The organism is Sulfitobacter sp. R86518, assembly GCF_042466275.1.
In the GTDB taxonomy this organism is placed as follows: domain Bacteria; phylum Pseudomonadota; class Alphaproteobacteria; order Rhodobacterales; family Rhodobacteraceae; genus Sulfitobacter; species Sulfitobacter pontiacus.
Genome location: NZ_JAXHCA010000005.1, coordinates 1,641,039 through 1,698,366 on the forward strand (window position 1 = coordinate 1,641,039; position 57,328 = coordinate 1,698,366).

Here is a 57,328-nt window from a genome sequence, read left to right on the forward strand (position 1 = left end):
CCCGAACAGATCCAACTGCGCGCTCGCCCGTTTGGGCGGGCGGAACAGATCGCAGCGCATCGGCGGCAGGAGCGTATCCAGCCCCAACCGTTTGACCGCCAAGGTAAACCGCTGCGCAATCATCTCGGCATAGGGGCCTTCGCCGCGCATCCGTCGGTGCCAATTTGCGTCATATTCCTTCCCCCCGTGCATCTCGCGCAGCCGCGCCATGATGCGACCCGCGCGGTCAGGGTAATGCGCCGTCAACCATTCCTGCATCAAGGGCGATACCTCGCGCGGCAAGCGCAGCATGATCCAACTGGCCGCGACGGCCCCCGCATCGCGCCCCGCTTCCAAAATCGCCTCAAGCTCGGGATCGGTCAGCGCCGGCACCATGGGGGACGCCATCACCCGCACCGGAATGCCTGCCTCTGCCAATCGTTCGATCACCTGCAACCGGCGTTTCGGTGCAGGCACCCGCGGCTCCATCAACCGCGAAAGCGTCGCATCCAGCGTCGTCACCGACACGCCCACGCGGCACAGCCCGCGCGCCGCCATATCCGACAGAATATCAATATCCCGCTCGATCAGACCGCCCTTGGTCACAATGGCAACGGGATGGTTCGCGTCTGACAGCACCTCTAGCAGCGCGCGCATGATCCGATGCTCTTTCTCGATCGGCTGATAGGGATCGGTATTCGTGCCAATCGCAATGGGGGCGACCTGGTATTTCTTCGCCGCCAACTCTCGTTTCAACACCTCGGGTGCCTCGGGCCGTGCGATCAGCCGCGTCTCGAAATCCAGGCCCGGCGACAACCCCAGATAGGCATGGCTTGGCCGCGCGAAACAATAGACACAACCGTGTTCGCACCCGCGATACGGGTTGATCGACCGGTCAAACGGCAGGTCCGGCGACTGGTTGTAGCTGATCACGGAGCGCGGAATTTCAACGCTCACCTGCGTGCGCAAGACCGGCAAAGGGTCATCATCGCCCGCCCATCCATCGGCCACAGCGCTGACGGTCAGCGGCTCGAACCGGCCCGGGCGGTTGCTGGATGTGCCCCGTCCGGGCAGTCTGTATTTGCGCTGTGCCTGATCCATTCAAATCTTTTGGAACAAATTGGGAACATGGTCAAGTATATTGGCCCAAGCCATTGTTTTACAGCACGATTGAGCGTAATTTCCCAACAACCAAAGCGTCGCACGCGGTGCCGGGTTTGTCGCAAAAAGCACGAAGCTTTCGACGCGTATGTGACAAAAAGGCACAAGCCCGCGCGGGTGAGTTAACCGATGAGGAACGACTATGTCGGATGAAGACGAAATTATCCTTGCCGATCTGGACGACGAAGAACTTGTTCAGCAGATGTTTGATGATCTCTATGACGGTCTGCGCGAAGAGATCGAGGAAGGGGTCAATATCCTGATCGAACGCGATTGGGCACCCTATGATATTCTGACCAAGGCGCTTGTCGGCGGCATGACCATCGTCGGGGCCGACTTCCGCGACGGTATCCTCTTTGTCCCCGAAGTGCTTTTGGCTGCGAACGCGATGAAAGGCGGCATGGCGATCCTAAAGCCGCTGCTGGCCGAAACCGGCGCGCCGCGCGTGGGCAAGATGGTGATCGGCACGGTCAAGGGCGACATCCATGACATCGGCAAGAACCTTGTGTCGATGATGATGGAAGGCGCGGGCTTTGAGGTTGTCGATCTTGGCATCAACAATTCGGTCGAAGCCTATCTTGAAGCGATGGAAACCGAAGGGCCGGACATCCTTGGCATGTCCGCGCTGCTGACCACGACCATGCCCTATATGAAAGTTGTGATCGACACGATGGTCGAACAGGGCATCCGCGATGACTATATCGTGCTGGTCGGCGGGGCCCCGTTGAACGAAGAATTCGGCAAGGCCATCGGTGCCGATGCCTATTGCCGCGATGCCGCCGTCGCGGTGGAAACCGCCAAGGAATGGGTCGGGCGGAAACACAACGCCGCCAAGGCGTAAGCAGTTGATCTAGAACATAAAGGCCCTTCCCTACCGGAGGGGCCTTTTGCATGACGGAGCGTGAGATGAAGCCGCCCTCGGACCGTGATCTGACAGAAAAAGGCCTGCCGCTCGCCCCGCAGACGGGCCGCATTCTGCTGATCGCCTGCGGGGCGCTGGCGCGGGAAATTCTCGACCTGAAAGAGGCGAACGGCTGGTCGCATCTGGACCTGACCTGCCTGCCCGCCAAGCTGCATCTTTACCCAGAAAAAATCACCAACGAAGTCCGCGAAGCCGTTGAGAAGCACCGCGACAAATACAACGATATATTCGTTGTCTACGCCGACTGCGGCACCGGCGGATTGCTAGAGGTGGAGTGTAAGAAACTTGGCGTGCAGATGGTCGCAGGGCCGCATTGCTATAGCTTTTTTGAGGGCAACGACCGCTTTTCCCAGATCTCGGAGGACGAGATTACCACCTTCTATCTCACTGATTTTCTGGTCCGCCAGTTCGACGCTTTCATTATAAAGCCCATGGGGCTCGACCGGCACCCCGACCTGCGCGATATGTACTTCGGGAACTACGAAAAGCTTGTGTATCAGGCGCAAACAGATGATCCCGCGCTCACCGCCAAGGCGAAAACATGCGCCGATACGCTCGGCCTTGCCTTTGAACGGCGCTTTACCGGCTACGGCGATCTGGCGCGCACCCTCAAGGCGCTCTGATCTTCATTTTGCCAAATAAACTCAACTGGCACAGCCGTCGCCACCCCCCGCAGGCGCGCGTTCAACCCTGCTGTGCAGCCTCGCCGCGAATCCGTTCGATCATCGCGGTCAGCCCGTTCGACCGCTGCGCTGACAGATGTTCGTTCAACCCAAGGCGCCCCATCTCGGCACGGGCATCGACGGCGCTGACCTCGGCCGCGGGCACGCCATTATACAGTTTTTGAAGCACCGCAATCAGGCCTGAAACGATCATCGCATCGCTGGCCCCGTCGAAATGGAGCACGCCATCCTCGAACTGCGTATGCAACCAGACCTGACTGGCGCACCCATCTACTTTGGTTGCGGGCACGCGCAGCTCTTCGGTCAGCGGCTCCATCGCCTTGCCCAGATCGATCACATGGCGATAGCGGTCTTCCCAATCGTCCAGAAACTCGAAATCCTCGACCAGTTCTTCAAATGCCTCTGTCGCCACGGTGCGTCCCTCTTTTCGCTTGCCAAACAGGTAGGTTGCACGATGCCAAAGGTCCACCCCCTTCCCAACGGGTCTGGGATGGGTTAGTCAAATATTACCGAAATTTCTACGGCGGACCCCATGCGCAAGACCTTTTCAGCCATCCTGGTATCGACCCTTGTTTTGACAGGCTGCGCGACCGTGCGCGACAGCCGTGTGAACCCGTTCAACTGGTTCGGGACCGCGCGGTCTGAACCGATCACCCGTCAGGAAGCCTCGACCAACCCTTTGATCCCCCAGCGGACCGGATTGTTCTCCTCCTCGCGGAATAAAGAGGTGGTATATGCCGGTCGCCCCTTCGACCAGATCATTGATCTGACGATCGAAGAAGTACCGGGCGGTGCCGTCGTGCGCGCCACCGGTCGCGCGGATCGTCAGGGCATTTACGAGGTGCAGCTAACCCCCGCGAACGAAGACGAGCTGCCAGTGGACGGCGTTCTCACCTACCGTCTTGAAGGGGTAGAACCAAGCGAGGCGACCGCCATCGGCACGCCCCCCACCCGCGAGGTTACGGCCGGCCGCAAGCTGACCAACCAGACGCTGGCTGGGGTGACGACCATCCGCGTCGAAGGGCTTCGCAACGCGATGACATCGCGCCGCTAACCCCAACAAAAATCAATAAAAACCAAAGGGTTGAGCGTTAAAGCTCAACCACTTTCAGATCGGACCCGACCGCGGTCAAGGCGATCTCGCCGTTGCACAGTCGCAGCGCATCTTCCCCGAATACCTCGCGTCGCCACCCTTTCAGGGCGGCCACATCACGCAGCCCTGCGGCGATCCCGTCAAGATCCGCTGCGGGGGCGATCAGCTTGGCCGCAACGCCTGCGCTTTCGGACTTGGCCTTTAGCAAGACACGCAGCAGATCGGACAGCGCCGGATTGACCTGAAGCTTGTCGCGGCTGCGATCAGGCTGCGGCATTTCTCCGGGCGGGCAATTCACGCCAGCGGCCACCGCCTTGAGGATACCATCCGCGATCTCGCCCTTGCGGGCCTCGCGCAGAAGCAGACGGGCGCGGCCCAGTTCCTCGTGGTTTTTCGGTTTGTTGCTGGCCAGTTCTACCATCGCGTCATCCTTATAGACGCGGCTGCGCGGGATGTTGCGGGTCTGGGCGTATTCCTCGCGGAAGGCGGCCAGTTCGCGCACAAGCGCCAGAAACTTTGGCGAATTCGTGCGCGTCTTGACCCGACGCCATGCCTCGCGCGGCGGGGTGACATAGGTGTCAGGGCTGGTCAGGATCTCAAGCTCCTCCTGAACCCAGCGGGCGCGGCCCGTCTGTTCAAGCTTACGCGCAAGGAATTCGTAAATCTGGCGCAGGTGCGTGACATCGGCCAGCGCGTATTTCGCCTGCGCATCACTCAGTGGGCGGCGCGACCAGTCGGTAAAACGGGACGTCTTATCAAGAGGTTGATGGGCGATCTTGCGCACCAGAGTTTCATATCCCACCTGTTCGCCAAAGCCACAGACCATCGCTGCGACCTGTGTGTCGAACAAGGGTTCGGGAAAGACGCCCGCATCGACATAGAAAATCTCTAGATCCTGCCGCGCGGCGTGGAAGACTTTGACCACCGACGTATCACGGAACAGCGTGTACAGCGGGTCGAGCGACAGCCCCTCGCTCAGCGGGTCCACCAGAACGGCATTGCTATCGTCGGTTCCGGGCATCGCCAACTGGATCAGACAGAGCTTGGAATAATAGGTCCGTTCGCGCAGAAACTCGGTATCGACGGTCACGTAATCATGCTTGGCGGCCTCTGTGCAGTAGGCTTCAAGCTCGGCGGTGGTGGTGATTGTTTTCATAGCGCTACTTTGGACAGAGGAAGCCATTCAGGCAATGGAAAAGCGCATGGTTTCAGCGCAATAGGCCGCGCGGTCAGCTTTCCAGCATTAAAAGATCACGGTTGCCGCTGGCAAACCGCCGAAGCACCGCAGGATAAAGACGATGTTCCTGCACCAGAACCCGCGCTGCCAGATCCTCTGGCGTGTCGCCGGCCATGACGGGAATGGTCGCCTGCCCCAAAATCGGCCCGTCATCCAGCGCCGCTGTAACCTCGTGCACGGTGCAGCCATGCTGGGTATCGCCGGCCTCAAGCGCGCGGGCATGGGTGTGCAGCCCCTTATAGCGCGGCAGCAAAGACGGGTGGATATTGATCATCCGCCCCGCCCAAGCATCGGTAAAGCCACCGGTCAGTTTGCGCATGAAGCCGGCCAGACAGATGATGTCGGGCGCATGGGGCATCAGCCGCGCGGTCAGTTCGTTTTCAAAGGCAGCGCGATCCCCTGCAAAGGGCTTGTGATCCACGACTTCGGTCGGGATGCCGCGTTCTTTGGCCCAGGCAATCCCGCCCGCGTCCGCCACATTCGACACCACCACACAGGGCCGCGCGGGATGATCGCCGGTCATGTCTTCGACCAGCGCCCGCATGTTCGACCCGCCACCCGAAAGAAAAATCGCAACCCGTTTGGTCACAGCAGGCTGCCGGTATAGGCAACGCCCGTGGTCTCGGTGACATTACCCATCGGATAGACCGTTTCGCCCGCCTCGGTCAGCAGTTTGGTCAGCGCCTCGGCCGCATCCGCCTTGACCACAAGGATCATACCCACGCCGCAGTTAAAGGTCTTGAGCATCTCGGCTTCCGAGATCGCGCCAACATCGGCCATCCATTTGAACACGCCGGGCAGCTCCCAGCTGTCCAGATCAATCTGCGCGCCCAGATCATCGGGCAGAACGCGGGGCAGGTTTTCCGTCAGACCGCCGCCGGTGATATGGGCCAGCGCATGCACGCCCCCTGCCCGCACGGCCTGCAACGCGGGTTTCACATAAAGCCGCGTCGGCGTCAGCAGCACCTCGCCCAATGTTCCGTCTGCCCAGGGGCAATCCGCATCCCAGCCAAGACCAGAGATCTCGACCAGTTTACGCACCAAAGAATAGCCGTTCGAATGCACCCCGTCCGAGGCAAGCCCCAGCAGCACATCCCCCGCCGCCACATCACGGGGCAGGTCCGCACCGCGTTCCATCGCGCCCACAGAGAAGCCCGCAAGGTCAAAATCACCTTCGGAATACATACCAGGCATCTCTGCCGTCTCGCCCCCGATCAACGCGCAGCCAGAGCCTTCGCAGCCTTTGGCGATGCCTTCGATGATCCGCGCGGCCTGTTCGGTCTCAAGCTTGCCGGTGGCGAAATAATCGAGGAAAAACAGCGGCTCCGCCCCTTGGCAGACCAGATCGTTGACGCACATGGCGACCAGATCGACCCCGACGCCATCGACGTTGCCGGTATCAATCGCGATCCGCAGCTTGGTGCCCACACCGTCCGTCGCGGCGACGAGGATCGGGTCGGTATATCCCGCCCCCTTGAGGTCGAACAGCGCGCCGAAACCGCCAAGCCCCGACATCACGCCCGGACGCTTTGTCCGTTTGGCCGCCGGTTTGATACGTTCTACCAGCGCGTTGCCTGCATCAATATCCACACCAGCGTCTGCATAGGTGATCGAGTTCTTGGAGTTGGTCATGACGCATCCCGCTGCCTGTTCCCTTTGCGAAAGTGGGTTATAGCAGGTTGCGCAGGCGTGCAATGCACCTAAGCCACATCTGCGCGTTTCTATCCCTTGACGCGCCGCGCCCGCCCGCTTACCAAACCGCGCAGGCGGGCCTGTAGCTCAATTGGTTAGAGCAGAGCGCTCATAACGCTTTGGTTGCGGGTTCAAGTCCTGCCGGGCCTACCAAACTTTCAGTATTCAAACTGAAACCGCCGCATTCCATTTGAAAATACAGGGTTACTCCGGGGTTGCACGCTACGATCCGCGGGACAATCGCGCTGTTTCGCGTGGCCTCAGGCGGCAGCGTTTACCTCGAGGCTTTGCGCGGCGCGGATGGGGAGTGTCAGGATAAAGCAGCTGCCCTGCCCGACGACGCTGGACACGCTAAGGCTGCCGCCCTGCATTTCTGCCAGACTGCGCGAAATCGCGAGCCCCATGCCCGTACCGCCTGCCCGACGCGTGGCGGTGGAATCGACCTGATAGAAGACCTCGAAGATGCTTTGGAGTTCGGCTTCGGGGATGCCGGCACCGCTGTCATGCACTTCGAAGCTGACGACATCGCCCACGGGTTTCACCACCAGACGGACGAAACCGGTGTCGGTGAATTTGATCGCGTTGCCGATGAGGTTGAACAGGATCTGCCGCGCGCGCACTTTATCGGCAAAGACCATATCCGCCTCTTGTACCACATCAAAGGCCAGCCCCTTCTTGCTTGAAAGTGTGCGAAGCTGTTCGATTACCGGGTCGACAATATCCTGCACCGCACAAGGACTGGGTTCGATCACAAGGCTGCCGGATTCGATCTTGGCCACGTCGAGGATCTCGTTGATGAGGTGCAACAGATGCTCGCCGGATTGCACCAACCGGTTCATCAGGCCGGACAGCTGGTCGTACATCTCATCCAGCAGACGTTTTGCCTCTTCGTGGCTGATCTCTCCGTCCTCATAGCCCTTGAGCAGCGCCTTGGACGACGACAGCATGCGCGCGTTGCGGGAAAGCTGCGCCACGCCCATGATCACCGTCAGAGGCGTGCGCAGTTCGTGGCTGAGGACGCCCATGAAATCCGTCTTGGCCTTGCTGGCAGCTTCGGCGGCATCCTTGGCGTGGCTCAGCTCGGTCACATCCACGCGCAGGCCGACATAGCTGCCGTCTGCCAAAGGCCGGTCAGAGGCTTTGATCACGCGCCCGCCCGACAGATGTTGTTCTGTCTCGGAGGTTCTGTTTTCGCGATGGATGGCCAAGCGACGCTCGATCCATTCATCCTCATCATAGCGCCCAATTGGGAACTGCTTGCTTTTGACTCCGGTTCGCAGCAGCTCGGCAAAAGGTGTTCCGGGTTTGAGAACCTCGGGGGGAAGATCGTACATCTCTTTGTATTTCGAGTTGCTAAGAAGCAAACGATCCTGCGCGTCGAACATGACAAACCCGTCGTTCAGCGCTTCGATCCCGCTGCTTAGCAGGACTTCGGCACGTTTGCGCCGCTCTGACACCTGCAGCACATAAAGCAGCGTGCCCAAAAGCATCAGCCCGGCCGACGCGATGAGCGCGCGTTTTGACCATTGATCGGGCGCGTGTTTGGGCCACCCGCCCTTGGTGCGCGCTTCCAACATCCATTCCTCGAAGGAGAAATCGAATTCCAACGTAACAGTATCCGCCCCCAGCAGGCCCCGATCGCCGTAGGTGAACATCTGCGGCGCTACCCCCACCTGCGGAGAGGCCGCATGAATCAGGATGTCATAGCGTTCTTCGGCCTCACGTATGCCGGAATTGATCAGGAATTGATCATAGTCCAGCACGAGCGATACGATCCCCCACAGCTGGCGTTTGCTGCCGTCAACATCGCCTTCGGTGGCAAAGTCCGGATCGGGCCAATAGACCGGGGCGCGCAGGATCAGCCCCTTACCGCCTTGCACCAGATCGACGGGGCCGGTCATCAGCTCTTTGCCCAAGCTCAGCATCCGTTCAATGCCGGGAAACTGGTCTTCGTTTGTGCGGTAGTCTAGCCCAAGCGCGCCCATGTTCGGCGCGAGCGGGTGGATCAGGGTCACGACGAGGTCAGGCGCGGCAGCGATATTGATGACCGTCTCGTCGATTTCACGTATATTCTGAACCCGCTGGGTAAACTCTTCCTGTTTGGCAAAGGGGTTCTCGCCGATGAACGTCGCAAGCTCGCGCAGCGCGAGGGACCGTTCGTGAATGATTTCTTCAAACTGTTCGCGCACCTCAAGCAGGTCCAAGTATGTCTGGGCGCGGGCTTCGTATACGAAAGCTTCGGAGAGCAGACGGTCCAGACGGCCGGCGGCGTAGGTAATGATGACCGTCGCGACAAAAAACGCGATCAGTGACCAGATACCACCGATGTGGGTGCGCTTTGTTCTACTTAAGGGCAAGCACTGTTCCGCCTGAAGCGCAGCCTAGCTGCGGATTACATCAAGCATCCAAGTCTAAGAGATCGTTCTATGCGGCGGCAGGGCGAGGTTCCGCCGACATAATACTATTGGAGATGTGTGGCGCGCGCGCCTCATTTGTTAACTCTGCGTAAACCTTGACCTTCATGCCCAAATAAGTTGCGCGCGCCGGATAGGTATCCGACGCGCGCCCCACGTTTACCGTTGCCTCGCAGGCTTAGGGCAGGAAGATCGCCTTGGCATTGGCGAATTCCTTCATGCCGAATCCGCCATGCTCACGCCCATAGCCGGAATCTTTCACCCCGCCAAAGGGCATATTCGGATCGGCAGCCCCGAAAGAGTTGATGCGGATCATGCCTGTGTCGAAATGCTCTTTCGCGAGCTTCAACGCGCGGTCCTCATCCTTCGAGAATATCCCGCCGCCCAGACCGTAGCGGCTGTCATTCGCCAGACGCATCGCGTCTTCGTCATCCTTTGCACGGATGATCGACGCGACGGGTCCGAAGATTTCATCGTCAAACGCCGGCATACCGGGTTTAAGGTCGGACAGAACGGTTGCGGGATAATAGGCCCCCGTACGGTCAGGCACCTCGCCACCGCACAGCACCTTGGCCCCTTTATCAACGCTTTCTTTCACCTGATCGCGCACGGTCTCGAACTGGTCTTGGCTGGACAACGGCCCGAGCTGAACGTTTTCGTCGGTCGGATCGCCCATATTGATCTTTTTCATCTCGGTGACGAAGGCATCGACAAAGGCGTCATGCACCTTATCGGCGACAATAAAGCGTTTCGCCGATACACAGGTTTCCCCGTTGTTATAGAGCCGACCCATAACCGAGAATTTGACCGCTGTTTCGATATCAGCATCCTCAAGCACCAGATAGGCATCGTTGGACCCAAGCTCGAGCACGGTCTTTTTCAGCGACTTCGCGGCGACCGATCCGATGTGACGGCCTGCGCCATCGCTGCCCGTCATTGTCACGCCACGCACCTTGGGGTGTTCGATCAGCTTGTCGCTGATGTCATGGTCGATGAGGATCACTTGGAACAGGTCTTCTGGTAGCCCTGCCTCGATACAAAGTTCGCGCAGGCGCAGGCCCGATCCGGTGCAGATGCTCGCGTGTTTCAGAACACAACCGTTGCCGGTCATCAGGTTCGCCGCAAGCACACGGGTGGGCTGATACAGTGGGAAGTTCCATGGTTGGATAGAGTAGATCACGCCAATGGGCTGATAGCTCACGACCCCGCGCTTGCCGTCGGCACCGTGGGTGCGTTCTTCATCCGCCAGCACGTCGGGGCCGTTCTTGGCAGTATATTCAAAGATGGCCGCGCAAATCTCTACCTCGGTCTTGCCATCTTTCAGCAGCTTACCTGTCTCGCGCGTCATAAGAGCGGCCAGTTCATCCGCGTTCTCGCGCAGCTTGGCGGCGATCTTGGTCAGATAGGGCGCGCGTTTCTTGTGCGACAGTTTGCGCCATTCAAGATGCGCGTCATGACAGGATTCGACCCGCTGTATCGCCTCTGCCTCGCTCATCAGATCGTAGGATTGGATCTCTTCTTCGGTGGCGGGATTGATTGTCGTGATCTTGGACATGTCTGCTCCTTCTTCGCTTATTCGCGTCGAAGGGCAAACACATGGCCGTCGTATCAAGTTCCTGCGGTTGCGGCTGTAGCGGTCACGTCTGCGTGTGCGACACCCGCGCCCTTAGCCGCCGAAGCCCGTGCGCCCGCTGCCCACCTTCCCGAAACCGCCGCGGGATTTCGCCGTAGCGCGGGTCATCGGGGTTTTGCCCACGGTCGTCGCGGGGCGGGTGAATTGCGAGGTGCTGAGCTTGGCCGCCCCCTTGTTGCTGGAATAGGTGCTGGTGCGCGCCGCATTGGTGAACTTGCCATCCGCCGTCTTGTACATCGGCTGGCTTGCGGCCATACCCGACCGCCCGCCCAGCATGTTCCCGATCAGATAGCCCGCGAGCAACGGCATAAAGATACCGCCCGATCCGCCCTGTGTTTGCTGCGCCTCTGACCCGCAGGCCCCTTCGCCGTGTTGTTCTTCGCAGACATCCAGACTGTTGTAGCGCGGTGCGGACTCCACATGCAGCGTCTCTGCCTCGGCAAAGGCGGTTTCACAATCGGCGGCGGTGAATGTGCCCCCAAAGGACGCCTCGTTCTTGCAGCTTTGCACATCGGGAAAGGCAGCGGCATCAATCTTTTCGTCGCGGCAACCGGCCAGTGTAAAGGCGGTGGCCCCGATGATCGCGATGGCGACGCGTTTTGACCGTTTTGTCATGATGATCTGCTTTCTGCTGTGGTTCGGCGATTGGGCGACGATGCTAACCGGAATATGGCGCAATGTAATGGGGTTTGAAACGTGACAGGTCCTGCGTGATCCTTGACCGGTCCTCGCGCAGGCCGATGCCCGCACAGGTCTGCCCGATGATCCACGCGCCGACCACGGGGCGCATCCCGTCGAACTGCGGCAAGGGCGCATAGGCCTGAAGGATACGGTCGTGTTCGGCATACGCCGTGTTGCTGGCACTTTCGATGATCTGGCCGGATTTCACGATCTCGACCGAGGCCCCTTCGCGCGACAAGATCGGTTTGCGCACATAGGCCCGTGCAAGCCCTGCCCGCGCACGGTCAAAGGCATACGCAGCACGCCCCGTGACAGAGCCGCGCCCCGCCATCGCATCGCCCACATCCTGTTCAAAGAACGCAGGGAGCAGGTTCGGGTGATCCTCGAACATCTCCCACAACACGGGCAGCAGGCCCTTGTTGGACAGCAGTGCTTTCCATGCGGGTTCAAGGAACAGACAGCCAGAACCTTCGATGTGGTCCGCGTAATCGTCGCGCAGCAGGTCTTCCCACGGGTAGAGTTTGAACAAGACGGCGACGCGCCGGTCCTCATCATCCAGAAACTGCCCGTCATCGCTCAGCGCGATTTTATCAAGGTCGCAGTAATGCGCGCCCAACCCCGCCTCGCGCGCGGCCCAACCCATAGCCTCTACCGTGCCGTAATCTTCCGGATTACCCGCCACGGCGGTGAAATGCAGATCGCTATCGGGTTCAAACACATCGGCGAAACGGGCGACAAGCGCCTCGTGGATGCCGTTGAACTGATCCGCCCCCTCGGGCAGGTTGCCTGCCTCTAGCTGATCTTCCAACCACTGCCACTGGAAGGCCGCCAATTCATAAAGCGAGGTCGGCGTATCGGCATTATACTCCAGCAGTTTGGCAGGCCCCTGCCCGTCATATGCCAGATCGAAGCGGCCATAGATCTCGGGGTCGCCTTGCTTCCAGCTGTTCGCAATGAGGTCACGGTGCGCTTCGGGAATGGCAAGCTTGTCCAACAGCTCTTCGCTGGCAAGGATGTGGTCCACCGCCTCGCGGCACATACCATGCAGCGCGGTCGCGGGGTCTTCGATGTCATTTTCGATCTGGTCAAGCGAGAACGCGTAGACAGAGGTTTCGTCCCAATAGGGTTCCCCGTGCATGTCCGCGAAGGAAAAACCGACCTCTTTGGCGTGGTCGCGCCAATGGGGCCGTTCGGCTAGTTCTACTCTATGCATCCGGCCCGACCTTTCCCGCGAAAAACTACCGCGGGTTTAATCGCTTTGCCCCTGTGGTGCCAGAGCATATCCTCCATTGCCGTACCCGCACCCGCATCATTCACAAAAACGTCAGACATATCGCGGAACAACGGGCGCGCCCATTCGTTGAACGGTCTACGCGGTCGTTATTGCGGCGTACCCAGTGACGCCCTGACCGGTATAAGAAATGAATTGAAAGGCCCAAAAACATGAAAATTCTCATGGTACTCACCTCCCACGACAAGCTGGGCGACACTGGTAACAAAACCGGTTTCTGGCTCGAAGAGTTCGCGGCCCCCTATTACGTGTTCAAGGACGCTGGTGCAGAGATCACTTTGGCATCGCCCAAAGGCGGACAGCCGCCGCTTGATCCGTCCAGCGATGCAGATGATGCGCAGACCGACGCGACCAAACGGTTCAAGGGCGACGACGCCGCACAGAAAGAGCTGGCCAATACCGAGGTGCTGTCGAGCGTTTCGGCTGACGGTTTCGACGCGATCTTCTACCCCGGCGGCCACGGCCCGCTGTGGGATCTGGCTGAGGACAAGGCTAGCATCAACCTTATCGAAAGCTTTGCCGCCAGCGACCGCCCCGTCGGGGCCGTCTGCCACGCGCCAGCAGTGTTCAAGCACACCAAAGGCACCGACGACAAACCGCTGGTATCGGGCAAAACCGTCACCGGTTTCACCAATACCGAGGAAGAGGCCGTGGGCCTGACCGATGTGGTCCCCTTTCTGGTCGAAGACATGCTCAAGACCAACGGTGGGACCTACAAAAAGGGTGACGATTGGGCATCCTTCGTGGTGACCGATGGCAAGCTTGTCACCGGCCAGAACCCCGCGTCTTCGGAAGAAGCCGCCCATAAGCTATTGTCGCTGCTGTAAAGTGCCGCCCGCTGCGCGAAGGCCGCGCGGCGGGCAGTTTTTCCGCGACACGTATAACAAGGATTACAACCATGAATATTCTCGTCGCCGGCGCGACCGGCAAAACCGGTATCCGCGTCACTGAACAACTCCGCGAACAGGGTCACACGCCGATCGCCCTTGTCCGCAATTCCTCTGACACCAGTGCGCTTGCCTCTGACGTGGTGCTGCGCAAGGGAGACCTGACCAATCTGTCCGCTGACGCCTGCGAAGGCTGCGATGCGGTGATCTTTGCCGCGGGCTCCGGCGGGTCCACAGGGCCAGAGATGACCGACAAGGTCGACCGCGATGGTGCCAAAGATCTGGTTGATATCGCCGCCAAGGCCGGCATTTCGCGCTTTGTGATGCTCAGCAGTGTCGGCGCAGACAACCCCGACCCAGACAGCGAGCTTGCGCATTATCTGCAAGCCAAACACGACGCCGACGTGCATTTGCAAAACTCCGGCCTCGAATACGCCATCCTGCGCCCCGTCGCACTGACGGATGATGCGGGCAATCGGAATATGATCTTTGGCGACAGTGTTGACGTCAAAGCCAAGGCCGCCCGTGGCGATGTTGCCGCCGCTTTGGTCGACGCCGTCACCGACCCCGAATGGAAGAACCAGGCTTTGCTGATGCAATCCGCCTGATCACGGGTTTGCGCCTGATCTGACTGCGCGCGGGCACCTCCCACCCGTTCGCGGGAAGAATGCGCTGTGCCGCCAGACCCCATCGGTCTGGCGGTTTTTCTATGTGTGACGCTGCGAAAGCGACATTTCGCGCCAAATCCGCCGCATTGGCCCCCTTGGCATCCCTGATCGTCTCGTCTATCAGGCGCCTCCCCGGTCGCAGCCTACCCGGGTATCAAAACAAGGGTTAAGAAATGAAAACGATTGTCATCTGCTCCGGCGGATTGGATTCTGTGTCGCTCGCTCATATGGTGGCGGCAAATCGCAAGCTGACGGGGCTGGTGTCGTTCGACTACGGTCAGCGTCACCGCAAGGAACTAGACTACGCCGCGCTCTGCGCCAAACGTCTGGATGTGCCCCATGACATCATCGATATGCGCGGGATCGGTGCGGCGCTGACCGGGTCAGCGCTGACTGATGATGTGGATGTACCCGACGGGCATTACGCCGAAGAAACGATGCGGGTCACCGTTGTCCCCAACCGGAATGCGATCATGCTGACGGTCGCCTATGGCATTGCCGCCGCACGGGGGGATCAGGCGGTCGCAACCGCGGTGCATGGGGGTGATCACTTCATCTACCCCGACTGCCGCCCCGATTTCACCCAAGCGTTTGAGTTCATGCAATATATGGCGCTGGACGGCTATGCCGATGTATCGCTTTACACACCTTTCGTGCACCGCTCAAAAGCGGATATCGTGACCGAAGGCCAGCGCCATAACACCCCCTTTGCCGAAACGTGGTCTTGCTACAAAGGCGGCGCGCATCACTGCGGGCGCTGTGGCACCTGCGTGGAACGGCGCGAGGCTTTCGATCTGGCGGGGGTTGCCGACCCGACCCAATATGACGATCCCGATTTCTGGGCCGAAGCGGTCAAGCGTAAGATCCTCGCCTGATGTATACAATTACGAAAGAGTTCCATTTCTCCGCCTCACATCAGCTGTCGCATCTGCCCGATGGCCACCAATGCGCCCGCCTGCACGGGCATAACTATGTCGTGGTGGTGGAGCTTCGGGCCAAAGAGCTGAACGCCGACGGTTTCGTTCGCGACTACGGAGAGCTGAAGCCTCTCAAGACCTATATAGACGAGACTTTCGATCATCGTCACCTCAACGACGTGCTGGATTTTGTCTCCACCGGCGAGAATTTGGCGCGTCATCTCTATGAATGGTGCGCGCAGCACTGGCCCGAAACCACCGCTGTCAAGGTCAGCGAGACGCCAAAGACCTGGGCAGAGTACCGGCCATGAGCCAGCTGCGCATCGCCGAAGTATTTGGCCCCACGATACAGGGCGAAGGCGCGCTGATCGGGGAACCCACCGTCTTTGTGCGCACGGGCGGCTGTGACTATCGTTGCGCGTGGTGTGACAGCATGCATGCGGTCGACCCCGCATTCCGCCATGACTGGGCCAGCATGTCGACCGACGCGGTCTGGCAAGAGGTGCAGCGCCTGTCGGATAACACGCCGCTGACCGTATCCCTGTCAGGCGGCAACCCCGCCATTCAGGACTTCGCGCCCTTGATCCAATTGGGTCATGCTGCCGGCTACCGTTTTGCCTGCGAAACGCAAGGCTCCATCGCGAAACCGTGGTTCGGTCAGCTGGATTGTCTTGTGCTTAGCCCGAAACCACCATCCAGCGGCGAGACGGTGGATTGGGCCGCTTTCGACCGTTGCGTTGCAGCTGGCGAAACGGCGGCCCAGACGGTGATGAAGATCGTGATATTCGACGACGCGGATTACGATTGGGCCCGCGTCGCCGCCACCCGCTACCCCCAACTGCCGCTTTATCTGCAACCGGGCAACGACGAGGTCGACCCCAGCGTCGCTGTCGATCCGCAGGTGCTGGCGGATAAGCTATTGTGGCTGGTGGACAAAACCATGGCAGATCGCTGGTTCACGCCGCGCCTGCTTCCGCAACTTCACGTATTGCTATGGGGCAACAAACGCGGGGTCTGACCCGCCACCGGAGGATTTATGGAAACGATTTACAGCGATTTGCAGCAGCTTGGCGGCAAGACAGAGCTTCCCGCCTCGCCCGAAGAAGCGATGCTCGAGAAAGTCGCGAACCCTCAGGCCGATGTCGATTATTGCGTGCGCTTCACCGCGCCCGAGTTCACCTCGCTTTGCCCGATGACTGGCCAGCCCGACTTTGCGCATCTGGTGATTGACTATGTACCGGATCAGTATCTGGTCGAATCCAAATCGCTCAAGCTTTACCTGGGCGCATTTCGCAACCACGGTGCCTTTCACGAGGATTGCACCGTCTCGATCGGCCGCCGTCTGGTAGAGCTGTTGTCGCCCCGCTGGCTGCGCATCGGCGGTTACTGGTACCCGCGCGGGGGCATCCCTATCGACGTGTTCTGGCAAACGGGCGAGACCCCCAAAAGCGTCTGGATTCCCGATCAAGGCGTGCCGCCCTATCGCGGGCGCGGGTGAAGCGAGAGAAGCCCTCACACTACCCAAGGTAGATCACAGCCGCGCAACGATTGCCTCGCTGCGCGGGTTTTTTGTGCTCGGGTTTCTCGGCATATTCTTATGCCAAACCTGCCGATTACCTTTAGATATGAGCGCAAAGCCCGGCGATCAGTCAGCCCCGTCTCGCAGGACCAAGAACAACTAAAACGTGTTACCGCACGTAAGCTGTTAGCCTTAAAGGTTATTTATCGCTAGACATTGCACTTTTTAATTGCGTTAATATTTCGATAGCGAGTGATTTCAGTACGAGTATCGATTTTTACACTTCGCCAAGTTTTTTGGCAGACATTTCAGGTGACACATGTTTTCGAAGCTCGTCCGGGCGCTTTCGCGCGTGCCGTGCAAATTTGGTATTCATCGCTGGCGTGACAGTACAACCATGCCGCAAAAAGTCTGTACGAGGTGCCACTGTCGGCGACAGACCTACGTTTAAGGTCAATGTCTCCGCTTCATAATGCGCCCTTCTGAAGACCACATATAACGCTCCTGCCCCGCATATATTCTATACTGTGGGACAGTAGAAAGCTCAGTCACCGGGGCAGCAGCCTGCCCCGGTGAAGCATTCATTAGCCGTTGATCAGCACTTCGCCGAAGCTTTCGCGCAGATCGCGTTTCAACACCTTGCCGGTCGCGTTGCGCGGCAATGCGTCGGTAAAGACGACGCGATCAGGGATCTGCCATTTGGCGATCTTATCTTCGAAGATCGACAGAATCTCTGCCTCGCTCGGGTCCTGGCCTTCGGCTTTCACCGCAATCAGGATCGGACGTTCGTCCCATTTCTCGTGACGGGCACCGATGACGGCCGCATCCGCGATTTGCGGGTGACCGATCGCGATGTTTTCAAGCTCGACCGAGCTGATCCATTCGCCGCCCGACTTGATGATGTCTTTTGACCGATCGCGGATCGTGACATAGCCGTCGGGGTCCATTGTCGCCACATCGCCCGTGTCGAACCAACCGTCCTTGTTCAGCGTCTCGCTGCGGGTCTTGCGGAAATAGCTGTCGAGAATCCAGTAGCCTTTGGTGACCAGATCGCCCTGCGTCACGCCGTCATGCGCCACGGGATTGCCGTCGTCATCAAGGATTTCAAGATCCACACCAAAGACGGGACGACCCTGATTTTCGCGCAGCTTGTTTTGCGCGTCGGCAGGAAGCTTGGTGTGTTTGGCCAGCAATTGGTTGATGCTGCCAACGGGCGACATCTCTGTCATGCCCCAGGCGTGGATCGTCTCTACCCCGTATTTCTCGCGGAAGGCGGTCATCATCGACGGCGGGCAGGCAGAGCCGCCAACGACCGTACGCTGCAGGCTTTCCAGCTTGCTGCCGATCTTATCCGCCTCGTTCAGCAGCCCCAGCCAGATGGTTGGAACGCCAAGCGCCAGCGACACATGGTTGGTGTCGATCAGTTTCACCAGCGATGGGCCATCCAGACCGGGACCGGGCATGACCATCGCCGCGCCAACCATAGCGCAGGCATAGGGCGCGCCCCAGGCGTTGACGTGGAACATCGGGACGACGGGCAGCACCACATCCTTGGCCGTGATCGCAATGCTGTCGGCCAGGTTGATCCCAAAGCTGTGCAACACGGTCGAACGGTGTGAATAAAGAACGCCCTTGGGGTTACCCGTGGTGCCCGAAGTGTAGCACAGGCTGGAGGCGGTGTTCTCGTCCAGATCTGGCCAGATGAACTCTGGGTCGCCACTGGCGATCAGGTCGTCATAGAACTTGATTCCGGGCAGTTGCGCGGCGGCTTCTTCATCGGTGCCTTCCATCAGCACGACATGCTCAAGGTGTTCAAGCTTGTCCTGAATGCCCGCAATCAGCGGCACAAACGTCTTGTCGATGAACAGCACCTTATCTTCGGCGTGGTTCAGGATATAGACAAGCTGTTCGGGGAAGAGACGCGGGTTGATGGTGTGGCAGACGAAGCCGCCGCCCGATGCACCAAAGTAGATTTCAAGGTGACGGCGGTTGTTCCAGGCGATGGTGCCGCAGCGCGCCTGCGGGTCCAGCCCCAGATTTGTCAGCGCAGAAGCCAGCGCACGGGCGTTGCGCGCAACTTGACCCCAAGAGGTCTGCTCCAACCCGCCGGTGGTCTTGACAGAGACAATCTCTGTCTCGCCGTGAAAGCGTTGTGCGTGTTCGATCAAGCTCGAAATCAGCAGCGGTTTATTCATCATTTGGCCAAGCATGGCGCATCCTCCCAATTACTCGTTGGGTGCAAAATGGACAAATCACCCCAGTCTTGCAAGCGCCCTCATTGCTGCTTACGCAGGGTTCATGACAGTTATTTATCACACGCCCCTTTCCCCCGATCAGCAACGCGCCGCCGGTATGCCAACACCGCAACCGCTGGCCATGGCAGATCAGGTCCGCTTCTCTGATCTGGACACCAACAACCACGTCAATAACACCGTCTATTTCGAATGGTTCGAACGGCTGCGCATCCGCTATACGCAGTCATTGGTGGAACGCGGGCTGATCGACAGCCCCGGCCCGCGCGTGGTGATCCGGTCAGGGTCGATCCGCTATCTGCAAGAGATGCTGGAGCGCGAGAATTACATCGTGACCTGCCGCTGCACCAGCTTTCGCAACACCTCTTACGCTTTGGCGCAAGAGGTTTGGGTAGGCCGCGAACTGCGGGCGACGTTCGAGTGTATTTTGGTACTGCTGGAACGGGACGGCTCCGGTCGGTATCCCCTGCCCGACCGTTTGAAACAATATTTTGAGCAGACTGAAAACGCCCGCCCCGAGGGGTAACCGCCGCGCGCGCATGCATCGAAAGGAACATAAGATATGACAGTCACCACCCGCCCGATGGACGCCGCGGATCGCAGTGCTTGGGAAGCGCTTTTTGCCGGCTACGCCGCCTTCTACAAGGTCGATCAGACGCCGCAGATGCGTGAAACCGTCTTTGGCTGGCTGATGGACCCCGATCACGGCAGCAATTGCATCGTGGCGCAGGATGCCAGCGGCACGCTTGTCGGATTTACTCATTACCGCCCCTTTGTCAGCCAGCTGCGCGCGGTGACGAACTGTTTTCTGGATGATCTGTTTGTCAGCCAGCAGGCCCGCGGTACCGGGGCCGCGCAGGCGCTGATCAAAGCGGTTGAGACGGTGGCGAAAAACAACGGCTGGGGCACGCTGCGCTGGATCACGGCAGAGGATAACTATCGCGGGCGTGGGGCCTACGACCAGCTGGCGACCCGCACGGGCTGGGTGACCTATGACATCGCGCTGAACGGGTAACCTGCAGCGCTGTGGGCGAAGTTGGGGATGAGGGGCGCTGCCCCTCACACTCCCCGGAGTTTATTTGGCAAAATGAAGCCGTGATCCTAATCGGCGTGTTTTGCAATAAAGGCGACAAGAGCGGCGGTCGAGCCGTCTTTATCGGTGGCAGGTGCCGCGCCCTCGACGATGGGCTGCAAAGAGGTGGCGAGCTCTTTGCCCAGTTCTACGCCCCATTGGTCGTAGGAATTGATGCCCAGGATGACCCCTTCCACAAAGACGCGATGTTCATACAGCGCGATGATCTGCCCCAGGGTGAACGGGTCGAGCAGAGGGTAGCTGAGCGTGGTCGAGGGGCGGTTACCGGGGAAGACGCGGTGGCGTGCCTGACGGTCCAGCTCGGCACCCGTCAGACCTTTTGCCGCCATCAGCTCTGACGCGTCTTGCAAGGATCGACCGCGCATCAAAGCTTCGGATTGCGCAAGACAATTGGCGATCAGCAGCTTGTGGTGATGTGTCAGGTCCGGCTCGTGCCCATTGGCCGCGATCAGGAATTCGCAAGGAATAACGCGGGTGCCTTGGTGGATCAGCTGATAGAACGCGTGCTGGCCATTGGTGCCCGCAGCCCCCCAGACGACGGGGCCCGTGTGATAGGGCGCGGTGCTGCCATCCATCAGGGTCGACTTGCCGTTGGATTCCATCTCAAGCTGCTGGAGGTAATCGGGCAGTTGCCCCAACCGCTGGTCATAGGGCAGCACAGCGCGGGTGGCATAGCCGCAGATCTGATTGTGCCAGATGCCAACCAAGGCCAGCAGCATGGGCATGTTCTCATGGGGGGCGGCCGCGCAGAAGTGACGGTCCATCGCCTGCCCGCCGCGCAGAAACGCATCAAAGGCGCGTGGGCCAATGGCGATCATCAGCGACAGGCCAATGGGCCCCCAGACGGAATAGCGCCCGCCGACCCAGTCTTCGAAGCCAAAGACCTGATCCGCATCGATGCCGAAATCGCTGGTCTTGTCCTGCGCTGTGCTCAGGGCGGCAAACTGCTTTGCCGGATCGCCGCCATTCTCTGTCATCCACGCACGTGCGGTGCGGGCGTTGGTCATCGTCTCGATCGTGGTGAAGGTCTTGGAAGCGACGATCACCAATGTGGTTTTCGCATCAAGCCCGCGGAGCGTGTCCGAGATATGCGCCCCGTCGACATTCGACACGAAGTGGCAGCGCGGCCCGTCATGATAGGGCGAGAGCGCCTGCACCGCCATCGCGGGCCCAAGATCGGACCCGCCGATCCCGATATTCACCACATCCGTGATGTCGCTGCTGCGGATCTGATCCGCGAAACCGCGCATCCGGTCGAGCGTATCATGGACGCCGGGCATCACATCCGCCCCATCCACCATCACCGCGCCACCATCAAGATTGCGTAGCGCGGTGTGCAATACGGCGCGGTCTTCGGTCTCGTTGATCTTTTCGCCTGCGAACATCGCATCGCGACGCGCGGGCACGTCGGCGGCGTCTACCAGTGCCAGCAGCGCATCCATCGTATCGCGGTCAAGATTGGTTTTGGAGAAGTCGAACAACATGTCGCCGGTCTGCGCGCTGAACGTCTGGGCGCGATCGGCTGTTTCGAACAACGACAGGATAGAGCGGTCTTGCACCGCCGCCTGCATACGGATCAAATCATCAAACTGCGTCATGGTGCCCAATGTACTGTTGCCTCGTTCAATACTGCGCCGATGGGGGCCTGAAGGGCCGGCAGGCTTTGCGCCTGTTCCACCGCTGCACGTTTTTCATCGCCAAAGATCACAAGATGTTTTGACATTGCGCCTTCCAGCACCCTGCGCGACAGGGTGATGCGCCCGATGTCCTGCCCGTCGACATCGATCGGACAGAGCGCCGGCGCGTCCGCGGCCATCGCCGCCTCCAGCCCGTTGGAACCGGGAAAGAGCGAAGCCGTGTGCATATCCGCGCCCATGCCCAGCAACAGCACCGACAGCGGCAATCGGGATTCGATCTGGGGGGACAGCGTTTCTGCGGCCTCGGCCGAGGTCAGCCCGTCGATATAGAACGGGGTGAACGCTGCCTCGGCCGCGCGACCCACCAGCAGGCGTTTGCGCAAGAGCCGCGCGTTCGACATCTCGTGGTCGGGGACGACCCAGCGTTCGTCACCCAGCATGACCTGCACCCGCGCCCAATCAAGATTGGCCGCGCTCAGGCTGTCAAAGATCGGCCCCGGGGTTGTTCCGCCCGGCACCGCAAAGCTGACCGTGTCATGGGACAGCAGGGCGTTCTTCAGCTCCCCTGCGATCAGATTGGCGAGGTCCATCGCAAGGACTTCGCGGTCAGCATATTCGATCAACTTCATGCAGAATACTCCCGCCATTGGCGCTGGTCACGGCGCATCAGTTCGTTGGCATCTGTCGGGCCGTCGGACCCGCTGTCGTAGGGTTTGGGCACATCATTGCGCGCTTCCCAGCCCTGGATGATCGGGTCGGTCCAGGCCCAAGCGGCCTCTACCTCGTCGCCGCGCATGAACAGGGTCTGGTTGCCACGGATCACGTCCATGATCAGACGTTCATAGGCGTCTACCTGTTCGGAGCCTTCAGGCCCCAAAGCGTCGGCGAATGTCATATCCAAGGGTACGTCCACCAAACGCATGCCGCCCGGGCCCGGTTCCTTGATCGTCACGCCAAGGGTGATGCCTTCGTTCGGCTGCAAACGGATCGACAGAACATTGCGGTGGCGGCCTGCGTCTTCTGCAAAAATCGAATGGGGTGTCTCCTTGAAGACGACCGTGATCTCGGAGGACCGCGCCGCCATGCGTTTGCCGGTACGTAGATAAAAAGGCGTGCCAGCCCACCGCCAGTTACTGATGTGGGTTTTCAGCGCGACGAAGCTTTCGGTGCGCGAGCGTGGATCCCCCACAGCGGTACGGTAACCGGGTTGTTCGGCCTCGTTGCACGGTTCCGCCTGATATTGACCGCGGGCGATGTGATGCGGCAGCACAGGGTCCAGCGCGCGGATCACCTTGAGCTTTTCATCGCGTACCGCGTCGGGGTCAAACCGCGCGGGCGGCTCCATCGCGATCAGGCACAAAAGCTGCATCAGGTGGTTTTGCACCATATCGCGCATGGCACCCGATTTGTCGTAATATTCGCCCCTGCCCCCAACGCCGACGGTTTCGGCCACGGTGATCTGGATGTGATCGACATATTGGCTGTTCCACAGCGGCTCGAACAGCATGTTGCCAAACCGCACAGCCATCAGATTTTGCACCGTCTCTTTACCCAGATAGTGGTCGATCCGGTAGATCTGGCTTTCGTCGAAATACTTGGCGAGCGTGGCGTTGAGCGCCTGCGCGGTTTTCAGGTCGCGGCCAAAGGGCTTTTCGACGACGATCCGGCTTTGCGCGTCAGCCATGCCCCATTGTTGCAGACGTTCCGCCAGATCACCGAACAAGGCGGGCGAGACGGAGAAATAATAGGCCTCTACCCGTTCGGTCCCGGCCATGAGCTTTTGCAACTCGGCCCAGCCGTCCTCGCCTTTGGCGTCAATCGCGACATATTCCAGCCGGTCGATGAACCCGTCCAGCTGCGCCTTCTCGTGCTCGAAGTCGCCGTTGAATTCGGCAATCGCCTCGCGGATCATCTGCTGGTAGCCCGCCCGGTCCATTTCTGTGCGCGCGGCACCAATGACACGGGCGTTTTCGGGCATCTGCCCTGCGCAAAAGCGCCGGAACAAGCCGGGCAGGATCTTGCGGCGCGCCAGATCGCCTGTGCCGCCGAAAATCACCAGATCAAAAGGATCGACCGGAATGACGCGTGATACCATATGGATGCTCCTTGTCGCGAGGCTACGACGTTTGGGTGCCGAGATGTGATGTTAGCGCAAACATACCGAGATTTCCGTTTTTCACAAGTCTGTGCACCAAATGACACGGGGTTTTATTGCGCATACCATTCGCATAGACAAAGAAAAGTAATTTATACAGGTGAGGCCCGGTTTCCTATGAAAGACGTTGTCGACGCAAATATTGGTAAATTTCAGGACCCTGCCCTGACGGCCAAGGGCGAACCCCGCGCGACTGTCAGCCTGACAAACCCGCAGACCCTGTGGTTCAACACCGGCACCCTGTGCAACATTGAATGTGTGAACTGCTATATCGCGTCCAGCCCGACGAATGATGCGCTGGTCTATATCACCGCCGACGAGGTGCGCGATTATCTGGGGCAAATCACGCAGCGCAACTGGCCGGTGACAGAGATTGCCTTTACCGGCGGTGAGCCGTTCATGAACCCGCAGATGATCGAGATCACCGAAGCCTCGCTGGCCGCCGGATATGACGTGCTGATCCTGACCAATGCCATGCGCCCGATGATGCGTAAATCGGTGCAAGCGGGGCTGGTGCGCCTGAACGAAGCCTATCCCGGCAAGCTGACATTGCGCATTTCCGTCGATCACTACCGCACCGATCTGCATGACGCAGAGCGCGGCGCGGGCGCGCTGGAAAAGACAGTGACCGGCATGAAATGGCTGCGCGACAATAACATCCGCATGGCCGTTGCAGGGCGGTCGGTTTTTGGCGCCACAGACGAAGACAGCCGCGCCGGATACGGGGCATTTTACGCGGAACACAGCTTTGACATCGACCCGCAAGACCCTGGGATGACAGTGCTTTTCCCTGAGATGGATGAAACCGTCGAAGTGCCCGAAATCACCACCGCCTGCTGGGGAATCCTGGATAAATCTCCCGATGCGGTGATGTGTTCAAGCTCGCGTATGGTGGTAAAGCGCAAAGGTGCCGCGACCCCTGCCGTGCTGGCCTGCACCCTGCTGCCCTACACCGAAGAGTTCGAGCTGGGCCATTCGCTGGAAGAAGCGGAAAAAGATGTTGCCCTGAACCACCCTCATTGCGCCAAATTCTGCGTCTTGGGCGGGGCAAGCTGTTCGGCCTGACCCCGCTCCCGCACAGCACTAGGGGCGGATGATCGCGCCGACCTTGGGGTCGGCCTCCCCTCGTGCGAGGGTGGCATAGACCTCTTCCGCATCGGCCACGCCGTCATGCACCTGCACCTCCATCCAATCGGATGCGCTGGCCGCGATGCGCTTCCACGCGGCGGTGATCTGCGCCTCGATCTTGCCGGGGCCCCATTCCTCGCGCCGCTTGGCGACCTGTGAGGGCGCAAAGAAGAATTGCGGCTTGGGGCCATCCAACGGGGCTGTCGGGGTGAACTGATCCCAATGGCTCAGCCCGACAGCCGAGGAATGTTTCAGCTGATTTTTCAACGTGCTGTGCAGTTTGGCTTTGACCGTACTATTGCCGGACATATCGACATAGACGGATGGGACATGGTCCAGCGCGTCGATCTGGTCGTAGGTCAGCACCGTATCGCAATGCCCCAAACCTTCGACAAAGGCGCGATTGCCAGAAGACGTGAGGCCCACGATCTTGACCCCGCGCGCCTCTGCCTCGGCGAGATAGCTGCACAGACCCAATCCGGTCTTGGACGATGCGCTGCCCACAATAATCTGCTTGGCATCGAAGAAATCATTATCCAGTAGCCAGTCGTAAATCAGATACGACGTCGCCAGCAGCGGTTGCAGCAAGGCGCGCAGGTGATCCTTCTGATGCGGGGGCGGTTTTGACGGGCGTGTACTGATTATAGATCAAGGGCAGTTTCGCGCGATGTGCCGCCGCATCCACCAGACCCGCCGCGCCTTTTTCAGGCGTGATCACCAGCTCGGAGGCCATTGGATAAAATCCATACAACCGCGTGCCGACCTCAAGCACATCTGTGCGGCTTTCGACGACTTTTGCAGTCCCCCATACGGGCACGATCCCCCATCCGTTTTCGGACGTCGGGAAAAACTGCCAATAGCCGATATCGAAACCCGCCGCCGCATAGGTTACATTGTTCGATGTCACCGCGAAGCTTTCGATCGCAAGACGCGCCTGCCCCGGTGCCAGCGGCTCTCCCTCCGCCTCGAGCATGCGGGTTTCGGTGATTGCGTTTTGATTGACCAATATCTGTTGCACGTAGATGCCTCCCCCTCGTTTTGCTTTAGCCTACCCCAAACGCGCGGGCTTGAACCACCAATTGACATTGACGTTACGCCACAAAAATCACGCCGGATTTAGTATCATTACATTTCAACAACTTAGCCTGATGAGCAAGTGAATCCCCGCCTGCCAAGGCCGCAGGCATTGCACCCGATATGCCCCGTCTGCTATACAAAACCGCAAGATATAGAACCAGCAAGAGCTAGGCAGATTACGTGAACGACACGCCAGAAACCCCTGAAAACGATGACGAAATCCCGGCTACGCGCCCCGTATATGATGGCCCCTCGGTCAATATCGAACACGAGATGCGGACATCCTATCTGGATTACGCCATGTCGGTCATCGTTTCGCGCGCCATTCCCGACCTGCGAGACGGGCTGAAACCGGTTCACCGCCGCATCATCTATTCGATGTATGAAAAAGGCATCACCCACGAAAAAGCCTACCGCAAGTCGGCAAAGTCCGTGGGCGACGTGATGGGTTCCTATCACCCGCATGGGGACAGCGCGATCTATGACGCTCTGGTCCGCATGGCGCAGGACTTCTCTATGTCGCTGCCGCTGATTGACGGTCAGGGTAACTTTGGCTCGATGGACGGCGATAGCGCTGCGGCGATGCGTTATACGGAATCCCGCCTTGATAAGGTCGCGTCCTTCATGACCGGCGATCTGGACAAGGAAACCGTTGATTTCATCGACAACTACGATGGCAAAGAACGCGAACCTACTGTTTTGCCTGCACGTTTCCCGAACATGCTGGTCAATGGCGCGGGCGGTATCGCCGTTGGTATGGCGACCAACATCCCGCCGCATAACTTGGGCGAAGTGATCGACGCCTGTCAGGCCCTGATCGAGAACCCCGATCTGACCTCGGAAGAGCTGATCGAATATATCCCCGGCCCCGACTTCCCCACCGGCGGGATCATGTTGGGTCGTTCGGGCGCGCGCAAAGCCTATCTTGAGGGGCGCGGCAGTGTGATCATGCGGGCCAAAACCCGTGTCGAAGAGATTCGTAAAGACCGTTTCGCCATCGTCATCGACGAGATCTGCTATCAGGTGAACAAATCCACCATGATCGAAAAGATCGCCGAGCAGGTGCGCGAGAAGAAGATCGACGGCATCGCCCATGTTCAGGACGAATTTGACCGCAACGGCGTGCGGGTTGTGATCGAGCTGAAGCGCGACGCGACGGCCGAAGTGGTGATGAACCAGCTTTACCGTTTCACCCCGATGCAGACCTATTTCGGCTGTAACATGCTGGCGCTCAACGGCGGCCGGCCCGAACAGCTGACCCTGCGCAAGTTCCTGACATCCTTCATCGATTTCCGCGAAGATGTCGTCGCCCGCCGCACTGCCTATCTGCTGCGCAAGGCGCGTGAACGCAGCCACATCCTGTGTGGTCTGGCCGTGGCCGTTACCAATATCGACGAGGTCGTCGCCACCATCCGGTCCTTCTGCCGATGCCGCAGAAGCGCGCGAAAAGCTGATGACCCGCCGTTGGCCCGCGGAACAGATCCTGCAATATATCGCATTGATCGACGATCCGACACATACCGCCAACGACGACGGCACCTATAATCTGTCCGAAGCACAGGCCCGCGCCATTCTGGAACTGCGTTTGCAGCGTCTGACACAGATCGGGGTGAAAGAGGTCACCGACGAGCTGGAAGAACTGGCCAAGAAGATCAAGGAATACCTGGAAATTCTGGGCAGCCGCGAACGGATCATGGGCATCATATCGGACGAGCTGGCCGAGGTGAAAGACCAGTTTGCCGTGCCGCGCCGCACAGAGATCGTCGACTGGTCCGGCGACATGGACGACGAAGACCTGATCGCGCGCGAGGATATGGTCGTGACCGTAACCTCCGGCGGCTATATCAAACGCACCCCGCTGGTCGATTTCCGCAGCCAACGTCGCGGCGGCAAAGGTGTTTCGGGCATGCAAACGAAGGAAGAGGACGTCGTCACCACCCTCTTCGTTGCCAATACCCACACGCAACTGCTGTTCTTTACGACCGACGGCATGGTCTACAAGCTCAAGACCTGGCGCTTGCCTCAAGGCGGGCGCACGTCAAAGGGCAAGGCGATCGTTAATATCCTGCCCATCCCGACCGGCGTTTCCATCGCGGCGATTATGCCCGTGGACCGTGACGAAAAAGAATGGGACGATCTGCAGGTGGTCTTTGCGACATCCGCGGGCACCGTGCGCCGGAACAAGCTGTCGGATTTCACCAACGTCATGCGCAACGGCAAGATCGCCATGAAGTTCGAGGACGACCACGCCGACACCACGCTGATCAACGCACGCATCGCGTCGAATGAAGATGATGTCATGCTGGTGACCAATTCGGGCCGCGCGATCCGCTTCCCAGCGACGGATGTGCGCGTCTTTAACAGCCGCGCCTCTGTCGGGGTGCGTGGGATCAAGCTGAACGGCGATGACAAGGTCGTCTCCATGTCGATCATCCGTCACTTCGACGCCAGCTCGGAAGAGCGGACGGCCTACCTCAAGATGCGCCGCGCGATGGCCGGTCTGGCCGATGATGCGGAAGGCGACGAAGACGAAGCCCCCGCCGATCCGAATTTCTCGCAAGAGCGCTACGCCGAAATGTCCGCGGCCGAGAATCTGCTGCTGACAATCACCGAAAAAGGCGCGGGCAAACTATCCTCCAGCCACGACTATCCCGTGCGCGGGCGTGGTGGCCTGGGTGTGACCGCGATGGACAAAGCGATGCGCGGTGGCGATATCGTCGCCTCCTTCCCTGTCGAGATGGATGATCAGATCATGCTCGCGACCTCTAAAGGGCAATCGATTCGCGTCCCGGTAGAGGGGATTTCCTTCCGGTCGCGCAGTGCCGGTGGCGTCAAAGTCTTTGACACCGGCCGCGGCGAAGTTGTGGTAAGCGTTGCCTGGATCGCAGACCAAGGTGATGAAACCGGCGACGACGAGATCGCAACGCCTGAGGCGTAAGTCGCCTGACAGACTGCTAAAAGCCGCCCCTCTTCCTGAGTGGGCGGCTTTTTCTTTGCGCGCTACGGATTGGAAACCCAAAAAAAAACGCCCCCGAGGGGGCGTTTTCGAAACTCTCAGATCGTCAGATCTGTATTGCTTACGTACCGTTGGAACCGTTTGTGCCGTTTGCGTCGTCATCGTTGCTTGCGATAACTGCAACTGCAACGATAACCGCTGCGATACCACCGGCTGCGGCAGGGCTCAGGCTTTCAAAGCCAACGCCACCAGCGGCGCTTGGATCGATGCAACGACGTGCAATGATGCCATCGATTTCGGTAGGTGCTTGGCAAGCGTAGGTAACGCCGTTTTCGCCAACAACTGTGGTTGGGTAGCCGGCAACGCCGGAATCACCACCAACAGCGGCTTGGGTTGTAACTTGGGCGGAAGCTGCGCCGGCAGTCATCAAAAGCGCGGCGGCAAATGCTGTAAAGCGTGTCATAATAATTTCTCCAGTTTGCGAAGGTCAAAAATCTTGATCATCATATCGCATATTTCAGGCGCAATAGCAAACTTGATATTGACGCTAGGGTCATCAGATCAAGTAAATGCAATTCAACCGACCGTTTTCGGGCTCGGCCAGACTATAATGCATATAGAGTGCTGAATTTCTCCGTCAAATAAGAAAGCAAGGGGGCCTCGCTCGGCTGCTCCCCGGTGGCGCGCGTGATCAAATCCCGCGGGGCGTAAAGCCCGCCGTGGCGCTGGACATTCTCGCGTAGCCAGCCCGTCGCCGCAGAAGTATCGCCCTGCGCCAATTGCGCATCCAGTTCCGGTACATCGCGGCGCAGCGCCGTATTCAGGCACCCGGCATAGACGTTGCCCAAGGAATATGTGGGGAAATAGCCGAACAACCCGACCGACCAATGTACATCTTGCAGCACGCCATTCGAGGGCCGGTCAACCGCATAGCCGAAATCGGCTTCGAACCTGTCGTTCCACGCGGCTTCCAGATCATCGACCTGCAGATCACCGGCCATCAAAGCGCGTTCCAGATCAAACCGCAAAAGCACGTGCAAATTGTATTGCAGCTCGTCGGCCTCGGTCCGGATATAGCCGTCAGAGACACGGTTGACGATGCGGTAGAAGGTTTCCTCATCCGCCACGCCAAAATCACCGAAGGCATCGCGCATCTGACGATACAACCAGCCGGTAAAGGCACGGCTGCGCCCAAGCTGGTTTTCATAGATCCGGCTTTGACTTTCGTGCACCCCCATAGACACCCCCGCCCCAAGCGGCGTCAAAAGGTAGTCCTTGTCGATGCCCTGCTCATAGCAGGCATGCCCGACCTCGTGGATGGTGGAATAGAAACAGTTGAACGGGTCCAGCTCGTTGGTGCGTGTGGTGATCCGCACATCAAGCCCAGACCCGCTTGAGAACGGATGCACGGCCTTGTCGACACGCCCCATGGACATATCATAGCCGAAGGTGGTGGCGAGCTGGCGTGTCAGCTTCATCTGGGTCTCCGCGTCAAAACGGCCCTCTAGCACCGGCGGTGCTTCGGCGGCGCGCACGGCTTCACGCAGGCGCGTCAGCTCGGGGCGCAATGCGCCGAACATCGCCTCCAGCTCGGCAGCACGCGCACCGGGTTCATAATCATCCAGCATCGCGTCATAGACATCGCCGCCAGCAGCCAGCGCCTGCCCTTCTTCGCGCTTCAACGCGATCACATCGGCCAAGGTTGGCGCAAAGGCCGCGACATCATCGGCGGCGCGCGCCTCGGCCCAGATGCCCTGCGCTTCCGAGGTGACCCGCGCGATGCGCGCGGCAAGGGCTGCGGGCACTTTAGAGCTGCGCGCGTGACTGCGACGGATTTCACGCAGCTGTGCTTGTCCGACGGGGTTCAGCGCCGCCTCGTCGATCCTGTCCAGCCATTCGGGAATGCGCGGATCCACACGGCGCGCATGAAGCACGCCTTCCATTGCCGCCATCTCCTCACCACGCTGCGGGGCGGCCCCGCGTGGCATGACGGTCTCCTGATCCCAACCCAACCGGCCCGCGACCTGTGCCAGCGCCTCGGTTTCGCGCTGGAACGCCATCAGCTCATCAAAAGCACTCATCAGGATTTACCTCGTACAGATGTCGGAATGGGATAGGCGCTCAGGAAGCGGGCGCGCAGGATCAGCACCCACAGCACCACGGCAAGCACCTGATGGAAGATCGCGATATGTACCGGCGCGGCGTTGATCACGGTCACAATGCCCAAGGCTATCTGCCCCAGCATCGCGATCATCATCAGGTTGAACGCTTTGCGCGTATTGGGATGCGCCGATTTACGGCCGCGCAGCCAGACCACGATCGCAAAGGCAAACAGCAGATAGCCCGCCATGCGGTGCATGAACTGCACCAGCCCGGGGTTTTCAAAGAAGTTACGCCAGACCGGCGTGATGCTGAAGGCGTCAGGCGGAAAGAACTGCCCCTGCATCAGCGGCCAATCGACAAAGAACCGCCCCGCATCGATCCCCGCGACCAGCGCGCCCAATAGGATCTGCAGGAAGGCAAAATGCAACAGGCCCGTGGACATGCCGAACAGCTTCGCCTCCTTGGCGCGTCGCGCCTGCATCAGGTCACGCTCGCTTCGGCCCAAGAGCAACGCATACCAGGTGATGAACCCAAGAATGACAAAGGCAAGCCCCAGATGCGTGGCCAAACGGTAGCTGGCGACATCCAGAACCGCCTCTCCGGTGGTGACGCCCGACGACACCATCCACCAGCCGATCGCACCCTGCAGACCGCCAAGACCGCCCAAGACAAGCAAACGCCCGGACCAGCCAACGGGGATCTGGCGACGCAAGAGAAACCACAAGAACCCGACAGCCCAGACCAGACCAATCACCCGCCCCAACTGCCGATGGCCCCATTCCCACCAGTAGATTGCTTTGAAATCAGACAGTTCCATCCAGGAGTTCTGGACCTGAAACTCGTCAATCTCTTGGTATTTGGCGAATTCCGACTGCCAGTCCGCCTCGTTCATCGGCGGCATGGCTCCGGTAAAGGGCTTCCATTCGGTGATGCTCAGGCCACTGTCGGTCAATCGGGTCAGACCGCCTACGGCGATCATCACAAAGACCAATGCGAATAGGATGAACAGCCAGATACGGATGCCACGGCGTGCCCCACCCCGCCCGCGGTCAATGCCGCCAGCCTGGGCCACGGGGCGCGTGGCCTGCGCCTCTCCTACGTCCTCGAACAGCTTTCGTTTTTCGGCCATGGTGCCTCTCGTCTGCTAGGGTTTGTGCAGAAGTAGGACACAAGCGCACAAAGGTCTAGCCGCGCTCTTTCCAACGTACCATCTGTCGCAGGGTGCCGTGCAAGGTCTGCACGTCGGCACGGGTCAGCGGCAGGCGCGACCACATGTTGCGCAGGTTGATCTTCATGCTGGCGGCCTTGTGCTCGGGGTAGAAAAAGCCGGCGGTGTCCAGACGGTCCTCGAAATGCCGTGCGAGATGTTCGATCTCGCTGTTGTCGGCCCAGTCGGTGCCCGCCATCTCGACCTGCTCGGCCACGACATCGCCCTGCGCGCGCATCCACTCATAGCCCATCAACAACACACATTGCGCAAGGTTAAGCGAGGCAAAGGCAGGGTTCACCGGGACCGAGACAATCGCATTCGCGCGGCTGATATCATCATTCTCAAGCCCTGCCCGTTCCGGCCCGAACAGCACTGACACACGGCGACCCTCGCGGATCATCTGCGCGGCTTTGGCCATAGCAGCTTCAGGACTATAAACCGGCTTGGTCAGATCACGATCGCGCGCCGTGGTGGCAAAAACAAAGGCAGCGTCACCCACGGCGCCGGCGACATCATCATAGATCACCGCCTCATCCAGCAACCGCCCCGCACCAGATGCCATGGCAACGGCCGACGGGTTCGGCCAGCCGTCACGCGGCGCGACAATGCGCATGCGATCAAGGCCAAAGTTCCACATGGCCCGAGCGGCGGCACCGATGTTTTCGCCCATCTGCGGGCGCACAAGCACAAAGGCCGGGATCTGCGGGTGTTCTACTGTATCATTCATGGGCACCTCATACGCGCGCGGCGCGCACCTCGCAAGAACGACGGGGCGCTCCGCGCGCCTTCCAAATGGGAAAAAATCCTCGCCGAAGGCATAAAAGTTTTTCTTTCCCCGCGTGATCCGCTAATTGACGCGCAATAACGCAAAGGACAGCAAGCCATGGATACGCCCGAACAGCCGCAGCTTTACCTGATTACCCCGCCCGAGCTTGAACTCTCCAGCTTTCCCGACCAGCTGGCGCGTGTGCTGGATGCGCATGATGTGGCCTGCGTGCGTCTGGCGCTTAGCACCCGTGACGAAGATCGCGTGATGCGCGCGGCGGATGCGCTGCGGGGCGTCACCGACGCGCGTGACATTGCGCTGGTGATTGCGGATCACACTTTGCTGGCGGAACGGCTGGGGCTTGATGGCGTGCATCTGTCGGATGCGGCACGCTCCGTGCGTCATGCGCGCAAGACCTTGGGCGATGACGCCATTGTCGGCAGCTTTTGCAACGGCTCGCGTCACGACGGCATGGCCGCAGGCGAAGCGGGGGCGGATTACATCAGCTTTGGTCCGGTGAACGCGTCCCTGCTGGACGATGGCACCCACGCCGAACAAGACCTGTTCCAGTGGTGGTCCGAAGTGATCGAAGTGCCGGTCGTCGCCGAAGGCGGGCTCAACTCCGATCTGATCCGCGCGCTCACCCCCGTTACCGACTTTTTCGGCATCGGGGATGAAATCTGGACCAGCGAAACACCCCAGCAGGCGCTCGCTGATCTGATTGCCGCGATGAAGTAACCGCGCAGGGCGGGTGTTACAGGAACACCCGCTCTACGAACCAATAGGCCCCGATGACCGCAATCGCGACTGACGCCGGAATGGCGACAAAGCGACGGTAGGGTGCCGCGACCTGACGGAACTGCACCGACAGGAAACACCCGGTAAAGACCAGCGCCAGCGGGATCAGGAACACCGGCACCGGTGCCTCCAGCAGCGCGGCCACGGCGGGCATCGGTACAATGCACAGCGCCAGCGCAATCACCGTCAGCGCCACATAAAGCCCCTTGGCCGCACGCGGGTCACCCTGCCCGCGCATCACCCGCAAGGCTTGCCAGACACAAAGGAACATGACGGCAATCACGGTGAGCTGCCCGATCTCTACCCCGATGTTGAACCCGATGAGCGCAGGGATGAACTGGTCTTGCGGCAAGCCGAATTCCCCCAGCACCGACGCAAAACCAAGCCCGTGCAACAGACCAAAGCCAAAGATCACCAGCGGTCTCCATGGGCTGAGCCCTGCAAGAAAGATATTCTCGACCGCGACGTAGACGATAGAGGCGGCGATCAACGGCTCGACAATGCTGCCGGGGACAGTCACCCAGCCAAGCGCGCCAAGCGCCAATGTCACCGTATGCGCTGCCGTAAACGCCGTGACCTGCCAGATCAGCGGGCGCAGATGTGTCGACAGGAAAAATAGGCCCAGCACGAACAGGATATGATCCAGCCCCTTGGGCAGGATGTGATCGAACCCGACGGGAATATAGCTGGCAAACGCCTCCCACGCGGATTGCTGTCCGCCGCCAGCAAGCAAAATTTCGGGGCTTTCCGCGCCACCGTCCAGATAACCGGTATAGGGGTTTTCGACCCCTTGCTGACGCAGGACCAGCGCGCCCGACCCATCGGGCCATGACACCACCAGCCCGCGCGTGTCTTGCGGCACCGTTGCTTGCAGCGACCATTCGGCGATGCGGGGCAGCTCTGGGTTCACATCTTCGGGAAGCGTCAGCGCCACTGCCTCCAGCGCGACAGGCTCCCCATCGGCGCGCAGCAGCGGTAGCGCGTTCCACTGGGCCAGCAATTCCGGCGCACGGGCCGCGACCTCATCGGCGGGCAAGGCACGCAAGCTGTCGTAATCGCTGGCATTTTCGGCATCATTCGTATCGGCCACCGCGTCCAGATCAATGTCGGACATCAACGCCTCTAGGTTCACGCGCAGATCAAGCGTGACCTGACCGTCGCTGCTTTGCACATCGGCGATGGTCGGCACGACCTCATGCGCCTGCGCGAGCCCTGCCATCCCACTTGACAAAACCAGCGCATAGGCCAGCTTGAGTATCAGTTTATAAAAGGTTGTTGTCATGTTTCTGTCCCGTTTCGTACTCGTACTATCATTCTTATTACCAACTTCGGCTGTCACTGCGCATGAATTCTGGTTGGACGCGCCCGCGTATCAAGTACAGACCGGTACCGAAATAACAACCGACATCCGCAACGGTGAGTTGTTCGAAGGCACACGCCTCGCCTATTTCCCGAACAGCACCGAACGGTTTGACGTGACTTTTGACGGGGAAACCACACCGGTCTCAGCGCGCATGGGCGATATCCCGGCGCTGAAGATGACCGCGCCGGATCAGGACGGGCTGGCAATCGTCGCGCATCAGGCCAAGGCGACAATGCTGACCTATAAAGACTGGCAAACATTCGTCGGATTTACCGTGCACAAGGATTTCATGCAGGCATTGGCCGAGCACCGCTCCAAGGGTTACCCCCAAGACAAGGTGCGCGAACGCTATAGCCGCTATTCCAAGGCGCTGATCGCTGTCGGCGACGGACAAGGTGAAGACAAAGCCTTGGGGCTTGAAACCGAACTTGTCGCGCTCACCAACCCCTACACGCTTACGGCCGATCAGCAAATGGAGGTCGCGCTGGCCTACCAGCAAGAGCCGCGCCGCGATGTGCAGGTTGAAGTCTATGAACGCGACGCCGACAAGAACGTCACCGTGACCAAATACCGGACGGATGACACGGGGCACGTCCGATTTCCGGTTACCGCGGGGATGACCTATCTGGTGGATGCCGTGGTGCTGCGCCCTGCCCCGGACGTGGAAACCACCCCCACCAGCCCCCAATGGGAGAGCCTTTGGGCATCGCTGACATTTGCCGTGCCGGAATAGGCCTTTTCGCGCCGCCGCGCCTTGCGCCCGCCATATCGGTTGGGCCATACCGGCGGCATGACACATACACCTGACATTCTCTGCATCGGTTCGGTGCTTTGGGACATTATCGGCCGTGGCGATACGGTCATGCGACAAGGCTCGGATATGCCCGGTCGCATCTCGCGTCTGCCCGGTGGCGTTGCGCTGAATATCGCGATGGCGCTGGCCCGCTTTGGGCTGTCCCCCGCCCTCATCAGCGCCGTCGGCCGCGACCCCGAAGGGGACGAGCTGATCGCCGCGTGCAAGCTGCGCGGGCTGCATACGGATCATGTGTACCGCTCGGATGATCTGCCCACGGACCGCTATATGGCGGTCGAGGGCACCAACGGCCTGATCGCCGCCATTGCCGATGCCCATTCGCTTGAGGCTGCGGGCGATAAAATCTTGCGCCCGTTCGAAGACGGATCACTGCCCACTCCCTACCGCGGGGCCGTGGCGCTGGATGGCAACCTGACGCTGGACCTGCTGTCGCAAATGGCCCGTAGCCCGCTGCTTGAGCATGCCGATCTGCGCGTCGCTCCTGCGTCGCCGGGCAAGGCGCAACGGCTCACACCGTTTTTGCAGGCGGAACGCGGCACGCTTTACGTCAACCTCGAAGAAGCGGGGCTGCTGTGTCAGGCGACATTCGACAATTCGCGCGATGCGGCCACGGCGCTGCTGTCCCGCGGTGCCGTGCGCGCGGTGGTCACCGATGGCGGCAATCCCGCGACGGTGGGTGCGCCAAGCGGTCTGATCACCCAGAACCCGCCCCCCGTCTCTGTCACCCGCGTCACCGGTGCCGGTGATACGTTCATGGCTGCCCATATCGCGGCTGAAATCAAAGGGGCGGCACCAGACGCGGCCCTGACCCAAGCGCTTAGTGCCGCTGCTCAATATGTTTCTGGAGAGACCAAAATATGATTCCCCTGCACCGCTCTGCCGAAGTCGCCAAAGCCCATGCGAATGGCACCCCCGTTGTTGCGCTGGAAAGCACGATCATCACCCACGGGATGCCCTATCCGCAAAACCTAGAGGTCGCGCGTCAGGTCGAGGCGGATGTGCGTGAGGCCGGTGCGATCCCCGCCACCATCGCTGTGATCGACGGGCGGTTGCACATCGGGCTCGAGGACGACGAGCTGACGGCATTGGCGCAGGCCAAGAACGTTGCGAAACTGTCGCGCGCCGATATGGCGGCCTGCATCGCCACGGGCGGCACCGGCGCCACAACGGTTGCCGCGACGATGATCGCCGCCCATCTGGCCGAGATCGCGGTTTTTGCCACCGGCGGTATCGGCGGCGTGCATAAGGGCGCAGAAGACAGCTTTGATATCTCTGCCGACCTGATGGAACTTGCCCAAACGCCGGTGACCGTTGTCGCCGCAGGGGCCAAGGCCATTCTCGATGTGGCCAAAACGCTCGAGGTGCTGGAAACGCAAGGTGTGCCGGTGATCACCGTCGGCCAAGACAGCTTCCCCGCGTTCTGGAGCAGCACCTCCCCGCTGAAATCGCCCCTGCGCATGGATAACGCGGCAGATATCGCCGCCGCCCATAAAATGCGCGGTCTAATGGGTCTGCCCGGGGGGCAGCTGGTCGCCAACCCGATCCCTAAAGAGGATGAAATCGCCGCCGCTGATCTGGCTCCCATCATCAAGGCCGCCCAAGCCGATGCCAATACCCATGGCATCAGCGGTAAGGCCGTGACCCCCTATCTGTTGCAGCGCATCTTCGAACTGACCGAAGGCCGGTCGCTGACCGCGAACATCGCATTGGTGCGCAACAACGCCCGTTTTGCGTCCAAAATTGCGGCTGCACTTATGTCAAAAGACGCATAAAGCTTAATTATTATGCGTCCTCCATTGTAGCAACGCGTGAAACGCCCTAGCTCTAACGCATTGCTGCAGTGGGATAACCTTCATTCATGAACACACCGTTTACGCCGCCCCTTCCTCCCGCACCGCGCCGGACTTTGTTCGCGCGGATCAGGGCTTCGTTCCTGACGGGGCTGGTGGTGATCGCGCCGGTCGGCCTCACCATCTGGCTGATCTGGACCGTGATCGGCTGGATCGACGGGATCGTGCTGCCGATGGTGCCGCTGGCCTATCACCCTGATCGGCTGATCCAGACGTATTTCGGGTTGGACCCGTCTGCCCAGATCAACGTGCGCGGCATCGGTGTGATCATCTTCTTGCTGTTCACGGTCATCGTAGGTTGGCTGGCCAAGGGCATCATCGGCCGGTCGTTCATCCGTTTCGCCGAAAGTCTGGTAGAGCGTACACCTGTGGTGCGGACCATCTATTCCGGCATCAAGCAGATTTCGGAGACGATTTTCGCCCAGTCAGAGCGCAGCTTTGAAACCGCCTGCATGATAGAATACCCGCGTAAGGGTATGTGGGCGCTTGGTTTTATCTCTATCCCCGCAAAGGGAGAGGTCGCCGCCGCAGGGGGTGAAGGGTCGAACCTTGTGGGGGTGTTTGTGCCGACCACGCCCAACCCTACCTCGGGCTTTTTGTTGTTCGTGCCGCAAAAGGATGTGACCGAGCTCGACATGTCGGTCGAGGACGCGGCCAAGCTGGTGATCTCTGCCGGTCTGGTCTATCCGCCAAAGAAACCGGTGCCGGTGGACCCATCCGCGACCCCGCGACCCGACCGCATTTCCCCTAGCTGAACATCTTGCGCAGATCGACTGAACTGCGTTTGCCTATACTGTCGATATCGGTTTGCAGAAACCGCTCGGCCGAGGTGCGGCCCGCGGATTTAAGCGCGGTGATTACTGCCCCATTCGGCACGCTTTTGGTAGCGGTGGACAGCTGTGACATCAGATCGTCGTCAGCGATCATGTGAATCCGCAACCGCTGCATCTGGCCTTCCTCGACACGTCCCTGATCCAACAGGTTCTGTACAAAGTGGATCGCACGAAGTTCGCGTAACAGGCTGGAATTAAAGCTTATTTCATTCACCCGATTGTGGATCATCTGCGGCGTGGTGGGCAGTTCGTCCCGTTCAAGCGGGTTGATATTGATGATGACGATGTCCCCCGGCAGGTCCGAGGAATACAGCGGGAAAAGCGCCGGATTGCCGGTATAGCCCCCGTCCCAGAACGCCTCGCGCCGGCCCGATTTCGGATCCTCCATCTCGATCGCCTGAAACAGCGTCGGCAGACAGGCAGAGGCGAGGATCGCGTCCGGTGTGATCTCTTCTTTCTCGAAGACGCGGATCTTGCCGTCGCGCACTTTGGTCGCGCTGACAAACAGCCGTGGTCCTGCCGCCTCGCAGATATGTTCGTAATCAAACGTCTCGACGATATCGCGCAGCGGGTTGCGATAGAGCGGGCCGTAGACATAGGGCGACACGATCTGCGTCATCGCCGTGCTGAGCATGACCGGCCAGCTATAGGCCATCGCCTGACTAAGCGCACCGACGCCAAAGGGGGCCATCCAGCCATTCAGATGCAGGTTCCCGACACCGGCCACCCTGTCCCACAGCCAATCCAGATTATCGCGCGCGGCCTGATGCCCGCCCTTGATCAGCCCCGCCTTCAACGCAGCGCCGTTCAGTGCGCCAGCCGATGTGCCGGAAATACCGCTGATCTCAAGCTCTGGCTCTTCCAGCAGCCGGTCAAGCACGCCCCAGGTGTAGGCCCCATGCGCGCCGCCGCCCTGTAGGGCAAGGTTGATCTGTTTTTTCTGCATCTAGACGCTCCGCCAATCGGCGCGCGCGAGGAATCCCGCGCGCGCGTGCTATATTACAGGGCGGTCCAGCCACCATCGACGCTGATCGTTGTACCGGTGATCTGGTCCCCTGCCTCGGAACACAGGAAGGTCGCGGTGCCGCCCAGTTGTTCGACCGTGGCGAACTCTTTCGACGGTTGGCGCTTGAGCATGACGTTCTTGATCACCTCTTCGCGCGACATGTCGTATTCTTTCATCGTATCGGGGATCTGCTTTTCTACGATATCGGTCAGCACATAGCCCGGGCAGATGGCATTGCAGGTGATCGGGTCTTCGGCCGTTTCCAGGGCTGTGGTTTTGGACAGCCCTACGATCCCGTGCTTGGCCGCAATATAAGCGGATTTATAGGGCGAGGCTGTCAGCCCGTGGGCCGAAGCGACGTTGATCACGCGGCCCCAGCCCGCCTCGCGCATCATTGGCAAAGCCACCGCGGTGGTATGAAACGCAGAGCTGAGGTTGATGGCGATGATCGCGTCCCATTTCTCGGTCGGGAAGCTGGGGATCGGCGCGACATGCTGGATGCCCGCGTTGTTCACCAAAATATCGCAGCGCCCTGCATCGGTGATCAGCTGGCGGCATTCTTCGGCTTTCGACATATCCGCCTTGATATAGCGCGCGGTGACGCCGGTTTCGGCGGCGATGTCTTTCGCAATAGCGTGGTCTTCGTCGCTGTCGGTAAAGGAGTTCAGCACAACATCCGCCCCCGCCCGCGCCAATGCCCAAGCGATGCCAAGCCCGATACCGGAATTGGACCCCGTGATGACTGCTGTTTTTCCTGAAAGATCGATGCTGTAAGCCATGAAAATCTCCTAGCGTTTCTGCAGGTGCATCATGGCGGGCTGCGAAACGAATGGAAACGGCTAATTCCGCACCCCGGCGGAATGCCCCTGCTGCCCGGACATATGCCAGATCACGGGCAAAAAAAAACGTCCGCACGAAGCGGACGTTAAGTTATTGAGGCAGGTTTCATACAGGCAAGAAACCTATCGAGCAGTGAGTTCGTTATACGCAATTCGCCGCCGTAATCCAAGCTTAAAGTTTGAACTGTAGCCGCCGCATCGCTAAGGAATACGCTAATAAAACAAGGGCAGAGCGGGATTGTTGCTAAAATGGCGTTTAAATTTTTCCAAAGCTGTCGGGCAGTTGCAGCTGTTTCTTCACTGATTCTTCTCAGTGGATTTGCCCGCGCCGAGCCCGCACATGGTATATCTATGTATGGGGACCCTGCTCTCCCACCTGATTTTGTGTCGCTGCCCTATGCCAACCCGGACGCACCCCAAGGCGGTGCGATCGTTCTGGGCAACACCGGCGGGTTTGACAGCCTCAATCCCTTCGTGCGCAAGGGCACTTCTCCGTGGCAGTTGCCGTTCTTTACCCATGAAAGCCTGATGGGCCGTTCGTGGGATGAACCTTTCGCGCTTTACGGGCTTTTGGCCGAATTGATTGAGGTCCCGGAGGACCGGTCCTGGGTCGAATTCACCCTGCGACCCGAGGCGCGCTTCTCCGATGGCAGTCCGGTCACCCCCAAAGATGTGATCTTTAGCTACGACATGCTCGGCACAGAGGGGCACCCGCGCTACCACGGGCTTTATGCCCAGATCGACAGCATCACCCAGACCGGTCCGCGCAGCGTCAGAATGGTGTTCAACACCGACAACCGAGAGCTGGCCCTGCTGGCAGGGATGCGCCCGATCCTGAGCAAGGCGCAATGGGAGGGCCGCGATTTCGCCAACGCCCCGCTGGCGGAGATACCGCTGGGCTCCGGCCCCTATGTGGTCAGCGATTATAAGGCGGGCAAACAGGTCACGCTGACGCGCAACCCTGACTACTGGGGCAAGGATGTGCCGTTTCGCAAAGGCACCCATAACATCGACGAGATAAAGCTCGACTTTTATGGCGACGCGAATGTGTTGTTCGAGGCGTTCAAGGCCGGAGAAATTTCCGCCCTGCGCGAATTCAACGCCGAAAGCTGGGCGACGCAATATGACTTCCCGGCCGTGCAGCGCGGTGATGTGGTCAAATCCACCTTCGCCCATAGCAAACCCTCGGGCATGACCGGATTGGTCATGAACACCCGCCGCGCCCCGTTTGACGACATCCGTGTGCGCGAGGCGCTGATCGCGGCCTTTAACTTCGAGTATATCAACGAGACGCTGACCGGCGGGGCGCAACCGCGCATTACCTCTTATTTCTCGAACTCCCCGCTGGCGATGCAAGACGGCCCCGCCACCGGCCGCGTGGCCGAGTTGTTGACCCCCTTTGCTGATGACCTGCCTGCCGGCGCGCTTGACGGCTATGCGCTGCCCGTGTCCGACGGATCCGCCCGCAACCGCGCGGGCATCCGCCGCGCCATGGGCGCGTTGGCCGACGCGGGATTCAGCGCCGATGGCGGCACCATGCGGGGGCCTGACGGGCAGCCCTTGTCGTTCAGCATCCTGCTGTCCAAAGGCAGCAGCGAGAATATCGCCATTGCCGAGCTTTATATCCAGGCGCTGGCCCGTCTGGGCATCACCGCCCGCGTGGACGCTGTGGATGACGCCCAATTCGTCGCGCGCAACGCGGCCTTCGACTTTGACATGGCCATCTTCCGCCGCGCCCTCTCGCTGAGCCCGGGCAACGAACAACGCTATTACTGGGGGTCGGAGGCAGCCGATCAGGAAGGCAGCCGCAACCTGATGGGGGTAAAATCCCCTGCCATTGACGCGATGATCAATACGATGGTCGGGGCCAGCAGCGCCGAGGATTTCACCGCCGCCACCCGCGCGCTGGATCGCGTGCTGACCGCCGGGCGCTATGTCATTCCGTTCTGGCAGTTCACCGAAGACCGCATCGCGCATGTCGCAGCGATGAAATACCCTGAACACGTGCCGCTGTATGGCGACGGGCCGAACTATATGCCCGAGGTCTGGTGGATTGAACCGGCCCAGTAAGCGACGCGTGTAGGTATCAGGCGGCGGTGCCTGTGGCGTAGCGGCCCTTCGGGGAGAGTTTATTTGGCAAAATGAAGCGCGGGCCCGTCGGTTAGGTGAGCGATGTGACCCAAAGGATCGTGGCGTCCTCATCGCTGGTAGAGACGACGTTATGCCCCATCGTCGCATCATAATAGGCACTGTCGCCGCGGCGCATTTCGACGGGTTCGTAGAATTCGGTGTATAGGGTGATGACGCCGGTCAGCACGTAAAGGAACTCCTCCCCGTCGTGGCGCACCCAGCCGTCGAACTCATCCATCCGGCGGGCACGGATACGCGCGCGGTAGGGCAGCATCTGCTTTTTGCGCAGCGTATCGGCCAGCATCATGTGCTCGTAGGTGGTCGTCGCCTTGGCCGCCCCCTCGCCCGATTTGGTGACCGCCATCCGCCCGTTGATCTGCCCAGCCGAGGGGGGCGTGAAGAGCTGTGGCACCGAGATTTCCAACCCCACGGCGAGCTTTTTCAGCGCCTCATAGGTGGGCGACATCTGGCCGTTCTCGATCTTGCTGAGCGTGGAGCGGGCCAGTCCGGCCTGATTGGCGGCTTGCTCCAGCGTCCAGTTGCGCGCCTTGCGCAGCTCGCGCACGCGCGCCCCCAGATCAACAGGCGGGGCGGTTTCCGTCTCGCCGCTTTCGCGGGCGATCTGGATCATGGATTTCGGGCCGTCTTGCGTCATGCGCTGGCTATAGCGCCGCGCCGGAGCGCTTGCAACGCTGCTGCGCGCGGGGTAGCGATTGGGCATGCTGTCCGTCTCTGCGTCCTCCGGCCTTGCGCCTTGCCCCGCCCCGTTCAATCTTGCCGCCCATGTTCTGGGCCGCGCCGCCGATTTGGGCGACAAGACGGCGCTTGCCATTGTCGGGCCCGATCGCGTTGAGGCGTGGCGTTTCGACCAGCTTGAGGCCGCCGTGCGCGGCACCGCGACGGGGTTGCTGGGCATGGGTCTGCGCCCGGGGGACATCGTGCTGATGCGCCTTGGCAATACTGTGGATTTCCCGCTGGCCTATCTGGGCGCGCTGGCCGCAGGCTTGGTGCCTGTCCCCACCGCCGCCGCACTGACAGAGCCGGAGGTTGCCGCGATCATCGCCACCCTCGCGCCCAAGGCGGTCTTGCGCGATCCCGCCGTGCCCTGCCCGCCGAATGACACCACCGTCGATCTGGCCCAGCTCAGGTCCATGCGCGATATGCCCGCGGCCCCCTGGCATATGGGAGACCCCGACCGGCTGGGCTATATCATCTATACCTCTGGCACGTCGGGCCGGCCGAGCGCGGTGATGCATGCACATCGCGCCATCTGGGCACGGCAGATGATGGTGCGCGGCTGGTATGATCTGAAGCCCGAGGATCGGGTCATGCATGCAGGCGCGTTCAATTGGACCTATACGCTGGGGACCGGCCTGATGGACCCCTGGACCGCCGGTGCCACCGCCCTGATCCCGGCTGCGGGCGTGGTGCCTGCGGATTTACCTGCCTTGATGGCACGGCATGAGGCGAGCCTTTTTGCAGCCGCACCGGGGGTGTACCGTCAGATCCTGAAACACCACGACCGGATCAACGTACCAAGCCTGCGCCACGGGTTGAGCGCGGGGGAGAAGCTTCCCTCGGCCGTTGCCCGGGCATGGGAAGCTGCCAGCGGCACGCCGATCTTCGAAGCCTACGGTATGTCGGAGTGTTCGACCTTTCTCTCCGCCTCTCCCGACCGTCCGGCGCGGGCCGGCACATTGGGCCAGCCCCAGGACGGGCGGCGCATCGCGTTGATCGGGACGGAAGGCCCGGTAGAGATCGGCCAAGAGGGCACCATCGCGATCCACAAGAGCGACCCGGGGCTGATGCTCGGCTATCTTAGCGCGCCGGATCAAACGGCCCAGAAATATCAGGGTGACTGGTTCCTGACCGGCGACCAAGGTGTCATGGGCACGGATGGGCAGATCACCTATCTGGGGCGCAATGACGATATGATGAACGCGGGCGGGTTCCGCGTCTCGCCGATCGAGGTGGAACAAACCCTCGCCAAATTCCCCGGCGTCCATGCTGTCGGCGCGGCGGAGGTCGAGGTTAAACCCGACGTGACCGTCATCGCGGCCTTCTATACCGCCGACAGCCCGCTGGACGAGGCCGCGCTGGCACTTTATGCACAAGACAACATGGCGCGCTACAAGCAGCCGCGCCTTTTCATCCACCTGCCAGAGCTGCCGATGGGCGCGAATGGCAAACTGCTGCGCCGGTCCTTGCGTGCAGCCTATGAGGCACAACGATGACCCAGACGATCAAGCTTGATATCATGTCCGACCCGATTTGCCCTTGGTGCTATATCGGCAAGGCCCATCTGGACCGCGCACTGGAAAGCGAGCCGGACCACCCTTTCGCGATCGAATGGCACCCGTTCCAGCTGAACCCCGACATGCCTGCTGACGGGATGGACCGTCGTGCCTATCTGGAAGGCAAGTTCGGCGGCAAGGAAGGTGCGGTGCGGGCTTATGCCCCTGTGGTGGAACATGCCGAGAAAGCCGGTCTCAAGATCAACTTCGAGGCGATGCAGCGCACCCCCAACACGCTGAACGCCCATCGGTTGATCCACTGGGCCGGGATCGAAGGGCGTCAAACCGCGGCGGTATCGGCGTTGTTCAAAGCCTATTTTGTTGATGCGCGCGATATTGGCGATGCCGAGGTGCTCGCCGATATTGCCGACGGGATCGAGATGGATGCATCTGTTGTGACGCGTCTATTGGCGACGGATGAGGATATGGAAGACATCCGCAAACGCGACGCGCACAGCCGCGAGATGGGCATTAACTCCGTCCCGACCTTTATCGTGGGCGGGCGTCACGCGGTGCCGGGCGCGCAGCCGCCCGAGCTTTGGAAAAAAGTACTGGCCGAACTGCGCAACGAAGGCTGAGGCCACGCGCCCGCACTGGAAGTCAGGGGCAGAAAGGCTTTGCCTTTGTGCTGAAACCCGCCTAGAATCAATCGGATAAAGGGGCAAAGACCCCTATCCAGATCGAGCGGGCAGCATGAAATACGATATCCCCTTTCCCTTTATGGGACGCGGGCGGGCGACGGTGGTGACACCGGCGGCGCGCCCGTCCAGCTTCACACCCTCCACGCCAATCACGCGGACGATCCTGACCTATGGCGGGTTCGACGGATTCCACACCGGTCACGCCGACTGGCTACGGCAGCTGGCCCGTATGGGCAGCGAACTGGTCGTCGGCTGCCAGAGCGAACAGTTCTGTCAACGGGCGGGGCGTCCGGCGCATCTCGGCTTTGCCGCCCGCCGTGCGGTGCTGGAGCGGTGCCGCTATGTCTCGCGGGTCATTCCGCTTGAGACATGGGATCAGGTGCGCAGCGATATCGTGAATTACAACGTCTCGGTATTGGCCCTGCCCGCGCATCTTCCCCTGCCGGTGTCGGGACTGGACGAGATCGTTCAAGTATTGCGTTTGCCGGTGACAGCCCGCGAGACAGAGCCGCGCCAGAGCGCCCGAGCCAGCTGACAGCGCGACGCCGATTGCACTATCTGTAAGGCAGCCTTATGAACACCATAGGCTGCGCCCTGCGGCCCACCGTCACGATGGAGCCGATGGATGACCGACGACCGCCCCGACATCAACATGAGCCGCCCCGAGTTTGTGGCGCTGATTGCAATGATGTTTGCAATCATTGCGTTCTCGACCGATGCAATGCTGCCTGCCCTGCCCGAGATCGGCGCAGAGCTGTCGCCTTTGGATATGACCAAAGTCCCGCTAATTGTGACCGCCTTTATTCTGGGGATGGGGATGGGCACTTTTGTCACGGGGCCGCTGTCGGATGCTTTCGGGCGCAAGAATATCATCTACCTCGGGTCTGCGATCTATATCTCGGGGGCTGTGGTGGCGTGGCTAAGCCAATCGCTTGAGGTGATGCTGATCGCGCGGGTCGTGCAGGGCGTGGGGGCTGCGGGCCCTCGGGTTGTGGCGCTTGCGGTGATCCGCGACCTTTATTCGGGCCGGCAGATGGCCAAGATCATGTCTTTCGTGATGATGATCTTTGTCGTCGTGCCCGCCTTTGCCCCTGCAATGGGGGCTGTGATCATCGCCCTGTCCGATTGGCGTGGCGTGTTCTTGTCGTTCATCGTTTTCTCGGCAACCTGTGTGGTCTGGGCCATGCTCCGCCTGCCCGAAACCCTGCCCAAGCCCAAGCGTCGACCTTTGCAGATCGGCCTGCTGTGGAACGCGGTGAAAGAGATATTCAGCAACCCGATGGTGTGTCTGTCGATCACGGTGCAGACGCTGGTGATGGGGTTCTTGTTCTCGACGCTGATGCTGGTGCAACCCATTTACGACCAAGTCTATGACCGCGCCGAGAGCTTCCCCTTCTGGTTTGGCGTCGCGGCGCTGATCTCGGGGACGTCGAGCCTGCTGAACGCGCTGCTGGTCGTCCGGCTGGGGATGCAACGGATCGTGATCCTTGCGCTTGGGCTGCAGATCGTACTGTCGGGCCTGATGCTGGGTCTTGGTCTGGGCGATCTGGCCGAGCCCTATGGCTTTGTCTTTTTCCTGATGTGGCAGGCGTCGCTGTTCTTTCAGGTGGGGCTGGTGATGGGCAACCTCAACGCGCTGGCGATGGAGCCTTTGGGTCATATCGCCGGCATGGCGGCGTCGGTCATCGGGGCGGTGTCGACGGTGATGGCAGCCATGCTCGCTTCGCCCATCGGGTTAATGTTCAACGGCACGATCACCCCGCTGATCGGCGCGGTACTGACGCTGGCGACACTCGCCTTTGCGCTGATGCTGCTTCTGGCGCGGGTCAACCGGCAGGCGGCAGCAGACCCCGCGGAATAGGGCTGAGCGACCACGTGGTGGGTGGTGGTGCCGGTTTCGCCCTTCGGGCGAGGATTTAGAGCCATTTGGAAGCGCGGACCATGGCGCTTTAGAGAGAGGTAACAAAAAGGGGCACCGCTGATGGCGGTGCCCCTTTTGATCGTGCGTCGGTACCTGCGCGCTTATGCGGCGCGCTGCCCGGCTGGCTTGCGACGACGCCGCGCGGCACCGGCGGGTTTGCCCGCACCGCCGCCATTGCCACCGCCACCGTTACCGCCACCGCCACCGGGGCGACCACCGCGACCACGACCGCGTCCGCCGCGACCCTTTGGCTTGGCAGGCTCATCAATCGCTTCCCACGGACGGCCGGAGGCCACGGGGATCGAGATTTTCATCGTCTTCTGGATATCTTTCAGCTCGCCCATTTCATCCGGTGCACAGAAAGCAATCGCCGCCCCGTCTTTGCCCGCGCGCGCGGTCCGGCCGATACGGTGGACATAATTGTCGGGCACATTGGGCAGCTCGTAGTTGTAGACGTGCTTCACGTCGGGAATATCCAAACCGCGGGCGGCGACATCCGTTGCCACCAGCACAGTGACCTCGCCTTTCTTGAAGGATTCAATGGCGCGGTCCCGCTGACCCTGGCTTTTGTTGCCATGGATCGAGGCGGCTTTGAAACCGGCTTTGACCAGATCTTTCATCAGCTTTTCACAGCCGTGTTTGGTCCGCCCGAACACCAGGGCGCGTTCCTCGGTGTGTTTGCCAAGCAGTTCGATCAGCAGGGATTTCTTTTCCGCCTTGGCGATGAAATGCACCTCTTGGGTGATCTTGTCCGCCGCCTTGCCCGGAGGCGAGACTTCGATGCGGATCGGGCTGTTGAGGTAGCTGTTGGCGATCTCGTTCATCAGTTTCGGCATGGTTGCCGAAAAGAGCATCGTCTGACGCTCTTTCGGCAGCACCGCCGCGATCTTGCGCAGATCGTGGATGAAGCCCATGTCGAGCATCTGGTCCGCTTCATCAAGCACAAGGAAAGTGGTCTTGTGCAACAGCACCGCGCGGCGGTCCATCAGGTCCAGCAAGCGCCCGGGTGTGGCCACCAGCAGGTCGACGCCGCGCTCCATCCGTTTGATCTGCGGGTTGATCGACTGGCCGCCGACAATCATCATGGTTTTCAGCTGGGTGCCTTCGCAGAACCCTTTGAGGTTCTCCATGATCTGGTTGGCCAGCTCGCGGGTCGGGGCCAGCACCAGCCCACGCACGGTGCGCGGCTCGGGGCGGGCTTCGCGTTCCAGCATCTGGGCCACCAGCGGGATACCGAAGGCGGCGGTCTTGCCGGTGCCGGTCTGTGCCAGCCCCATCACGTCGCGGCCATTCATCCCGTGGGGGATCGCCTGTTTCTGGATCGGGGTCGGATCGGTCATACCCATGTTGGTCAAGGCTTTGACCAGACGGCGCGGCAGGCCCATCATTTCAAAATCGCTCATCGTTTTGTCGTCTTTCCGCGGGATGCGGGGCAATGCCCCTTCCCGCCATAGCAATCACGCGGGCCCTGTCGATGCAGGGAAACCGCGAGGGACGCAAAGCAGATCGCAGGGGGCAGCCTAGTGCCAACACCCTGTCTGTTGCGCTTGGCCCCACGCGTGATTTTGGGAACATCGGCGGCCTTTTGTTCAGCTCTCAAAAGACGCGACGATTTTTGGTCGACAGGTCAAGGGCTGGTCTGCTCACGCGGCAGAAGGCATCGCTTGCGCCCCAGATGGGCTGTTTGGGAGGTAAAGTCAACGGTGCTGTGAAAGATAGCCTAGCGCGGGGTGCTGCGTGCCAGCATCAGGGGCAGCACAGCGCTGAGGATGAACAGGCGCATCATGTGGCAGGCGGCGACGAAACCCGGGCTGATCCCCAGCACGCTGCCCATGGCGATCATGGTCTCGAACCCACCGGGCGCAAAGGCCACGAGGATATGCGCCAGCGGCATGCCAAGCGCCATCGCGACCGGGATCGCCCCCAGCAGGGCCAACCCCACGGCAAGGCAGGTCACAGCCAGCCCTGCGGCAAGCCCCTTGGTCAGATCGTCAAGCCGCACGCCGGAGAACCGCGTGCCGATCAAGGTGCCGAGCACCACATAGGCGGGCATTACCAGCCACAGGGGCAGCACACCGGGGGCGAGCCCTGTCACATGCGCAAGCGAAGACACCAGCATCGGCCCGATCAACATCGGCGCGGGCACCCGGATGCGCCCCAGCAGCACCCCTGCCCCGACGGAGAGCGCCGACATCACCAGCAATGTCACGCCGCCCATAACGGGGCCGTCGGGCACGATGGACCCGCCCAGATCAACCCCCATCGCCAGCGCGACAAAGGGCACCACCAGCGTGAGCGACAACAGCCGCACCGACTGCGTGGTCGAGATACGCACCACATTATCCCCGCCATCGGCCGCCATCGCCAGCACAAAGCTGAGGTGTCCGGGGGCCGAAGCCAGCAGTGCTGCACGACGGTCAAAGCCAAAGAACCGCGCCAGCAGCCACCGGCTGAGCACCAGCATCGCCCAGACCAGCACGGCCATCGCTACAAAAGCCAGCGGCCAGCGCAGCATGGCATCGACGGCATTCTGGTTAAACCCCGCCCCCACCGACAGGCCAATGACGACAAAGCAGATGTTGCGCAGTGGCAGCGACACCCCCATGCGCCCGCCCGCCAGACCGGCCAGAGACACCAGCACCGCAGGCCCCAGCAGCATGTAGATCGGCGCGCTCAGCAGCCAGCCGATACCGGCCCCCACCGCGCCGATACAGACGGTGAAAACGGTCGTAAGCGTATCAGAGGGGGGGCGCGGCCATTTCATACGCTTGTGCTAGCAGTTGGTCCCTTCCGCCACCAGCCCCGTCACGGGATGCGCCGCGAGGCTTGCACATCCCCCGACAAAGGGACATGCATCCACTGACGGAATTTTAGAACGATTGTATGAAGGAATAGGATATGGACAATCTGCGCGGCGCTTTGATCATGGTGCTGTCGATGTTGGGCTTTGCCATTGAGGACATGTTCATCAAGCTGATCGGGACGGATATCCCGATCGGGCAGATTATCTTTATGCTCGGGACCGGTGGCGCGCTCTGCTATGGTGCGATGGTGGTGATGAAGGGCGAGCCCTTGATGGATCGCGCGATGCTGACCCGCCCGATCCTGCTGCGCGCCTTGGGCGAGATTGTCGGCACATTAGGGTTTGTATCGGCCATTGTGCTGACGCCGATTTCTTCTGCCTCGGCCATTTTGCAGGCGACACCGCTGGTGGTAACCCTTGGGGCCGCGCTGTTTCTGGGCGATCCCGTCGGCTGGCGCCGGTGGAGCGCTATTCTGGTTGGTATGCTGGGCGTCTTGCTGGTGATCCGCCCCGGGATGGACAGCTTTCAGGCGCTGTCCCTGCTGGCAGTTCTCGGGGTGCTGGGGCTGTCCTTGCGTGATCTGGCGACGCGGCGGGTGCCGAAATCGACCTCTACGTTCCAGCTGTCGTTCCTTGCGTTTCTGGCGCTGGTCCCTGCAAGCCTGCTTTTCATGCTGGGCACGGGCACGGCCTTTGCGCCGATGTCGGGGGTGCAATGGCTGTTCATGGGGGCCGCGCTGACAACCGGCATGGTCGCCTATTACGGCATCGTCGCGGCCATGCGTATCGGCGAAATCAGCTTTGTCACACCGTTCCGCTATGCGCGCCTGCTGTTCGCGATGGTTGTGGGCATTACGATCTTTGGTGAACGCCCCGATCTGCTGACCTATGTTGGCGCAACCATCATTGTTGCCTCGGGCATCTATACGGTATGGCGTGAGCGAAAGGTCAAAGAACAGGCCTGAACACTTTCCATCCTCCCCCCGGCGCGCTAAACCGCTGCGCAATTGTCATCTGCAAAAGGATAGCCCCTTATGAGCACGATCATCGACATCCACGCCCGCGAAATCATTGACAGCCGGGGCAACCCCACGGTCGAAGTCGATGTGACGCTTGAAGACGGCACCATGGGCCGCGCGGCCGTTCCCTCTGGCGCATCCACCGGTGCCTATGAGGCGGTAGAGCGTCGCGATGGCGACCAAAAGCGCTATATGGGCAAGGGCGTTCTGGAAGCCTGCGCCTCGGTCAATGGCGAGATCGCAGATGCGCTGGTCGGCATCGACGCGACAGAGCAGGTCGAGATTGACGGCACGATGATCGAGCTGGACGGTACCGACAACAAGTCGCGTCTGGGGGCCAACGCCATTCTGGGTGTCTCCCTCGCGACGGCGAAGGCCGCGGCTGATTATTGCTCGCAGCCGCTCTACCGCTATGTGGGCGGCACCTCTGCGCGCATGCTACCCGTGCCGATGATGAACATCATCAACGGGGGCGAGCACGCGGATAACCCGATCGACATTCAGGAATTCATGATCATGCCCGTCGCGGCAGAGAATATCCGCGACGCGGTGCGCATGGGCTCCGAGGTGTTCCACACGCTGAAGAAAGAGCTTTCGGCCGCAGGTCTGTCCACCGGTATCGGCGACGAAGGCGGCTTCGCACCCAACATCAGCTCCACCCGCGATGCACTTGATTTTATTCTGAAATCCATCGAAAAAGCAGGCTACAAACCGGGCGAGGAAATCTACCTCGCGCTGGATTGTGCGGCAACGGAATACTTCAAGGACGGCAGCTATGTCCTTTCTGGAGAAGGGAAAACCCTGACCAGCGCCGAGAATGTGGATTATCTGGCGGCCCTCTGCGCCGATTACCCCATCATCTCTATCGAAGACGGCATGTCCGAAGACGATTGGGATGGCTGGAAACTGCTGACCGACCGTCTGGGTGACAAGATCCAGCTGGTGGGCGACGATCTATTCGTGACCAACCCTGAACGTCTGGCCGAAGGCATCAAACGGGGGTCTGCCAACTCCATGCTGGTGAAGGTCAACCAGATCGGCACCCTGTCCGAGACGCTGCAAGCGGTCGACATGGCGCATCGTGCGGGCTTTACCAACGTGATGTCCCACCGCTCGGGCGAGACCGAGGACGCGACGATTGCGGATCTTGCTGTTGCGACGAACTGCGGTCAGATCAAGACTGGCTCGCTCGCGCGGTCCGACCGGTTGGCGAAATACAACCAGCTGATCCGCATCGAGGAATTGCTTGGTGTGACAGCGGAATACGCCGGTCGTTCGATCCTGAAAGGTTGATCAAGGGGGGCAGTTCGCCCCGCCCGAAGATACGAAAGCGCGCCCGATCAAGGCGCGCTTTTTTGTGCTTGCGGTGTCGCGTCCAGTGTCAGCTTTGGATCTGACGCAACAGGCCCGACTTGGTAAAGCCCACACGGATCATATCCGTGTCACTTTTCAGCATCGGCATCTTGATCTGGATCGTCCGCGGCTGCGCGCCAAAGGCGACGTTCATCCGGATGGTGGCCACGAATTTGCCTTGCGTCGACGGGCGCACGTCTTCGATCATACCGACGACTTCGCGGTCGGTGGTCATGACCGTAGCGCCCAATGCCGCCGTGATCGGGACAGAGGCCGCGGCGCGGGACACATCGCCGCTAACACTGCGCGATACCGCGGCGGTCGCGCTGCTGGTCGTCCCGCTGCTGTCGGTCGTCGTGCCGCCACCGCTGTTGGACCCGCCAGTGCTGCCGACACCCACGCCAACGCCCGCGACGGAACCCCCGCCAACCGAGGCCCCGACACCAGCGCCCACGCCGCCGACAGAGGCGCCAGCGCCCGCATCAGCAACCGAACCGCCACCGACAGAGGCACCCGCCCCCGCGCCGACGCTGCCTGCGCCCACACCAACACCGACATCCGCGGCGGACCCGTGGCCGACGCTGGCCCCTACGCCCGCGCCAATACCGCCAACGCTGGCACCGACGCCAACATCCAGCGCAAAGGCCGACGTGGCGATGAATACAGTTGCAACCGAAGTTGCGGCGTTTTTAAGAAACATACTCGTCATGGTCATTCTCCTTTTGAAAAGGAACGGCGCAAGCAAAGCCCCCACTTTCTGCGCCACCGTTCTGAGGTAGTACAATTCAAGGTAGAACCACCCAGATATCAAGCAAGGAAACAGACTGTTTACGGAATACCACTGTGCAAGCGGGCAACAGCCCTTTGCCGCGCCAGAAACCCGCAGCGCGTAGCTAACCTATTCGGGAGAAACAAAGAATACGCACGACCATAACGCGAAACATCAACGGGCGACTCAGGCCGCAACACCTGCTGTCCAGCGAAAAGCGCAAGTCACAGGGGCGACGATACGCTGGCGCGACATCCATCAAAGGGCCTTATTCTAAACTCTGATCGCCTCTGTCGGCATGCTGACGGTGCCGCCCCCGACCGCAGCCCGCACCCCCGTGGTGCCGGGGCAAGAGGTCGGCAGCCCGCGCGCCACCCGCACGGCAAGATATCCGAAGGCCTGCGCCTCCAGCATATCACCGTCGAGCCCGATCTCTTCTATCGGCATGACCGGACAATCCAGACTGACGCTGAGCATCTTCATCAACACAGGGTTGTGCCGCCCGCCCCCGGTGACCAGCACACGATCGGGCAAACGCGGACAATGCTGCATCGCTTCGGCCACGCCAGCGGCACACATGGCCGTCAGCGTCGCGGCGGCATCGGCGTCCGACAGTTCGGTCACCAGCGCGACCATCTCGTCAAAATCGTTCCGGTCCAGCGACTTGGGAGGCATCCGTGCGAAATAGGGCTCGGCCAGAAACAGCTCAAGCGCGCCGGTCTCGACCTGCCCGCGCGACGCGGTCTTGCCGCCCTCGTCAAAGGGCAGCCCCAGACGCGCCTGCATCAGATCGTTGATGGGCGCATTGGCGGGCCCCGTGTCGAAAGCCAGCAGCGCCCCCTCCGCCTCGGGCAAGGGGATCGCCGGATCCACCCAGGTCAGGTTCCCCACCCCGCCAAGGTTCAAAAAGGCCACCGGCCCCGTCAGCCCCGCATAGCGGGCGCAGGCGTGGTGAAAGAACGGCGCGAGCGGTGCGCCCTCTCCGCCCAGATGCACATCGGCGCTGCGGAAATCCCACACGACGGGCAGCCCCAGATGATCCGCCAGCGCGGCACCGTCGCCCACTTGCAACGTCCCCTGCATGCGCGGCGCATGGGCCAGCGTCTGCCCGTGAAAGCCGATCAGATCCACATCGGTATACGCGCCAAGGGCATCGATATGCGCTGCCTCTACCACCTGCGTCGCCGCCGCCACCTCTGGCCCTGACCATTTGCCGAAACCGGCCGCGATGGTGCGGCGTTCCTCCGCAGAATAACTGCGGTAGCTCGACCTGCCGAAACCTATAATATCGCGGCCGTCCGTCTCGATCACCGCAACGTCCACCCCGTCGAGCGAGGTGCCGCTCATCGCGCCTGCGGCCCGCAGCGGGCCTGTTTTCGCGATCCGTGTCGGGGTTCTTGCCCCTTGGGCCTTATTCATGGCCTTTTCCTTTGTCTGCTCAGCACCTATAGAGTGCACCACCACCCAAGCTGAGGGCAAGCACCATGACATACCACCCCAAATCCGATTTCATCCGCATCATGATGGAGCGAGGCTTTCTCGCCGATTGTACGGACTATCAGGGCCTTGATGACGCGCTGATGAACGGGGCTGTGCCTGCCTATATCGGCTATGACGCGACAGCGAAATCCCTTCATGTGGGGCATCTGATGAATATCATGGTGCTGCGCTGGTTGCAGAAATGCGGCGGCAAACCGATCACCCTAATGGGCGGCGGCACCACCAAAGTGGGCGACCCGTCGTTCCGGTCGGATGAACGCCCCCTGCTCGACAATGCCGCCATCGACGCCAATATCGCCGGCATGCAGCAGGTGTTCGAGAAATACCTGTCCTACGGTGACGGCGACAGTGACGCGATCATGCTGAACAACGCCGAATGGCTGGACAATCTGAACTACCTCGAATTCCTGCGCGACATCGGGCGGCATTTCAGCGTGAACCGGATGCTGTCGTTCGAAAGCGTCAAATCCCGTCTTGATCGGGAACAGTCGCTGTCCTTCCTCGAATTCAACTACATGATCCTGCAGGCCTATGACTTCCTTGAACTCAACCGCCGCTATGGCTGCCTGCTGCAAATGGGTGGCTCGGATCAATGGGGTAATATCGTCAACGGGATCGACCTGACCCGCCGCGTGCTGGATCAAGAGATTTTTGGCCTCACCACGCCCTTGCTCACCACCAGCGACGGCCGCAAAATGGGCAAATCCCAGGGCGGCGCGATCTGGCTGAACGGGGACATGTTGTCGCCCTACGAGTTCTGGCAGTTCTGGCGTAATACCACCGATGCGGACACGGGCAAGTTCCTCAAGATCTTCACCGAACTACCGGTCGAGGAATGCGACCGTCTGGGCGCACTGGAAGGCTCCGACATCAACGCGGCCAAGATCATTCTGGCGAACGAGGTCACGACCCTGCTGCACGGTGCCGAAGCGGCAAAGAATGCCGAAGCCACGGCACGCGAAGTGTTTGAAAAAGGCGGCGTCGGCGATGACCTACCCACCCTGACGCTCAGCGCGGCGGATATCGGCGACGGCATCTCTATCGTGCAGCTGATCGTGAAATCCGGTCTGGCCGGCTCGGGCAAAGAGGCAAAGCGTCTGATCACCGAAAACGGTGCCCGCTATAATGACGAACCGCTGACAGACGCAGGCCTGATGGTCGATGCTGCCACGCTGGCCACACCGATCAAGCTTAGCGCGGGCAAGAAACGCCACGCGCTGGTACAACTGGGCTAAGCCCCCGCAGTATGAGAGGGGGGCGGGTCGCCCTGCCCCCTTTAGCTTTCGGCTTTTTCTTCCAGCATCAGCCACTCGGCCTCTGCGTCCTGCAGCTTTTCATTCCGCTCGACCAAGGCATCGGTCGCTTTCTGGAATTTCACCGGATTGTCGGAATAGAGCGTCGGGTCGCTCATCAACTCTTCCAGTTTCGCAATTTCGGCTTCCAGTCGCGCAATCTCGGCGGGCAGCGCCTCAAGCCGGTGCTTTTCGGTAAAGCTCAAGCCTGATTGCTGCGCCGCTTTGGGCTTTTCGGATTTCGCGCCGGGCTTTGATTTGACAACAACGCTTTGGTCAAAATCATCTTGCTGGCGCTGCGCCAGATAATCCGTCCAACCGCCCGCATAGACAGTCGCCTTGCCATCGCCTTCCATCGCGATGGTGGTCGCGGCAACACGGTCAAGGAAGTCACGGTCGTGGCTGACCAGCAGCACGGTGCCATCATAGGTCGACAGCAGCTCCTGCATCAGATCAAGGGTTTCGACATCCAGATCGTTGGTCGGTTCGTCAAGCACCAAGAGATTGCTGGAGCGCGCCATGATCTTGGCCAGCAGCAACCGCGCCTTTTCGCCCCCCGACAAGGAACGCACGGGCGCACGGGCCTGCCCCTCGTCGAAGAGGAATTCTTTCAGGTACCCAACCACGTGTTTCGGCTGCCCACGCACCAGAATCTGGTCCGCCTTGCCCGATACACGCATTTCCGGATCGCCGGTCAGACTGTCCCACAGCGACATATCGCCATCAAGCTGCGCGCGCGCCTGGTCGAACAGCGCGATCTCAAGGTTGGTACCCTGTTTGATTTCACCCCCGTCGGGCTGTTCTTTCCCGATCAGCATATTCAGCAACGTCGTCTTGCCCACACCATTCGGCCCGACCAGGGCGATCCGATCCCCCCGCTGGATGGTGATGTCGAAGGGGCGTAGAATTGTCTTGTCGCCAAAGGCCTTGGTGATGCCCATAGCCTCGA

At 60.5% G+C, this 57,328-nt stretch carries 51 protein-coding genes, 1 tRNA gene and 2 pseudogenes (2 of these 54 only partly in view); 27 read left to right on the forward strand and 27 right to left on the reverse strand.

Going from position 1 to position 57,328, the window contains the following annotated elements; genetic code table 11:
- Positions 1-1,080, reverse strand: the 5' portion of a protein-coding gene (locus tag SJY36_RS08965) for a PA0069 family radical SAM protein (protein WP_386174411.1). The gene continues 6 nt to the left of window position 1, outside the view; the window shows 1,080 of its 1,086 coding nt (coding positions 1-1,080); it begins with the start codon at positions 1,078-1,080; its stop codon lies beyond the left edge, outside the window.
- A gap of 202 nt (positions 1,081-1,282) precedes the next feature.
- On the opposite strand from SJY36_RS08965, the gene SJY36_RS08970 reads away from it, so the two are divergent.
- Together SJY36_RS08970 and SJY36_RS08975 are read left to right on the forward strand one after the other, a co-directional pair.
- Positions 1,283-1,981, forward strand: a complete 699-nt coding sequence (locus SJY36_RS08970) for a cobalamin-binding protein (protein WP_005853706.1) — start codon at positions 1,283-1,285, stop codon at positions 1,979-1,981.
- Between the two features lie 50 nt (positions 1,982-2,031).
- Positions 2,032-2,685: a DUF1638 domain-containing protein gene (locus SJY36_RS08975; protein ID WP_386174414.1), complete on the forward strand. Its 654-nt coding sequence runs from the start codon at positions 2,032-2,034 to the stop codon at positions 2,683-2,685.
- Between the two features lie 61 nt (positions 2,686-2,746).
- On the opposite strand, the gene SJY36_RS08980 is transcribed toward SJY36_RS08975, so the two are convergent.
- On the reverse strand, positions 2,747-3,157 hold the full coding sequence (locus tag SJY36_RS08980) for a SufE family protein (protein ID WP_386174417.1): 411 nt from the start codon (positions 3,155-3,157) through the stop codon (positions 2,747-2,749).
- Positions 3,158-3,277: 120 nt separating this feature from the next.
- Here SJY36_RS08980 and SJY36_RS08985 point away from each other — a divergent pair, with 120 nt between their 5' ends.
- Entirely contained in the window at positions 3,278-3,799 is a 522-nt protein-coding gene (locus SJY36_RS08985) for a hypothetical protein (RefSeq protein WP_168592033.1), read from the forward strand.
- Between the two features lie 37 nt (positions 3,800-3,836).
- Here SJY36_RS08985 and rnd read toward each other — a convergent pair whose 3' ends face one another.
- The 3 genes from rnd to purM form a co-directional block, all read right to left on the reverse strand.
- A complete protein-coding gene (rnd, locus tag SJY36_RS08990; protein ID WP_386174421.1) occupies positions 3,837-4,994 on the reverse strand; it encodes a ribonuclease D in 1,158 nt (385 codons plus the stop codon).
- A 73-nt stretch (positions 4,995-5,067) separates the two neighbouring features.
- On the reverse strand, positions 5,068-5,664 hold the full coding sequence (gene purN / locus SJY36_RS08995) for a phosphoribosylglycinamide formyltransferase (RefSeq protein WP_005853715.1): 597 nt from the start codon (positions 5,662-5,664) through the stop codon (positions 5,068-5,070).
- Positions 5,661-6,707, reverse strand: coding sequence for a phosphoribosylformylglycinamidine cyclo-ligase (gene purM, locus SJY36_RS09000; protein ID WP_386174424.1), 1,047 nt, complete (start codon positions 6,705-6,707; stop codon positions 5,661-5,663). Before purM ends, purN begins: the two co-directional genes overlap by 4 nt.
- A 136-nt stretch (positions 6,708-6,843) precedes the next feature.
- Between purM and SJY36_RS09005 the strand changes: the two genes are divergently transcribed.
- Positions 6,844-6,920, forward strand: a tRNA-Ile gene (locus SJY36_RS09005).
- 107 nt (positions 6,921-7,027) lie between these two features.
- On the opposite strand, the gene SJY36_RS09010 is transcribed toward SJY36_RS09005, so the two are convergent.
- From SJY36_RS09010 to SJY36_RS09025, 4 genes are all read right to left on the reverse strand, one after another.
- Complete coding sequence (locus SJY36_RS09010; RefSeq protein ID WP_386174426.1) at positions 7,028-9,124, reverse strand: ATP-binding protein; 2,097 nt, start codon at positions 9,122-9,124, stop codon at positions 7,028-7,030.
- A gap of 235 nt (positions 9,125-9,359) precedes the next feature.
- A complete protein-coding gene (locus SJY36_RS09015; protein ID WP_386174429.1) occupies positions 9,360-10,736 on the reverse strand; it encodes an NAD-dependent succinate-semialdehyde dehydrogenase in 1,377 nt (458 codons plus the stop codon).
- Positions 10,737-10,847: 111 nt separating this feature from the next.
- Entirely contained in the window at positions 10,848-11,429 is a 582-nt protein-coding gene (locus SJY36_RS09020) for a DUF1190 domain-containing protein (protein ID WP_005853722.1), read from the reverse strand.
- A gap of 43 nt (positions 11,430-11,472) precedes the next feature.
- Positions 11,473-12,708, reverse strand: coding sequence for a glutathionylspermidine synthase family protein (locus SJY36_RS09025; protein ID WP_386174433.1), 1,236 nt, complete (start codon positions 12,706-12,708; stop codon positions 11,473-11,475).
- A gap of 230 nt (positions 12,709-12,938) precedes the next feature.
- On the opposite strand from SJY36_RS09025, the gene SJY36_RS09030 reads away from it, so the two are divergent.
- From SJY36_RS09030 to queF, 6 genes are all read left to right on the forward strand, one after another.
- Positions 12,939-13,613 (forward strand): type 1 glutamine amidotransferase domain-containing protein, encoded by a 675-nt coding sequence (locus SJY36_RS09030; RefSeq protein WP_037944355.1) that lies wholly within the window; start codon positions 12,939-12,941, stop codon positions 13,611-13,613.
- Between the two features lie 71 nt (positions 13,614-13,684).
- A complete protein-coding gene (locus SJY36_RS09035) occupies positions 13,685-14,281 on the forward strand; it encodes an SDR family oxidoreductase (protein ID WP_386174436.1) in 597 nt (198 codons plus the stop codon).
- Between the two features lie 233 nt (positions 14,282-14,514).
- The gene (gene queC / locus SJY36_RS09040; RefSeq protein WP_260002684.1) at positions 14,515-15,216 is read left to right on the forward strand and encodes a 7-cyano-7-deazaguanine synthase QueC; all 702 of its coding nucleotides are present in this window, start codon (positions 14,515-14,517) and stop codon (positions 15,214-15,216) included.
- Positions 15,216-15,569 (forward strand): 6-carboxytetrahydropterin synthase QueD, encoded by a 354-nt coding sequence (gene queD / locus SJY36_RS09045; RefSeq protein ID WP_386174440.1) that lies wholly within the window; start codon positions 15,216-15,218, stop codon positions 15,567-15,569. Before queC ends, queD begins: the two co-directional genes overlap by 1 nt.
- Entirely contained in the window at positions 15,566-16,276 is a 711-nt protein-coding gene (queE, locus tag SJY36_RS09050; protein WP_386174443.1) for a 7-carboxy-7-deazaguanine synthase QueE, read from the forward strand. The genes queD and queE overlap by 4 nt, the downstream gene beginning before the upstream one ends.
- An 18-nt stretch (positions 16,277-16,294) precedes the next feature.
- Positions 16,295-16,756, forward strand: a complete 462-nt coding sequence (gene queF / locus SJY36_RS09055; protein ID WP_005853736.1) for a preQ(1) synthase — start codon at positions 16,295-16,297, stop codon at positions 16,754-16,756.
- Positions 16,757-17,361: 605 nt separating this feature from the next.
- Here queF and SJY36_RS09060 read toward each other — a convergent pair.
- The gene (locus tag SJY36_RS09060; RefSeq protein ID WP_037944362.1) at positions 17,362-18,987 is read right to left on the reverse strand and encodes a long-chain fatty acid--CoA ligase; all 1,626 of its coding nucleotides are present in this window, start codon (positions 18,985-18,987) and stop codon (positions 17,362-17,364) included.
- Between the two features lie 88 nt (positions 18,988-19,075).
- Here SJY36_RS09060 and SJY36_RS09065 point away from each other — a divergent pair, with 88 nt between their 5' ends.
- Together SJY36_RS09065 and SJY36_RS09070 are read left to right on the forward strand one after the other, a co-directional pair.
- The gene (locus SJY36_RS09065) at positions 19,076-19,555 is read left to right on the forward strand and encodes a thioesterase family protein (RefSeq protein WP_005853740.1); all 480 of its coding nucleotides are present in this window, start codon (positions 19,076-19,078) and stop codon (positions 19,553-19,555) included.
- Between the two features lie 36 nt (positions 19,556-19,591).
- Positions 19,592-20,044, forward strand: coding sequence for a GNAT family N-acetyltransferase (locus SJY36_RS09070; protein WP_386174448.1), 453 nt, complete (start codon positions 19,592-19,594; stop codon positions 20,042-20,044).
- Positions 20,045-20,130: 86 nt separating this feature from the next.
- On the opposite strand, the gene pgi is transcribed toward SJY36_RS09070, so the two are convergent.
- From pgi to zwf, 3 genes are read right to left on the reverse strand one after another with little or no spacing between them, the layout of a single operon-like run.
- Positions 20,131-21,720, reverse strand: coding sequence for a glucose-6-phosphate isomerase (gene pgi / locus SJY36_RS09075; RefSeq protein WP_386174451.1), 1,590 nt, complete (start codon positions 21,718-21,720; stop codon positions 20,131-20,133).
- Positions 21,717-22,388 (reverse strand): 6-phosphogluconolactonase, encoded by a 672-nt coding sequence (gene pgl / locus SJY36_RS09080; RefSeq protein WP_386174454.1) that lies wholly within the window; start codon positions 22,386-22,388, stop codon positions 21,717-21,719. Before pgl ends, pgi begins: the two co-directional genes overlap by 4 nt.
- Positions 22,385-23,854: a glucose-6-phosphate dehydrogenase gene (gene zwf / locus SJY36_RS09085; RefSeq protein WP_064216451.1), complete on the reverse strand. Its 1,470-nt coding sequence runs from the start codon at positions 23,852-23,854 to the stop codon at positions 22,385-22,387. Before zwf ends, pgl begins: the two co-directional genes overlap by 4 nt.
- Positions 23,855-24,031: 177 nt before the next feature.
- On the opposite strand from zwf, the gene SJY36_RS09090 reads away from it, so the two are divergent.
- Entirely contained in the window at positions 24,032-24,979 is a 948-nt protein-coding gene (locus SJY36_RS09090) for a radical SAM protein (RefSeq protein ID WP_009824723.1), read from the forward strand.
- Positions 24,980-24,997: 18 nt separating this feature from the next.
- On the opposite strand, the pseudogene SJY36_RS09095 reads toward SJY36_RS09090, so the two are convergent.
- A pseudogene (locus tag SJY36_RS09095) lies at positions 24,998-26,015 on the reverse strand (DUF2855 family protein).
- 284 nt (positions 26,016-26,299) lie between these two features.
- Between SJY36_RS09095 and gyrA the strand changes: the two are divergent.
- Positions 26,300-29,057, forward strand: a pseudogene (gyrA, locus tag SJY36_RS09100) (DNA gyrase subunit A).
- Between the two features lie 139 nt (positions 29,058-29,196).
- Here gyrA and SJY36_RS09105 read toward each other — a convergent pair.
- The 4 genes from SJY36_RS09105 to SJY36_RS09120 form a co-directional block, all read right to left on the reverse strand.
- On the reverse strand, positions 29,197-29,538 hold the full coding sequence (locus tag SJY36_RS09105; RefSeq protein WP_386174457.1) for a hypothetical protein: 342 nt from the start codon (positions 29,536-29,538) through the stop codon (positions 29,197-29,199).
- Between the two features lie 142 nt (positions 29,539-29,680).
- Positions 29,681-31,156 (reverse strand): carboxypeptidase M32, encoded by a 1,476-nt coding sequence (locus SJY36_RS09110; RefSeq protein WP_386174460.1) that lies wholly within the window; start codon positions 31,154-31,156, stop codon positions 29,681-29,683.
- Entirely contained in the window at positions 31,156-32,307 is a 1,152-nt protein-coding gene (gene ctaA, locus SJY36_RS09115) for a heme A synthase (protein WP_037944373.1), read from the reverse strand. The genes SJY36_RS09110 and ctaA overlap by 1 nt, the downstream gene beginning before the upstream one ends.
- Positions 32,308-32,362: 55 nt before the next feature.
- Complete coding sequence (locus SJY36_RS09120) at positions 32,363-33,115, reverse strand: RNA methyltransferase (RefSeq protein ID WP_037944374.1); 753 nt, start codon at positions 33,113-33,115, stop codon at positions 32,363-32,365.
- A 156-nt stretch (positions 33,116-33,271) separates the two neighbouring features.
- Here SJY36_RS09120 and SJY36_RS09125 point away from each other — a divergent pair, with 156 nt between their 5' ends.
- Positions 33,272-33,892: a thiamine phosphate synthase gene (locus tag SJY36_RS09125; protein WP_386174464.1), complete on the forward strand. Its 621-nt coding sequence runs from the start codon at positions 33,272-33,274 to the stop codon at positions 33,890-33,892.
- A gap of 16 nt (positions 33,893-33,908) precedes the next feature.
- Here SJY36_RS09125 and SJY36_RS09130 read toward each other — a convergent pair whose 3' ends face one another.
- Positions 33,909-35,234 (reverse strand): HupE/UreJ family protein, encoded by a 1,326-nt coding sequence (locus SJY36_RS09130; RefSeq protein WP_386174467.1) that lies wholly within the window; start codon positions 35,232-35,234, stop codon positions 33,909-33,911.
- Between SJY36_RS09130 and SJY36_RS09135 the strand changes: the two genes are divergently transcribed.
- The 4 genes from SJY36_RS09135 to SJY36_RS09150 all read left to right on the forward strand — a co-directional run bounded on the left by SJY36_RS09135 (position 35,233) and on the right by SJY36_RS09150 (position 38,734).
- A complete protein-coding gene (locus SJY36_RS09135) occupies positions 35,233-36,048 on the forward strand; it encodes a DUF4198 domain-containing protein (protein WP_386174470.1) in 816 nt (271 codons plus the stop codon). The two genes, SJY36_RS09130 and SJY36_RS09135, sit on opposite strands and share 2 nt — an antisense overlap.
- Positions 36,049-36,105: 57 nt before the next feature.
- Positions 36,106-36,990 carry a PfkB family carbohydrate kinase gene (locus tag SJY36_RS09140; RefSeq protein ID WP_037944378.1) on the forward strand — a complete coding sequence of 295 codons (885 nt, stop codon included), beginning with the start codon at positions 36,106-36,108 and terminating at the stop codon, positions 36,988-36,990.
- Entirely contained in the window at positions 36,987-37,901 is a 915-nt protein-coding gene (locus SJY36_RS09145; protein ID WP_341205325.1) for a pseudouridine-5'-phosphate glycosidase, read from the forward strand. The genes SJY36_RS09140 and SJY36_RS09145 overlap by 4 nt, the downstream gene beginning before the upstream one ends.
- Before the next feature lie 86 nt (positions 37,902-37,987).
- On the forward strand, positions 37,988-38,734 hold the full coding sequence (locus tag SJY36_RS09150) for a DUF502 domain-containing protein (RefSeq protein WP_051577588.1): 747 nt from the start codon (positions 37,988-37,990) through the stop codon (positions 38,732-38,734).
- Here the strand turns inward: SJY36_RS09150 and SJY36_RS09155 are convergent.
- Positions 38,727-39,758: a patatin-like phospholipase family protein gene (locus tag SJY36_RS09155; protein ID WP_064216440.1), complete on the reverse strand. Its 1,032-nt coding sequence runs from the start codon at positions 39,756-39,758 to the stop codon at positions 38,727-38,729. The two genes, SJY36_RS09150 and SJY36_RS09155, sit on opposite strands and share 8 nt — an antisense overlap.
- Positions 39,759-39,811: 53 nt before the next feature.
- A complete protein-coding gene (locus tag SJY36_RS09160) occupies positions 39,812-40,597 on the reverse strand; it encodes a 3-hydroxybutyrate dehydrogenase (protein ID WP_289081053.1) in 786 nt (261 codons plus the stop codon).
- A 411-nt stretch (positions 40,598-41,008) separates the two neighbouring features.
- Here SJY36_RS09160 and SJY36_RS09165 point away from each other — a divergent pair, with 411 nt between their 5' ends.
- On the forward strand, positions 41,009-42,727 hold the full coding sequence (locus SJY36_RS09165; RefSeq protein WP_386174476.1) for an extracellular solute-binding protein: 1,719 nt from the start codon (positions 41,009-41,011) through the stop codon (positions 42,725-42,727).
- Between the two features lie 91 nt (positions 42,728-42,818).
- Here the strand turns inward: SJY36_RS09165 and SJY36_RS09170 are convergent, their stop codons facing one another.
- The gene (locus SJY36_RS09170) at positions 42,819-43,442 is read right to left on the reverse strand and encodes a helix-turn-helix domain-containing protein (RefSeq protein ID WP_037945035.1); all 624 of its coding nucleotides are present in this window, start codon (positions 43,440-43,442) and stop codon (positions 42,819-42,821) included.
- A gap of 64 nt (positions 43,443-43,506) precedes the next feature.
- Here SJY36_RS09170 and SJY36_RS09175 point away from each other — a divergent pair, with 64 nt between their 5' ends.
- From SJY36_RS09175 to SJY36_RS09190, 4 genes are all read left to right on the forward strand, one after another.
- The gene (locus SJY36_RS09175) at positions 43,507-45,021 is read left to right on the forward strand and encodes a class I adenylate-forming enzyme family protein (RefSeq protein ID WP_386174479.1); all 1,515 of its coding nucleotides are present in this window, start codon (positions 43,507-43,509) and stop codon (positions 45,019-45,021) included.
- Positions 45,018-45,659, forward strand: a complete 642-nt coding sequence (locus SJY36_RS09180) for a DsbA family protein (protein ID WP_037964336.1) — start codon at positions 45,018-45,020, stop codon at positions 45,657-45,659. The genes SJY36_RS09175 and SJY36_RS09180 overlap by 4 nt, the downstream gene beginning before the upstream one ends.
- A gap of 115 nt (positions 45,660-45,774) precedes the next feature.
- Positions 45,775-46,257 (forward strand): adenylyltransferase/cytidyltransferase family protein, encoded by a 483-nt coding sequence (locus tag SJY36_RS09185; protein ID WP_386174484.1) that lies wholly within the window; start codon positions 45,775-45,777, stop codon positions 46,255-46,257.
- Between the two features lie 90 nt (positions 46,258-46,347).
- Complete coding sequence (locus tag SJY36_RS09190; RefSeq protein WP_386174487.1) at positions 46,348-47,583, forward strand: multidrug effflux MFS transporter; 1,236 nt, start codon at positions 46,348-46,350, stop codon at positions 47,581-47,583.
- Between the two features lie 161 nt (positions 47,584-47,744).
- Here SJY36_RS09190 and SJY36_RS09195 read toward each other — a convergent pair whose 3' ends face one another.
- Both SJY36_RS09195 and SJY36_RS09200 read right to left on the reverse strand, forming a co-directional pair.
- Complete coding sequence (locus SJY36_RS09195) at positions 47,745-49,046, reverse strand: DEAD/DEAH box helicase (protein ID WP_005853776.1); 1,302 nt, start codon at positions 49,044-49,046, stop codon at positions 47,745-47,747.
- A 317-nt stretch (positions 49,047-49,363) separates the two neighbouring features.
- Complete coding sequence (locus tag SJY36_RS09200) at positions 49,364-50,407, reverse strand: AbrB family transcriptional regulator (protein WP_386174489.1); 1,044 nt, start codon at positions 50,405-50,407, stop codon at positions 49,364-49,366.
- 134 nt (positions 50,408-50,541) lie between these two features.
- Between SJY36_RS09200 and SJY36_RS09205 the strand changes: the two genes are divergently transcribed.
- Together SJY36_RS09205 and eno are read left to right on the forward strand one after the other, a co-directional pair.
- Positions 50,542-51,411 carry a DMT family transporter gene (locus tag SJY36_RS09205; protein ID WP_037944386.1) on the forward strand — a complete coding sequence of 290 codons (870 nt, stop codon included), beginning with the start codon at positions 50,542-50,544 and terminating at the stop codon, positions 51,409-51,411.
- A gap of 69 nt (positions 51,412-51,480) precedes the next feature.
- The gene (gene eno / locus SJY36_RS09210) at positions 51,481-52,758 is read left to right on the forward strand and encodes a phosphopyruvate hydratase (protein ID WP_386174492.1); all 1,278 of its coding nucleotides are present in this window, start codon (positions 51,481-51,483) and stop codon (positions 52,756-52,758) included.
- A gap of 88 nt (positions 52,759-52,846) precedes the next feature.
- On the opposite strand, the gene SJY36_RS09215 is transcribed toward eno, so the two are convergent.
- Positions 52,847-53,527, reverse strand: coding sequence for a hypothetical protein (locus SJY36_RS09215; RefSeq protein WP_005853783.1), 681 nt, complete (start codon positions 53,525-53,527; stop codon positions 52,847-52,849).
- Positions 53,528-53,860: 333 nt separating this feature from the next.
- Positions 53,861-55,006 (reverse strand): anhydro-N-acetylmuramic acid kinase, encoded by a 1,146-nt coding sequence (locus SJY36_RS09220; RefSeq protein ID WP_386174496.1) that lies wholly within the window; start codon positions 55,004-55,006, stop codon positions 53,861-53,863.
- A 65-nt stretch (positions 55,007-55,071) separates the two neighbouring features.
- Between SJY36_RS09220 and tyrS the strand changes: the two genes are divergently transcribed.
- A complete protein-coding gene (gene tyrS / locus SJY36_RS09225; RefSeq protein WP_037944389.1) occupies positions 55,072-56,322 on the forward strand; it encodes a tyrosine--tRNA ligase in 1,251 nt (416 codons plus the stop codon).
- A 41-nt stretch (positions 56,323-56,363) separates the two neighbouring features.
- Here tyrS and SJY36_RS09230 read toward each other — a convergent pair whose 3' ends face one another.
- Positions 56,364-57,328, reverse strand: the 3' portion of a protein-coding gene (locus SJY36_RS09230; protein ID WP_074634825.1) for an ABC-F family ATP-binding cassette domain-containing protein. Its footprint extends 847 nt past the window's final position; the window shows 965 of its 1,812 coding nt (coding positions 848-1,812); its start codon lies beyond the right edge, outside the window — the gene reads right to left on this strand; the stop codon is at positions 56,364-56,366.

Bases quoted from the DNA above. Each gene is read 5' to 3' on its own strand.
- SJY36_RS08970 (WP_005853706.1), top strand. From the start codon at position 1,283: ATGTCGGATGAAGACGAAATTATCCTTGCCGATCTGGACGACGAAGAA.
- SJY36_RS08975 (WP_386174414.1), top strand. From the start codon at position 2,032: ATGACGGAGCGTGAGATGAAGCCGCCCTCGGACCGTGATCTGACAGAA.
- SJY36_RS08985 (WP_168592033.1), top strand. From the start codon at position 3,278: ATGCGCAAGACCTTTTCAGCCATCCTGGTATCGACCCTTGTTTTGACA.
- rnd (WP_386174421.1), bottom strand. From the start codon at position 4,994: ATGAAAACAATCACCACCACCGCCGAGCTTGAAGCCTACTGCACAGAG.
- purM (WP_386174424.1), bottom strand. From the start codon at position 6,707: ATGACCAACTCCAAGAACTCGATCACCTATGCAGACGCTGGTGTGGAT.
- SJY36_RS09015 (WP_386174429.1), bottom strand. From the start codon at position 10,736: ATGTCCAAGATCACGACAATCAATCCCGCCACCGAAGAAGAGATCCAA.
- SJY36_RS09020 (WP_005853722.1), bottom strand. From the start codon at position 11,429: ATGACAAAACGGTCAAAACGCGTCGCCATCGCGATCATCGGGGCCACC.
- SJY36_RS09025 (WP_386174433.1), bottom strand. From the start codon at position 12,708: ATGCATAGAGTAGAACTAGCCGAACGGCCCCATTGGCGCGACCACGCC.
- SJY36_RS09030 (WP_037944355.1), top strand. From the start codon at position 12,939: ATGAAAATTCTCATGGTACTCACCTCCCACGACAAGCTGGGCGACACT.
- SJY36_RS09035 (WP_386174436.1), top strand. From the start codon at position 13,685: ATGAATATTCTCGTCGCCGGCGCGACCGGCAAAACCGGTATCCGCGTC.
- queC (WP_260002684.1), top strand. From the start codon at position 14,515: ATGAAAACGATTGTCATCTGCTCCGGCGGATTGGATTCTGTGTCGCTC.
- queD (WP_386174440.1), top strand. From the start codon at position 15,216: ATGTATACAATTACGAAAGAGTTCCATTTCTCCGCCTCACATCAGCTG.
- queE (WP_386174443.1), top strand. From the start codon at position 15,566: ATGAGCCAGCTGCGCATCGCCGAAGTATTTGGCCCCACGATACAGGGC.
- queF (WP_005853736.1), top strand. From the start codon at position 16,295: ATGGAAACGATTTACAGCGATTTGCAGCAGCTTGGCGGCAAGACAGAG.
- SJY36_RS09060 (WP_037944362.1), bottom strand. From the start codon at position 18,987: ATGCTTGGCCAAATGATGAATAAACCGCTGCTGATTTCGAGCTTGATC.
- SJY36_RS09065 (WP_005853740.1), top strand. From the start codon at position 19,076: ATGACAGTTATTTATCACACGCCCCTTTCCCCCGATCAGCAACGCGCC.
- SJY36_RS09070 (WP_386174448.1), top strand. From the start codon at position 19,592: ATGACAGTCACCACCCGCCCGATGGACGCCGCGGATCGCAGTGCTTGG.
- pgi (WP_386174451.1), bottom strand. From the start codon at position 21,720: ATGACGCAGTTTGATGATTTGATCCGTATGCAGGCGGCGGTGCAAGAC.
- pgl (WP_386174454.1), bottom strand. From the start codon at position 22,388: ATGAAGTTGATCGAATATGCTGACCGCGAAGTCCTTGCGATGGACCTC.
- zwf (WP_064216451.1), bottom strand. From the start codon at position 23,854: ATGGTATCACGCGTCATTCCGGTCGATCCTTTTGATCTGGTGATTTTC.
- SJY36_RS09090 (WP_009824723.1), top strand. From the start codon at position 24,032: ATGAAAGACGTTGTCGACGCAAATATTGGTAAATTTCAGGACCCTGCC.
- SJY36_RS09105 (WP_386174457.1), bottom strand. From the start codon at position 29,538: ATGACACGCTTTACAGCATTTGCCGCCGCGCTTTTGATGACTGCCGGC.
- SJY36_RS09110 (WP_386174460.1), bottom strand. From the start codon at position 31,156: ATGAGTGCTTTTGATGAGCTGATGGCGTTCCAGCGCGAAACCGAGGCG.
- ctaA (WP_037944373.1), bottom strand. From the start codon at position 32,307: ATGGCCGAAAAACGAAAGCTGTTCGAGGACGTAGGAGAGGCGCAGGCC.
- SJY36_RS09120 (WP_037944374.1), bottom strand. From the start codon at position 33,115: ATGAATGATACAGTAGAACACCCGCAGATCCCGGCCTTTGTGCTTGTG.
- SJY36_RS09125 (WP_386174464.1), top strand. From the start codon at position 33,272: ATGGATACGCCCGAACAGCCGCAGCTTTACCTGATTACCCCGCCCGAG.
- SJY36_RS09135 (WP_386174470.1), top strand. From the start codon at position 35,233: ATGTTTCTGTCCCGTTTCGTACTCGTACTATCATTCTTATTACCAACT.
- SJY36_RS09130 (WP_386174467.1), bottom strand. From the start codon at position 35,234: ATGACAACAACCTTTTATAAACTGATACTCAAGCTGGCCTATGCGCTG.
- SJY36_RS09140 (WP_037944378.1), top strand. From the start codon at position 36,106: ATGACACATACACCTGACATTCTCTGCATCGGTTCGGTGCTTTGGGAC.
- SJY36_RS09145 (WP_341205325.1), top strand. From the start codon at position 36,987: ATGATTCCCCTGCACCGCTCTGCCGAAGTCGCCAAAGCCCATGCGAAT.
- SJY36_RS09150 (WP_051577588.1), top strand. From the start codon at position 37,988: ATGAACACACCGTTTACGCCGCCCCTTCCTCCCGCACCGCGCCGGACT.
- SJY36_RS09155 (WP_064216440.1), bottom strand. From the start codon at position 39,758: ATGCAGAAAAAACAGATCAACCTTGCCCTACAGGGCGGCGGCGCGCAT.
- SJY36_RS09160 (WP_289081053.1), bottom strand. From the start codon at position 40,597: ATGGCTTACAGCATCGATCTTTCAGGAAAAACAGCAGTCATCACGGGG.
- SJY36_RS09165 (WP_386174476.1), top strand. From the start codon at position 41,009: ATGTATGGGGACCCTGCTCTCCCACCTGATTTTGTGTCGCTGCCCTAT.
- SJY36_RS09170 (WP_037945035.1), bottom strand. From the start codon at position 43,442: ATGACGCAAGACGGCCCGAAATCCATGATCCAGATCGCCCGCGAAAGC.
- SJY36_RS09175 (WP_386174479.1), top strand. From the start codon at position 43,507: ATGCTGTCCGTCTCTGCGTCCTCCGGCCTTGCGCCTTGCCCCGCCCCG.
- SJY36_RS09180 (WP_037964336.1), top strand. From the start codon at position 45,018: ATGACCCAGACGATCAAGCTTGATATCATGTCCGACCCGATTTGCCCT.
- SJY36_RS09185 (WP_386174484.1), top strand. From the start codon at position 45,775: ATGAAATACGATATCCCCTTTCCCTTTATGGGACGCGGGCGGGCGACG.
- SJY36_RS09190 (WP_386174487.1), top strand. From the start codon at position 46,348: ATGACCGACGACCGCCCCGACATCAACATGAGCCGCCCCGAGTTTGTG.
- SJY36_RS09195 (WP_005853776.1), bottom strand. From the start codon at position 49,046: ATGAGCGATTTTGAAATGATGGGCCTGCCGCGCCGTCTGGTCAAAGCC.
- SJY36_RS09200 (WP_386174489.1), bottom strand. From the start codon at position 50,407: ATGAAATGGCCGCGCCCCCCCTCTGATACGCTTACGACCGTTTTCACC.
- SJY36_RS09205 (WP_037944386.1), top strand. From the start codon at position 50,542: ATGGACAATCTGCGCGGCGCTTTGATCATGGTGCTGTCGATGTTGGGC.
- eno (WP_386174492.1), top strand. From the start codon at position 51,481: ATGAGCACGATCATCGACATCCACGCCCGCGAAATCATTGACAGCCGG.
- SJY36_RS09215 (WP_005853783.1), bottom strand. From the start codon at position 53,527: ATGACGAGTATGTTTCTTAAAAACGCCGCAACTTCGGTTGCAACTGTA.
- SJY36_RS09220 (WP_386174496.1), bottom strand. From the start codon at position 55,006: ATGAATAAGGCCCAAGGGGCAAGAACCCCGACACGGATCGCGAAAACA.
- tyrS (WP_037944389.1), top strand. From the start codon at position 55,072: ATGACATACCACCCCAAATCCGATTTCATCCGCATCATGATGGAGCGA.